Consider the following 54,489-nt stretch of genomic DNA (forward strand, 5'->3'; position numbering starts at 1 on the left):
CGAGCGACCGTCTCGAGCAGAGACGACGAAGGGGCCGGATGCCATGGCATCCGGCCCCTCGCGATCAGCGGTGTTACTCGACCGTCACCGACTTCGCCAGGTTGCGCGGCTGGTCGACGTCGAGACCCTTGGCCTCCGCCAGCCCCATCGCGAAGATGTGCAGCGGCACGACGGCGAGCAGCGGCTCGAAGAGGGGAGCCGCGAGCGGGATGCGCAGCACCTCGTCGGCGGCGGGGAGCACGGCGACGTCGCCCTCCTCCGCGATCGCGATAACGCGGGCACCGCGTGCGCGGATCTCCTCGATGTTCGAGACGACCTTCTTGTGCATCTCGCCCGAGCCACGGGGGCTCGGCACGACCACGAACACCGGCTGACCGGGCTCGATCAGGGCGATCGGACCGTGCTTGAGCTCGCCGGCGGCGAAGCCCTCGGCGTGGATGTACGCGAGCTCCTTGAGCTTCAGCGCGCCCTCCAGCGCGATCGGGTAGCCGACGTTGCGGCCGAGGAAGAGCACCGAGCGGGTGTCGGCCATCCAGTGCGCGAGCTGCTCGATGCGGGTCTGCTCCGATTCGAGCACGCGCGCGATCTTCCCGGGCACCGCCTCGAGCTCGGTGACGGCCTCGACGGCGACGACGGGGTCGATCGCTCCGCGCACCCGCCCGACGTGCAGGGCGAGCAGGTAGAGCGCGGTGATCTGCGCGACGAACGCCTTCGTCGAGGCCACGGCGACCTCGGGGCCGGCGTGCGTGTAGACGATGGCATCCGACTCGCGCGGGATCGTGGCGCCCTGCGTATTGCAGATCGAGAGCGTCTTCGCACCGCGGGAGCGGGCGTACTTGACGGCCATGAGGGTGTCCATGGTCTCGCCCGACTGGCTGATCGACACGACGAGCGTGCGGGGCGAGAGCACCGGGTCGCGGTAGCGGAACTCGTGCGCGAGCTCAACGTCGACGGGCACGCGCGTCCACGTCTCGAGCGCGTACTTGCCGACCATGCCGGCGTAGGCGGCGGTGCCGCAGGCGATGACGAGGATGCGGTCGATGTCGGCGAGGAAGTCGTCGAGTCCCTCGAGCTCGGGGATCTCGACGCGGCCCTCGTGGATGCGGCCGCGGATGGTGTTGGCGACGGCCTCGGGCTCCTCGGAGACCTCCTTGGCCATGAACGACGACCAGCCGCCCTTCTCCGCCGCGGAGGCGTCCCACGTGACTTCGAAGGCCTCGACCTCGACGGGGGCGCCGGAGAAGTCGGTGACCTCGACGCCGTCGGGGGTGATCGCGACGATCTCGTCCTGGCCGATGGCGAGGGCGTTGCGGGTGTGCTCGACGAAGGCGGCGACATCGGAGCCGAGGAAGTTCTCGCCCTCGCCGAGGCCGATCACCAGCGGCGAGTTGCGGCGCGCACCGACGACGAGACCGGGGTGGTCCTCGTGCATCGCGAGCAGCGTGTAGGCGCCCTCGAGGCGCGAGACCACGGCGCGGAAGGCGGCGACGAGGTCTTTCGAGCGGGCGTACTCGCGCCCGATCATGACCGCCGCGACCTCGGTGTCGGTCTCGCTGCGGAAGGTGAAGCCCTCGCCGACGAGCTCGCTCTTGAGCTCGGCGAAGTTCTCGATGATGCCGTTGTGGATGACGGCGAGCTTGTCGTCGTCGGCCAGGTGCGGGTGCGCGTTGGCGTCGGTGGGGCCGCCGTGCGTCGCCCAGCGGGTGTGTCCGATGCCGGTCGTGCCGTTGGGCATCGGCGAGGTCTCGAGGTCGTCGCGCAGCACCGCGAGCTTGCCGGCGCGCTTGCGCATCCCGAGAGCACCCTCACCGTCGATCACGGCGATGCCGGCGGAGTCGTAGCCCCGATACTCCAGACGCGACAGACCCGCCAGAAGGATGTCCTGGCTCTGCCGAGGACCCACGTAACCGATGATTCCGCACATGGTCCCCGAGTCTACGCGGCGGGGCTGGGTGAACCCCGCCGCCGCCGCCCGTGCCGCGACGGACGCCGATCCGCTCGGCGCGGGGTGCCGTTCGCGCGAGGACGCGGAGCCGGCTCAGAGCTTGCGCAGCAGCACCGACTCGACGGTGTGGTCGGCGCCCTTCTGCAGCACGAGCTTGGCGCGGTGGCGCGTGGGCAGCACGTTCTCCTCGAGGTTGGGCAGGTTGATGTCGCGCCAGTAGCCCAGGGCGCGTTCCACCGCTTCCTCGTCGCTGATGTCGGCGAAGACGCGGAAGAAGGAGGTCGGGTTGGTGAAGGCGTTGTCGCGCAGCGCGAGGAAGCGCTCGACATACCAGCGCTCGATGTGGGCGGCGTCGGCATCCACGTAGATCGAGAAGTCGAACAGATCGCTCACCGCGACCTCGTTCGGCGACGGCGGCGGCTGGAGCACGTTCAGCCCCTCGACGATCACGACATCGGGACGGTGCACGCTCACGTGCGCGTCGGGCATGATGTCGTACCGCACGTGCGAATAGAACGGCGCCCGCGCCTCTTCGGCACCGGATTTGACCTCGCTCAGGAACTCCACGAGGGCCCGGCGGTCGTACGACTCGGGGAAGCCCTTGCGATCCATCAGCCCGCGGCGCTCGAGCTCGGCGTTCGGGTACAGGAACCCGTCGGTGGTGACCAGCTCGACGCGCGGGGTGTCGGGCCAACGGCTCATCAACTCGCGCAGGAGGCGGGCGATCGTGGACTTGCCGACCGCGACCGATCCCGCGACCCCGATGACGAAGGGGGTCGTGGCATCCGGTTCGCCGAGGAACTCGCTCGTGTCGGCTCCGAGGCGACGCGTGGCCCGGGCGTACAGGCTGAGCAGGCGGCTGAGCGGCAGGTACACCTCCGCCACTTCGCGCGGGTCGAGTCGGTCGCCGATGCCGCGCAACTGCACGATCTCGTTCTCGGTGAGCGGCTGCGCGATTCCGCCGGCCATACGGGCCCAGTCGTCGCGGTCGATCTGACGGTAGGGGCTCAGCGACGGTGCAGGAGCGGCTGTCTCGGCGGCGGACACCCGCTCATGCTACCGGCGGTGCGCCGTCGCGCCGCCAAGCAGCCGACCGCGCCGGCGGGCTGTGCCCGCGGCATCCGGATCCGCCCCCGCCGACGACGCGCCGGTCCCCCACTACGCTCGGACCGTGCGCCTCGGAGTCCTCGACATCGGTTCCAACACCGTCCACCTGCTCGTCGCGAACGCGCGCGCCGGGGGTCGCCCCACGGCCACCACCTCGCACCGCTCGGTCCTGCGCCTCATGCGCTACCTGCTGCCCGACGGGTCGATCTCCCCCGAGGGCGTACAGGGCCTCGTGGATGCCGTGACCGCCGCCTGCGAGCGCGCCCGCGCCGAGGGGGTCGACGAACTGCTCGCCACCGCGACGTCCGCGGTGCGCGATGCGACGAACGGCGAAGAGGTCATCGCCCTGATCGAGGAGGCACTCGCCCAGCCCCTGCAGGTGCTCGGCGGCGAGACCGAGGCACGCTTCACCTACCTCGCCGTCCGGCGCTGGTTCGGGTGGTCGGCCGGCCAGATCCTGCTGTTCGACATCGGCGGCGGCTCGCTCGAGATCGCGGGCGGCGCCGACGAGCTGCCCGATCTCGCCGAATCGGTGCCGCTGGGCGCCGGACGCTCGACGGTGCAGTTCCTGCCGCACGATCCCCCGAGCGACGCCGAGATCGACGCGCTGCGCCAGCACGCGGCATCCGTCCTCGCGCCCGTGGCCGAGCGCTTCGCCGCGCTCCCCCGCCCCGACCACGTCATCGGGTCGTCGAAGGCCATCCGTTCGCTCGCCAAGCTCGCCGGATACCCGGTGCCCGGCTGGTCGGGGATCGACCGCATGGTGCTGCCGCGCAAGGAGCTGAAGGACTGGATCCCGCGACTCGCGCGCATCCCGGCCGACGCGCGCGAGGCCCTGCCGGGCATCACCGCCGACCGGACGTTCCAGATCGTCGCCGCGGCCATCGTCGTCGAGCGGGCGATGAAGGCCATGGACGTCGAGGAGCTCGAGGTCTCCCCGTGGGCGCTGCGCGAGGGCGTGCTGCTGCGCTACATCGAGGCGCTCGAGTACTGACCCCGCGCCCCGTCGCGCCCCCGACGGGCCTCTCCGCACCGACCGGGACCCGCCCACCGACCCAGGCCGGACCACCGAAGCGAGGTCCCTGAGCCCGTCGAAGGGACCGGACCCCGCCCCGGACGCCCGCCCGGGACCGGCCCACCGACCGAGGTCCCTGAGCCCGTCGAAGGGACCGGACACCGCCCCCGGACGCCCACCCGCACCCACCGACGACGAAGGCCCAGGCACCCCGCACGGGGTCCCTGGGCCTGTCGAACCGGCGGGCGCTAGAGCGCCAGGCGCTCGCGCACGACCTCGGCGAGCCGGTCGGCGTGGGCGCGGGCGACGTCCTCCGACGCCGCCTCGACCATGACCCGCACCAGCGGCTCGGTGCCCGAGGCGCGCAGCAGCACGCGACCGGAGTCGCCGAGTTCGGCGGTGGATGCCGCGACCTCGCGCTGCACGACCTCGTCGGCGACGCCGTCGCGATCGACGCCGCGGACGTTCACCAGCACCTGCGGGTACACCGTCATCAGCGACGCCAGCTCCGCGAGGGTCTTGCCCTGCCGCGCCATCTCGGCCACGAGGTGCAGACCGGTGAGCAGTCCGTCGCCGGTGGTGGCGAACTCGCTCATGATCACGTGGCCCGACTGCTCGCCACCGAGGGAGTAGCCCCCCTCGTTCATGGCTTCGAGCACATAGCGGTCGCCGACGCCCGTCTGCAGCACGCGGATGCCGTGATCGGCCATCGCGCGATGGAGGCCGAGGTTGCTCATGACCGTCGCCACCAGGGTGTCGTCGACGAGCGCGCCGCGCTCCTTCATCGCCACCGCGAGGATCGCCATGATCTGGTCTCCGTCGACCACCTTGCCCTCGGCGTCGACCGCGAGGCACCGGTCCGCGTCGCCGTCGTGGGCGATGCCGACGTCGGCGCCGAGGCGCACCACCGCCTCCGCGAGCACGTCGAGGTGGGTCGAGCCCACGCCGTCGTTGATGTTCAAACCGTCCGGCTCGGCGCCGATGACGGTCACCTGCGCACCGGCGTCCTTGAACGTCTCGGGCGACACCCCGGCCGCCGCACCGTGCGCGCAGTCGAGCACCACGTGGAGGCCGTCGAGGCGGTGCGGGAGGGAGCCCAGCAGGTGCAGCACGTAGCGGTCCTCCGCGTCGGCGAAGCGCCGGATGCGTCCGACGCCCGCGCCGGTGGGCTGCAGACGCTCACCCTCGAGGGCGTGCTCGATGCGCTGCTCGACGATGTCGGGGAGCTTCGTCCCCCCGCGCGCGAAGATCTTGATGCCGTTGTCGGGGGCCGGGTTGTGCGACGCCGACACCATCACGCCGAAGTCCGCGTCGTGATCCGCGATCAGGAAGGCCGTGGCGGGGGTCGGGATCACCCCGGCGTCGAGCACGTCGACGCCGGAGGAGGCGAGTCCTGCGGCGACAGCGGCGGCGAGGAACTCCCCCGACACCCGGGGATCGCGCGCGACGACGGCCGTCAACCGACGGCCTTCCGCTTTGCGCGCCTCCGCAGAACGGCCCTGGCCCAGGACGACAGCAGTCGCCTGGGCCAGGTGCAGCGCGAGTTCGGCGGTGAGGAGGCCGTTGGCCAGCCCCCGCACCCCGTCCGTGCCGAAAAGAGGCATACGGAGAGTCGAACTCAGCGCTTGGAGTACTGAGGCGCCTTGCGGGCCTTCTTGAGACCGGCCTTCTTGCGCTCCTTGACGCGAGCGTCGCGCGAGAGGAAGCCGGCCTTCTTCAGGGTCGGGCGGTTGTTCTCGGCGTCGATCTCGTTGAGCGCACGGGCGATGCCCAGGCGCAGCGCGCCGGCCTGACCCGAGGGGCCGCCACCGGAGATGCGCGCGATCACGTCGTACGAGCCCGCGAGCTCGAGCACCGTGAACGGGTCGTTGATCAGCTGCTGGTGCAGCTTGTTCGGGAAGTAGTCCTCGATCGTGCGGCCGTTGACCGTGATCGTGCCCGAACCGGGGATGAGGCGCACGCGGGCGATGGCCTGCTTGCGGCGGCCCACGGCTGCGCCGGGAACCGAGAGCACGGGGCGCTCGGCAGCGACGACCGACTGCTCGGCCGGCGTCTCGGTGCTGTAGTTGCTGGAGTCGATGTTCGACACTGTTTCGTCCTTATCCGGCGGCGCTTACTGGGCGACCTGGTCGAAGGTGTATGCCGTGGGCTGCTGGGCACCGTGGGGGTGCTCGGCGCCGCGGTAGACCTTGAGCTTCTTGAGCTGCGCCGCGCCGAGGCTGTTCTTGGGCAGCATGCCGCGGATGGCCTTCTCGACCGCGCGGACGGGGTTCTTCTCGAGGAGTTCGTCGTAGGTGACGGACTTCAGACCGCCCGGGAAGCCCGAGTGGCGGTACGCCTTCTTCTGCGTGAGCTTCTGACCCGTGAGGGCCACCTTCTCCGCGTTGATGACGATGACGAAGTCGCCGGAGTCGATGTGGTTGGCGAAGGTCGCCTTGTGCTTGCCGCGGAGGAGGACCGCCGCGTGCGAGGCCAGGCGGCCGAGAACGACGTCGGTGGCGTCGATAACGACCCACTCGCGCGTGACCTCAGCGGCCTTGGGGGTGAAAGTGCGCGTCACAGTAGTGCTGCTTTCTTGATCGAACGGAGGAGTTCGTGAATCCCGCTCCGGTGGTCCGTTGCCCCGCCGATGACGGGGGAACAGGGCCGGTGGAGGGCTCACGTTCGGGCGTCCCGCTCGCAGGGAGGCGGGCACCAAAGAGCAAGACTACGGCATCCGGATGCCATCGCCAAACGGGGACGGCGACGACGAGGGGGCGGGCTCCCGTGACGCCCCGCGGGACCGCGCTAGGAGAGCAGGGCGCCCGCCGCCAGCAGAGCGTATCCCGTGGCGTTGAAGACCACGTGCACCGCGACCGCCGGCCATATGCGTCCGGTCGCCATCACGAACGTCCCGGTCACGACGCCGACCGCGGCGAGCGCGATCGAGTCGACGCCGCCCTGATGCGACGTGAGCCGGTGGGCGACGACGAACAGAGCCGTGGAGAAGGCGACGGCGGCGATCGCGGCGGGCACCCGCCCGCTCAGCCGCCTCACGAGCGCAAAGGCGCACACCAGCACGACCCCCCGGAAGAAGAACTCCTCCGTCACCGCCGCGACGACCGAGTCGGCGAGGGCGTCCGCGACGAACGACTCGGGCAGGGATCCTCCCGTCGAGACGGTCGAGGGCCAGGCGGCCGGCACTCCCCCGGTCTCCGCGAGGGCCCCCTGCACGATGCGCAGAGCGACACCGAAGACGATCCCGTAGACCACGTCGATCAGGCGAACGCGCAGCAGCCCGCGGGGCCGGGACCGAGAGAAGGCCAGGGCGATCGGCACTCCGAGAGCAACCCACACGACGGCCCGCGCACCCCCCTCCGCCGTCTCGGGCGGAAGGAGGACGGATGCCGCCCGCCCGGCCAGAGCACCCGCACCGAGCGCGCAGACGGCCCACGCCAGCAGTTCGAGGTTCCACCGCCGCGTCGTCGAGCGCCCCTCGCGCCAGGGCCGCGGACGGCTGCGCCGTCGCCGCTGCATCCCGCGAGTGGAGGCGTCGGCGGCGTCGGACATGGCGGTCACGTTAGGTCGCGTCCGAACGGGTCTCAGCGGACCCGCCGGGCGAATGCGGACGTGCGGCTCGGCGATTCACCCCCGCTGTCATCACGCACCGATGCCCCGTCACCGGGCGGTGACGGGGCATCGGATCGGCCGGCGCGTCCCCCGCGGATGCGGGCGAGAGTGGGGCGCGCCGAGCGGGTCAGCGCTTCAGGAAGTCGATGAGCACACGGTTGAACTCGTCGGCGTGACTCACGTTGACGCCGTGCGGCGCTCCGGCGACCACGTGCAGTTCGCTCCCGGCGATGGCCTCGTGCGTGCGCTTGCCCGAGCCCTCGAACGGCACGGTGGCGTCGCTGTCGCCGTGGATGATCAGAGCGGGCACACCGACGTTCGGCAGGTCCGCGCGGAAATCGGTCGTGGCGAAGGCCTCCATCGACTTCAGGGCGGCGTGGTGATCGGCCTGGTTCGCGAGGCGCTCCGCCTCGGCCTGCTCCTCGGGCGCGACGACGAGCTCGCCGTTCACCGAGAAGAAGTCGGTCGTGAACTGGTGATAGAACGCCTTCTCGTCGTCCGTGAGTCCCTGCTTCATCCCGTCGGCGGTGTCGTCGTCGAGGGGCCCCTCGGGGTTGTCGTCGGTCTGGGCCAGGTACGGCGGGACGGCCGCTGCGAAGACGACGCTGTGCACGCGGTCCGCGCCGTGGCGCGTGAGGTAGCGCGCCACTTCGCCGCCGCCCATCGAGAAGCCCACCAGCGTGGCATCCCGCAGGTCGAGCGCCTCCAGTACGGCCTGAAGGTCGTCGGCGAACGTGTCGTAGTCGTACCCGGTGCGGGGCTTGTCGCTCCGGCCGAAGCCGCGGCGGTCGTAGGTCACGACCCGGTGGCCGGCCGCTTCGAGGGCCGGAACCTGGTGCGCCCACGACTCGCCCGACAGGGGCCAGCCGTGGATCAGCACGACGGGGCGACCCGATCCGCCGGTGTCGTCGACGTGGAGGTCGATGTCGGTCAGAAGTCCATGGTGTGCGGTGATCTCGCTCATGGCCGCCATGGTTCGCCCTGCACCTGACCGGAGGCCCGCCGTTGACGATCGCGTCGAGAATTGGTATCGCTCGGCCCGCCGGGGAACGCACACGCGACGCCGCGATGCAAGCACTCCGGCGGTCCGTTCGCGCATCGCTAGCCTCGCGCCATGGCCTCGACCCGCTCCCTCGCCGTCGCCCTGTCCGCTGTCACGGTCCTCGCGCTCAGCGCCTGCGCCCCCTTCGGCGGTGGCGGCGGATCCCTCACCCCCACCGATCAGGATGCCGTCCGCGCCGTCACCACGGCCGAATCCGACGCCGGTGGCCGTGCGTTCGCGCTCGACGCGGATGACGACCGGTGGGAGGTGCACGTCGCCGTCGGCGATCAGGAGGTCGAGGTCCAGGTCAGCACCGACGGTACCCGCGCGGAGTCCTCCGACGGCTCCGAGAGACTCGATGCGGACGACTCCGCCGCTCTCCAGGCGACCACGACCACCCTTGCGGATGCCATCCGCATCGCCGCGACGCGGGCCTCCGGTGGGGCACGGGTCGAGGAGGCCGTCCTCGAGCAGGAGGACGGCGCTCCCGTGTGGAAGGTCGAGATCGCCGGAGGCACGACGGTCCGCGTGTCGGGTGTCGACGGCAGCGTGCGCTGAGGCAGCAGAAGCAGGGGTGGGTGCGCAAGCCCGGAGCCGGCATCCGTGGGGATGGCCCCCTCTCATTACACTCGCCGCATGTGCCACGCTCTCGACGCCGACGGTCATAGTCCGAGCGCCCGGGTGACCCCGGGTGCCGGACGCATCGCGACGAAGGCGGGCGAGCGATGAACGACCTCGCGCTGAACATCGTGCTGGTCGTGGTCTTCGTGCTCATCGGCGGGGTGTTCGCCGCGACCGAGATGGCCCTGGTGACGCTGCGCGAGAGCCAGGTGAACGCCCTCGCGGCGCGCGGGCGGCGCGGGCAGAAGGTGGCCGACCTCGCGCGCAACCCCAACACCTTCCTCTCCGCCGTCCAGATCGGCGTCACGGTCGCGGGTTTCGCGTCGGCCGCGTACGGCGCCTCGTCGATCGCCCCGTCGGTGACCCCGCTCTTCACGGCGTGGGGGCTCGACGAGCCGGTCGCGGCCACGGTCTCCACCATCGCGCTCACCCTGGTCATCGCCTACCTCTCCCTCGTCCTGGGCGAGCTCGTTCCCAAGCGGCTCGCGATCCAGCGCAACGCGGCGTTCGCCTACGGCGTCGCGCCGGTGCTGAACGGCTTCGCCACCCTCATGCGGCCCGTCATCTGGCTGCTGTCGATCTCCACCAACGTGCTCGTGCGTCTGCTCGGCGGCGACCCGAACAAGACCGGTGAGGAGCTCACCGAGGAGGAGCTGCGCGACATCGTGTCGAGTCACGAGGGCCTGCCCGCCGACGAGCGTCGCATCCTCGACGACGTGCTGTCGCTGCGCGACCGCCACGTCAGCGAGGTCATGCGACCCCGCCCGGAGGTCGTCACCCTGGATGCCGGCGGCTCGATCGCCGAGGCGGTGGAGCGTGTACGCGATCTGCCCTATTCGCGCTACCCCGTCGCTGAGCACACGATCGACGACGTCGTCGGATTCGTACACGTTCGTGACCTCTACGAGGACACGTCGCGTCCCCTCACCGCCGTGATGCGCGACATCCGCTACATCCCGTCGACCGCGCGGGTGCTTCCCACCCTCACCGCGATGCGCGCCGAGGGCAGTCACATCGCGGTCGTCGTCGACGAGTACGGGGGAACCGACGGCATCGTGACCCTCGAAGACCTCGTCGAGGAGGTGGTGGGCGAGATCTTCGACGAGTACGACGACGCCGCCGAGCAGCCCCTTGCCGAGGGCGAGCACGGCACCGTCGAGGGCCGACTCAATCTGCAGGACTTCGAGGAGGCGACCGGGGTGACGCTCCCGCGGGGCGCATCCGACACCGTCGCGGGATTCGTCGTCGAGCGGCTCGGCCGTCTCGCCCGGGTCGGCGACACCGTGGAGGTGGACGGCGCCACCCTCCAGGTGAGCGCCGTCGACCGCCGACGCGTGGCCGAACTGCTCGTCACCCGGCATCCCGTCGACGACGACGACGCGGCACCCGCGGCCCGCGACTGAGCGTCCGACAAGCCTCGGCTTCCGGCCCCGCGCGCAAACGTCTCCCGCCGTCGGGCGTCGCCCGTCGACGGGATGGAGGCTCAGGCGAGGTCGCCTCCGAGCGGGGCGACAGAGTCCCCCAGCTCGAAGTGATGCCCGTTGATGGCGAGCAGGTCGCGGTCGCCGTCGGGGAGGAAACCCGATGGCGCCGTGAAGCTCGCGTCGCTGCGGCGGATCATGCGCCCATCGTCGCCCGGGAGCGGAGGCGATGGCAGGGCTTGACAGAGCGACTCGCTCCGGTCCGGCACATTCGGTTGTGCACAATTAAATTGTGTGCAACAGTTCTTCCATGCCCGCCGTCGACGCCCTCGTGTGCTTCGCGCTCTACGCCGCCAACCGCACGACCACGCAGGCCTACCGCGTCCTCCTCGAACCGTGGAACCTCACGTACCCGCAGTACATCGCCCTGGTCACCCTGTGGGGCGACGGCGATCAGACGGTCAAAAGCCTCGGCGAGGCGCTGCAGCTGGACTCGGGCACCCTCTCGCCGATGCTCGCCCGCATGGAAGCGGCGGGCTACATCGAGCGGACCCGTCGCTCCGACGACGAGCGGGTGGTTTCCGTGTCGCTGACGCCCCGAGGAGCCGGCCTGCGGGAAGAGCTGTCCCACGTCCCCCGCTGCATCGCGGCCGGCGCGGGTCTGTCCGACGCCGACAGCGCACGGGAGCTGATCGACGCTTTGCACCAGCTCACCGAGGCGATGAAAGACCTGCGCGACCACCCCGATACCGTCCTGTCGGCCGTGGGCGCGCCCCGCCGTTCGTCGTGACGCGACGACGCCCCTCCGTCCCCAGAAAGGAACACTCATGGACGTTCTCTACACCGCAGAAGCCGTTTCCACCGGCCACGGCCGCACCGGCCACGTGACGGCCGGTCCCTACATCGACCTCGAGGTCGCACCCCCGAAGGAGATGGGCGGATCGGGCGCGGGCACCAACCCCGAGCAGCTCTTCGCCGCGGGCTACGCCGCCTGCTTCCACGGCGCCCTGCACGCCGTCGCGCGCGGCCGGAAGATCACCCTCGAGGACTCGTCCGTCGGCGGCCGCGTCCACATCGGCCCGAACGGCCAGGGCGGCTACCAGCTGGCCGTGCTGCTCGAGGTCGTCCTCCCGGGCGTCGAGCACGACCTCGCCCAGGAGCTCGCCGACCAGGCGCACCAGGTGTGCCCCTACTCGAACGCCACGCGCGGCAACATCGAGGTGACCGTCACCGTCTCCGAGGACTGACCTCCCGACTCCCGGGGCGGGGCGCTGAGCCCCACGTATCGCGCCTCGTCCTGGGCCTGCCTCCGGCAGTACGACGCCGCCCGTTCCCTGCGGGCGGCGTCGTCGCGTGCAGCGCCTCCACCCCGCCCGCCGCACGTCAGGAGAGCTGGAGCTCGGCCTCGGTCTTCGGATAGGAACGGCGCAGCCACTGGCCGAAGCCCGGCTGGGCGAGACAGGCCGTTTCATCGATGCACGTCACGACGGGATCCTGCGCCGCGTACACCTGGTACACGTCGACCTTCGCATCCAGCGGAGCTCCGACCACGTTCACCGGCTGCCGCTTCGAGGGATACCCGATGTAATAGGTCACCGCTTCCGCCGGCACCCCGGCGGTGGGCGCGACGGCACGCACGAGCGACCCGACGCACGAATGGTCGGGGTGGTCGCCTCGCGCGAAGGCGCTCTCGTGGGGGATGTTCGTCGTGATGCGATCGGGCCGCCCCGCGTGGATGAGCTCGGCGACCGTGTCCGAGAGGCGTGCGGCGTCGAGGGTGGGGCCGTCGTCGATGGGGGCGAGCGCCGGCACGGTGCCGTTGATCAGCTGCGTGAGTCCCGCTCCTCCCGTGGCGGGAAAGCCCTTCGCGCTCAGGTTGCCGTCCGGCAGTCGCAGCACCGTGATCGACAGACGCGGCTCGTCGCTCGGCACGAACCGCGTGACGCGGGCCCCGCTCAGCAGCGCGATCTCGCGCGTCTCCCACGGCGCCGTGCTGCCGCGCATCTGGTCGTAGGCCGCGCGGATGCCCGCCTCGCGCTGCTGCGCGTAGGCGAGGCCGCGCCCGGCGTCGCCCGCGGTGATGAAGATCGTCCGCAGGGTCGCTCCGGAGGCGATGACCTCGCTGAGGTGGGGGTTGGCGAAGATGATGTCGTCATCGGCGTGGGCCCAGACCGCCACCGTGGAGTCGTCCCCCGGCTCCTCGAATGCGGGCGACGCGTCCCGCGGCGCGTCGCGGGGCTGGGGGACGATCGGACTCAGCTTGACCCAGGTGCCGTCGGGCCCGTCCGACCGCCGCATTTCGCGGTAGGCCCACGCGCCCCCGCCGATCGCAGCGAGACCGCCGACGGCGAGGCCCCCGAACACGAGCGATCGGCGCGAGATCGAGCGCCGGCGGCTCGCCCCGGCCCCGTCCTGCGCGTCGCGTCCGGCACCGCCGTCGCCGCTCGATGGCTCGTCGATGTCACTCACGGCGACTCCGTCCTGTGTTGCGCCCCCCGGCGACGGATGTTCGGGTTCCCCCGCGCCCTCGGGCGCACGGGTTCCCCCGCGCCCTCGGGCGCACATCGACGGTACCGCGAAGCACGCCGCTCACCGCGCGCGAAACCCCGCGGCGGCGCGACGTCGCGGGCAGAGCGGACCGGTCACCGCCTCGATCATCCCGCGGGTGACCGCGCGCGGCCGGCCGGTCCACCCCACGCATGGCCGATGCTCAGCCCGCGCCTAAGAACGCTGGCGACACTCGCCCTTATGCAGACGTCCTCACCGCCGCGGTCTCTGTCGCCCGTCGCCCTGCGCATCCGCGCCGTCCTCAACGACTGGGACCCGATCGGGGTCCATCGGATCGGGCGCGGGTGGCCCGACGACGAGTACGACGACCTGATCCTCCCGATCATGAAAGCCCTCGAGGTCGCCCCGAGCGTCGACGAGCTGGCCGCCGACCTGCGCGAGGTCGTCGAGGTCGATTACGGGCTGCCGACCCCCGACGGATGCCACGATGCAGCCCGCTCCCTTCTCGCCCTGTCCCACTGATCGCTAACCCCCGCCGACCCGCGACGCAAGCCCTGCCGGCACGTCGGGAACGGGTCCTATCGTGCGGAGCATGGTCGATCTCTCCCGCCCCCAGACGCCCGATCCGTATCCCCTCCTCCCCGCCACCGCGTCGTTCGACGTGGCCAGTGACGACGTCGTCAACGGTGAGCCGCTGAAGGACGATCAGGTGGCCGAGAAGGGCAACACCTCCCCGCACCTCCGGTGGTCGGGTGCCCCCGAGGGCACGAAGTCGTTCGTCGTCACCGGCTTCGATCCCGACGCGCCGACGCCGAGCGGCTTCTGGCACTGGGTCCTCGTCGACATCCCGGCGGACGTGAACGAGCTCGCCACGGGGGCCGCCTCCGGCGACCTGCCCGGCAACGCGTTCCACGTGCGCAACGACGGCGGCGAGAGCGGGTTCATGGGCGCCGCTCCCCCGCAGGGCGACCAGCCCCACCGCTACTTCTTCGTCGTGCACGCCGTGGGCGAGGAGACCCTCGGTGTCGACGCGGACGCGAGCCCCGCCGTGGTGTCGTTCAACCTGGCGTTCAAGACGCTCGGCCGCGCGATCCTGCACGGCACGTACCAGCACTGAGCGCGGGCCATGACGCAGCGCAGTGAAGGGTTCGACAAGGACGAGACCATCGCCGACGTCGAGGAGCGCGTGCAGGTGCGATTCCCCGACGCCCCCGCGGAGGTCGTGCACGACGAAGCCGTGGCGGCCGTCGACAAGTACGCGGACGCCCCCGTGAAGGACTTCGTCGACATCATCGCCGAGCGCGACGCGCGCGCGGCCGTCGAGGACGCGCTCGCCTCCGACGACGGGTGATCAACCGAGCTGGAGCTCGGCCTCGCTCTTCGGGTACGAACGCTGCAGCCACTCGCCGAACTTGCGGGTCTTGAGACAGTTCGAGCGGTCCGCGCAACGGATCACCTTGTCCTGCTGCGTGTAGATGCGGTACGTGTCGACCTTGCGGTCCAGCACCGCTCCCTCGAGGTTGCGGGGCAGGTTCTCCGACGGGTAGCCGACGAAATACCGGACGCCGGGGGCCACCGCCGCGTCCGACGAGAGCGCTTCGCGCACGAGAGCGCCGACGACCGAGTGATCCGGGTGATCGCCGGGGGCGAAGGCGCTGCCGCGCGGGATGTGGGTGAGCGTCGCGCTCGGCCCGACGGCATCCGCGAGCTCGCGTATCGACGCGACGACCTGCCCGCGACCGACCGCGGGGCCGCCGTCCACGGGGGCGAGCGACGAGATCGCCCCGTCGTACAGCTTGCTCAGGGTGGCGAAGCCCGTCTCGGAGAAGCCGCCGTCCGTGATGTTGCCGTCGGGCAGTCGCACGTAGGCGACCGAGATCCGCGGATCGCCGTCGGGACTGAGTCGGCGGATGTGCAGGCCGGTGTCGAGGGTGACGTCGTCGGCATGCCAGAGCCCCTCCTGCCCGCGCATGGCGTTGTAGGCGCGCAGGATGCCGAGTTCCCGCGCCTGCACGTACTCCATACCCTTGCCGGCGTCGCCCGCGGTCAGGAAGACGGTCCGCACGCACTGGCCCGCGGCGATGGCGTCCGAGATCGTGGGGTTGGCGAAGATGATGTCGTCGTCCGGGTGTGCCCAGAAGCTGAGGAGAGTGGGAGCCCCGTCGCAGACCTGGGCGGCCGGTGACGTGGGCGGAGCGGGCGTCGGCGTCGCGGTCGGAGTCGGGGTCGGGATCGAGGGTGAGGCCGACGACCCCGTGAGGGTCGGCGACGGAGACGGCGACGGTGACGCCGCGGAAGGAGACGCGGTGGCGTCGATGGCCGCCGGATCTCCCGAGGGCCGCAGGAGCGCGAACGCGAAGACCGCCGCCACGGCGACGAGGAGAACGGCCGCGATCGCCAAGGCGGCGATGAGACCCGCCGACCCCTCACGTCGTGCGCCGAGGAGCGGCGGCGGGACGCGGGTCATCAGGTTCCTCCGGTAGGCGGGTGGGCATGCATCCCGCGATGCGGGGGGAATCTCGCAGGCGGCCGGCGTCGGCCGATCCGCTGCCCGAGTGTAGGGGACGCGCCCCTCGCGGGGCCACCGCCCGCGCGTGAGGGGCGCGGCGGACCGCGCTGTTGTGATGACTTCGTCTCACGTGTCGGGTGAGTTAGCGGGTGACGGCCGCGGTGTTTCAGACTCGTGACAAGTGCCGCAGGGTGACTTATGGGGTGACTCTCGCCTGTTATCGTTCACGGGGTAAGCCGAAAGGCTCGCCGGCCGGGGGGGGAGGAGCTGCACATCGTGACGTCCGATCTTCAGATGAGCGCTGAGACCGCGGACGCGGACGCGGACCCGCTCACTGCGCGACCCCCGCGGGAGACGCCGACCCAGGCGCCGATGTACCAGCGCGATCCGTGGCGGCGGCGTTACCGTCTCAACCTCGCGCTGACCGATCTCTTCTCCCTCACGTGGGTCGTCTACGGCACGCAGCTGCTCTGGTTCGGCCTGGGGAACGTGCAGCTCGCCACCGGTCGCGACAGCCGGATCAGCGACCTCTCGTACTGGGTCTTCTCCGCCATCCTGATCGTGACCTGGATGTGGGCGCTGTCGTTCGTCGACTCCCGCAGCGACCGGGTCATCGGGACCGGCTCCCAGGAGTACGTCCGCATCGCCGACGCCAGCTTCCGTCTCTTCGGGACCGTCGCGATCATCGCCTTCCTGACGCAGATCGACGTCGCCCGCGGATACCTCCTGATCAGCCTGCCCCTCGGCATCCTGGTCCTGATCTTCACGCGATGGATGTGGCGGCAGTGGCTGGTGGCCCAGCGCTCGCGCGGTCTGTACTCGGCGAACGTGCTGCTCGTCGGGTCGCTCCCCTCCGTCACCCAGCTCGCGCGCGAATTCGGCCGCTCGCCCAGCGCGGGCTATCGCGTGGTGGGCGCGTGCGTCCCCAACGGCAAGATCGCCGACGTCATCCCCGGAACCGAGATCCCGGTGATGGGGCACGTGGGAGACGTCACCCGCGCCCTGCAGGTCACAGGTGCCGACACTGTCGCGATCACCAGCGCCGACGACCTGCCCGCCGACAAGGTCAAGCAGATCTCGTGGAGCCTCGAAGCGGGCCGCCAGCACCTCGTGCTGGCCCCGAGCATCATCGACATCGCCGGCCCCCGACTGCACACGCGTCCCGTGGCGGGGCTCCCCCTCATCCACGTGGAGACGCCGAAGTTCTCCCGCGGGCAGAGCTTCCTCAAGCGCAGCGTGGACCTCGTCGCCGCGTCGGTCGGCGTCATCCTGCTGAGTCCTCTGCTGGCCTTCCTCATGATCGCGGTGCGCCTGTCCAGCGACGGTCCGATCTTCTTCCGTCAGACCCGCATCGGGTTCCGTGGACGCGAGTTCACGATGATCAAGTTCCGCTCGATGGTCGTCAACGCCGAAGACCTCCTCGAGCAGCTCGCCGCGCAGGAGCGGGACTCCGGCAACGAGGTGCTCTTCAAGATGAAGAACGATCCCCGCGTCACCCCCATCGGGCGTGTCATGCGCAAGTTCAGCCTCGACGAGCTCCCCCAGCTGTTCAACGTGATCGGCGGGTCGATGTCGCTCGTCGGCCCGCGCCCCCCGCTGCCCTCCGAGGTGGCGGTCTACGCCGATCACGTGCATCGCCGATTCCTCGCCAAGCCCGGCATCACCGGGCTGTGGCAGGTCAGCGGGCGTTCCTCGCTCTCGTGGGAGGAATCGGTCCGTCTCGATCTCTCGTACGTCGAGAACTGGACCCTCCTCGGCGACTTCGTCATCCTCGGCAAGACCGCCCGCGCCGCCCTGGCGCCGGGCGAGACGGCCGCGTGAGAATCCTGCGCTCCCTCGCGGGTCCGCGAACCGGCGTGTCCGGGTCGCGTCGACGTGAATCTGAAAGGCTCTGATCGTGCGTTTGTCTGTAGTGGGTTGCGGGTACCTGGGAGCCGTGCACGCGGCTGCGATGGCGTCGATCGGGCACGAGGTGGTCGGCATCGACGTCGACGAGCGCAAGATCGCCTCCCTGTCCAAGGGTGAGGCGCCGTTCTTCGAGCCCGGTCTCCAGGAGATCCTCACGGAGGGCATCGCCTCCGGTCGCCTGTCGTTCACCACCGACATGTCCGCTGCGCAGGGCGCGAAGGTGCACTTCGTCGGCGTCGGGACGCCGCAGCAGGCCGGTGGCCACGCCGCCGACCTGACCTACGTCGATGCCGCCGTCGACGGACTCCTCCCCTTCCTCAGCGACGGAGACATCGTCGCCGGCAAGTCCACCGTGCCGGTGGGAACCGCCGCGCGCCTCGCCCCGCGCGTGGCCGAGCGCGGCGCCGTGCTCGTCTGGAACCCGGAGTTCCTGCGCGAGGGCTGGGCCGTCCAGGACACCGTCGACCCCGACCGCCTCGTCGCCGGCGTCCCGTCCGAGGACGGCAAGCCCACCGCCGAGGGCGAGCGCACCGCCGACGTCCTGCGCGAGGTCTACCACCCCTCGATCGCGAAGGGCACGCCCTTCATCGTCACCGACTACGCGACGGCCGAACTGGTGAAGGTCTCGGCGAACGCGTTCCTCGCGACCAAGATCAGCTTCATCAACGCCATCGCCGAGATCGCCGAGGTCACCGGTGCCGACGTCACCACCCTGGCCGACGCCATCGGACACGACGCGCGCATCGGCCGCCGCTTCCTCGGTGCCGGCATCGGCTTCGGCGGCGGATGCCTCCCCAAGGACATCCGCGCCTTCTCCGCTCGGGCCGAAGAGCTCGGACGCGGGGAGTCCGTCGCCTTCCTCCGCGAGATCGACGCCATCAACCTCCGCCGTCGCGACCGCGCCGTCGAGCTGACGACCGACGCCCTCGGGGGCAGCGTGTTCGAGAAGAAGGTCGCCGTCCTGGGGGCCGCCTTCAAGCCCCACAGCGACGACATCCGCGACTCCCCCGCCCTCGACGTCGCCGTGCGCCTGCACGGCCTCGGGGCGCACGTCGTCCTCACCGACCCGGCTGCGATCGAGAACGCCCGTCGCATCCACCCCCAGCTCACGTACGAGACCGACCTCGACGAGACGCTCCGCGACGCGGACGCGGTCATCGTCGTGACGGAGTGGGACGAGTACCGTCGTGAACTGTCGCCCGAGCACGCGGCCTCGCTGACCCGAGGGCACGTCGTCGTCGACGGACGCAACTGCCTCGATCCCGTCGCGTGGCGCGCCGCGGGCTGGTCGTACTTCGGCATGGGTCGCCCCTGACCATCCCCTCCGTCATCGCGAACGCCCCGGCTCCGGCCGGGGCGTTCGTCGCTCGCGGAGCAGCATCCCACAGCGGATCGTCATCCCGAGAGACTCTGCTCCGACGCGCGGATGACCGAGCCCGGCGCTCCCGCTGGATCGACGTGGGAGCGGCGCCGGGGTCGTGGTCGTCGGGGGACGAACCGAAGTTCTCTCCGACCCGCGTGACGAATCCTCCCCTCCACGCGTCTGCATAGTGACGGTCCGCTGCGGATCACCGCCGGACCCCGTGCAGAAGGAGGATGCCATGCGCAACAAGATCATCCTGATCGGCGCCGTCGCGCTCATCGCCTACGTCGTGGGGACCCGCACCCCGCGCGTGCAGGTCAAGAAGCGGGAGTCCGTCGGGCACCAGATCGTCCGGTTGTGGGACGACCCCAAGGCCCGGCGCCGCCGGCACAAGGCGGCGAAGAAAGCCGCTCGCGCTGCGCGCAAGCGCGCACACCGCACCCTGCACGACCTGCGCTCCTGACCCGGGCAGCGCAGTCCGACCGACCGGGAAGGAGTCTCATGAGCCGTATCTCTTCGAGCAAAACGGTGATCCGTTCGCGCCGCAGCGCCGCCGCCGCGATGACCGGTGGCGTGGTCATCGCGCTCATCGTGCTGCTGGGCTTCCTCCCCCTCGTGACCTTCCTCGCGGGCGCGACGGCGAGCACCGCCGGGTTGGTGCCGTTCCCCGTGCTGGGCGTGACCGCGGTCGCGCTCATCGGGCTGCTCGCCATCGTCGCCCTGCTGGCGGGGTCGGTCACGCGGCGCCGCGCCCCCGCGGCGTGGGCCCTCTCGGCGACGGCGGTGGTGGTGGCGATCGTCGTGACCGCGTTCCCGCTCATCGCCGTCGTCTTGGGCTCCGTCGACCGCGTGGGAGACCTCGGTGCGGTCGTCGAACAGCTCGTGCAGCGGCTCGGTGGGGGCAGCTGACGCACCCCTGTGGATGACACGCCACAACGACGCATGCGCATGCGAAGATGCCTCCCAGGAGGAACCATGCACCTGCCCCTTGACGATCCGCCGCGAGAGCGCGGGCGATTCGACGACGACGACCTGCTGGTCGGCTTCGCGCCGAATTGCCTCGCCTGTTCCCTGACGATGCGTCCGCACTCTTCGCGCGACGGGCTCGCGTGGTGGCGATGCGGCGAATGCGCTCTTCCCCGGATCTGCTGAGCAGACGACTACGCTGACCCCGTGGGGGCCACCATCCTGATCTCGATATCCGCCGTCGTCTCGGCGGTGCTCGTCGGGTTCGTCGCCCGGCGCATCCTCGGGACCGCGGTCGGGTGGCCGCGCAGCATCGTCGTCGGGCTCCTCGTGTTCTTCCTCGGCGTGCCATCCGCCCAGTGGACGCTCGGTCAGACCGACCTCATCGACACGAACGCCGTCGTCGAAGCGAACGACGCATGGCTGTGGATCGGGCTCATCGCCCTGTCGCTCGCGTGGGTCTTCGCCCTCGGCGTCGCGGCGCTCGTCGCGAGCGAGGCGATCTTCCCCACGCGCCCTCTCCCCAACCCCATCGACCTCGTCCGTGCCGCGCTCCGCCAGCGCAAGCGCACCCGCCGCTATCTCGAGATCCTGACGATCGCGTCCCGACACGGCGTGGGATGGCTGTTCCACGGCGGCCGCGCGCGCGTCGAGGAACAACTCAGCACCTCCGAGGAACGCGCGAATGCGATCGTCGCGACCATCAACGACGCGGGGGTGAGCTTCGTCAAGCTGGGCCAGGTCCTCTCCACGCGCCGCGATCTCATCCCCGAGCCGTACCTCACCGCCCTGTCATCCCTCCAGACCAACGCCACGACGCTGGCGTGGGAAACCGTGCGAGCGGTCATCGAAGACGACCTGGGCACGGCCATCGACGAGATCTACGCGCAGGTGGATCCGGTCCCCCTCGCCGCCGCCTCCGTGGCGCAGGTGCATCGCGCCGTCCTGCGCGACGGAACCCCCGTCGTCGTGAAGGTGCAGCGCCCCGCCGCGCGCGCTCAGGTCGAAGCGGATGCCGACATCATCGGCCGTCTGGCGCACCGGGCCGAGATGCGCACGCGGGTGGGCCGCGACCTGCGCATCGAGTCGGTCGCCCGCGGGTTCACGAGCACACTCGTGGAGGAGCTGGACTACCGGATCGAAGCTCGCAACACCCGCATGATCCATTCCACTCTCGACCTCATCGACCGCGCGGAGCCGTCGCGCCGCGGCGTCGTGACGGCTCCGAGGGTCTTCGAGGCCGCCTCGGGACAACGCGTCCTCACGATGGACCTCGTCGACGGCGCGGCGCTGAGCGACAGCGTCGACCGCCTCGCCACGTTCTCCGCCGAGGATCGCGACCGTCTCGCTCAGACGCTGATGTCGACGGTCATCGAGCAGATCCTGGTGTACGGCGTGTTCCACGCCGACCTGCACCCCGGCAACGTGCTGCTCAAAAGCGACGGGACTCTCGGACTCATCGACTTCGGCGCGGTCGGCATCATCGAACGCAGCCGCCGACAGCACATGACCGCGCTCCTCCTGGCCGCCCTGAGCGAGAACGACGTCGCCGCCACCGATGCCCTTCTGCTGATCGTGGATCCCCCCGACGACCTCGACATGGATGCGTTCCGCCACGACGTCGGAATCGTGCTCACGACCGAGCACCTGCGCACCGACGGCCAGGGCTCGATCTTCACCCGCATGGTCGACGTGATCCGCCAGCACCACATCGCCCTTCCCGGCGAGCTCGCCTCGGCCTTCCGCAGCTTCGCCACCCTCGAGGGGTGCCTCCGCGTCCTCGTCGACGATTTCGACATGGTCGGGCGCGCTCTCCCCCTCATGCCGACGCTGCTGCGCCGGACGTTGTCCGCGAAGCGCATGGCCACCGATCTCCAAGCACAGGCCGTCATCTCGCTCGCCCGCCTGGAACGGATGCCCCAGCGCCTCGACGCCCTGTTGTCGGGCGTCGAGAAGGGGTCGATCGGCGTCACGCTCCGCAGCGACGACGGCAACGACGTCAGCGGGATACTCGGACGCGTGACGGCCGAGGTGGCGTCGACGCTCGTGTCGATCGCGGCCGTCGTGATCGCGGTCGTCCTCGTCATCGCGGGAGGCGGTCCCGTTCTCGGCGGCTCCGTGACCCTGTTCGCCGTCCTCGGAGCGGTCATCGGCCTGTTCGGCTTCCTCGGGCTGCTGCGGATCGTCCGGAGGACGTTCACTCGACCTCGATGATGCGCCGGCCTCACTCGTCGGCGCGTCGCATGCGATGTCGGCCTCACCGCGGCAGTACGGTGAGCGCACCACCGACCGGTGGACGGGCTCCGAAGGAGAAGTCCCATGTTCGCTCTCGCCCTCGTCCTCATCGCCGCCACCATCTGGATGATCGCCGCCCTCGCCACCGGCATCGGGCTCGGTCGGGTCATCGCCCGAGCGGATTCGCAAGCGGTGCGGGGCTCGCTACCCGCCGCACCGGGTCTGTCCGGGACCGTGCGGTCGTGAGCAGCGGTCCGACCCGTTGACGACACTCCCGCACCCCGCAGACCCCATCGGACCGCTGCGGGGCCGAGCGTCAGTCGCTCTCCGGTCCGGGCAGGGCCACCGGAGGCTGCGGGCCGGCCGGAGGAACCGGAACGGTCTCCGCGGGCGGGGAGCCCGCCCGCTTCCGCGACATCTGCTCGCCCTCGCCCGCCGTCGTCGGCCCGTCCACGGGGGGTGTCCAGAGCGCGTCCTCGTCGCCCCGTTCGGGAGCCGCCGTCGCTTCACCCGGCAGCTCGCCCGGAACGGCTGATGTCGTCGCTGGCACGGTCGTCCCGGCAGCGATGTCTTTCAGGATGCGACGCGGATGCAGAGCCCGCGGGTCGTATTCGCGCCAGTCCGGAGCGAGCTCGTCGAGCTCATCGACCACCTGTGCGCGACCCTGCTGATACAGGGCGTGGATGCGACCGATGTGGCGCGGGAGCGCCCGCCGGAGCTCTCGCAACCGCTCGGGCCCCATGATCAGGCCGACCAGGACGGCCACCACGATCATCTTGTCGATACCGAGATCGAACACATCAGCTCCTCTGTGCCGAACCGGCGTCCCGCACGGCGTTCTCCTGCAAGCGGCGGAATTCCCGACGAGTGGCGGGCTGCGCGGGGGACCGCCCACCGGCGGTCGGGGCGGGGAGGGCCGTGACGGCCGCGAGGATCGACGACACCGCCTGCGTCGCCTGCCGTTCGAAGGCGAGCCAGGCGGCGTCCGGGCCCCCGACCGGATCGAGCATGTCGTCCTCCTCGGCGTTGCGCGGCGGCGCGCTCAGCCGCGCACGCGACACCGAATGGACGAGCCCCGCCCATGTCGTCGCCCGGCCGTGGACCGTCTCCGCCAGGTGGGAGAACTCGCGGATGGTGAACACCGATGAGATCAGGTCGGGGCGCAGATCGAGCACCGTCCGACGGTGCACGCGCTCCGCGCAGAGGACGGTGTCACCCGTGCGCAGGACGCCCTCGTCCAGACGCCGTGAGCGATGCCCCTCCAGGTTCAGTCCATAGGTACGCCCGAGAGCGACCACCTTCTCATCGGCAGGAGTCCCCGGTCGGGCGAGGGTCCCCGCACTTTCGAACGTCAGGCGACCGCCGTGCCCGTCGGGGACGCGGGACGCGAGCAGGGCCGCGACGAACGCCGATCGGATTTCGTTGGCGGTGCAGACGATCAGGACGCGGTCAGTGCTCACGATCACCTCGTCTCCTCCGGCACGGTCCTCCCCGGCCGAAGAGAGGCACAGGGGCGGACACCAGTAAAGCCGTGCTGCGAGGTGGCGCCTGACCGGTGGGCCGTTTCGCTTCCGACCGCCGGGCTGGTGAAGTCGCTGCTGAGGCCGGGCGATTGTCGATCGCATCGCGGGCGACGCGCACGTGTCGACCCGAGCATGAAGGGACGGACACTTCTCGAAAGGTCAACTCATGGGAATTTTCGGCAACGCACTTTCCGGCTGGCATCTTCTGCTGATCCTCGCCGTCGTCCTGCTGCTGTTCGGGGCGTCGAAGCTGCCGGGGCTGGCGCGCAGCGTCGGCGAGTCCGTTCGCATCCTCCGGACCGAGAGCAAGGAGACCGACGCCCCCGGCGATGACACCGCGGCCGCCGCGTCGCCCGCCGTGACCGATCGCGCCGCCGAGAGCGGGCGCACATCGCCGTCGGCGTGAGTCGGGAAGCGCGCGAGCGCCGTCGGAGCGAACGGATCCGGTCGGATGGGAGAGGAGGGGCGATGCCCCTCCTCTCCCATCTTTCGGAGCTACGGCGCCGGCTGATGATCGCGGCCGGCGCCATCCTGATCGGAGGCGTCGCAGGGTTCCTCCTGTCGGACATGGTGATCGCAGCGGCCGCTGAACCGCTCTCGCACGTGCACGGCCCCTCCGTCGCCACTCTGAACTTCACCCGCCTGGGCGAGGCGTTCGACCTGCGTTTCAAGATCGCCCTGACGCTGGGAATCATCTTCGCCGCTCCGGTGTGGATCTGGCAGGTGTGGGCGTTCCTGGTGCCCGGACTCACCTCACGGGAGCGCCGGATCGGCATCGCTTTCGTCTGCGCGGCCGTGCCCCTCTTCCTGGGGGGCGTGACCTTCGGGTGGATGATCGTCCCCCAGGTCGTGAACCTGCTCGCGGGCTTCGCGCCGGCGGCGTCGACCACCATGCTGACGGCCGGTCAGTACTTCGACTTCCTGCTCAAGCTGATCGTGGGCATCGGGATCTCCTTCGTCTCACCGCTGGCCCTCGTCGCCCTGAACGCCGTGGGGGTCCTGAGCGCGCGGACGATCATCCGCGGGTGGAGGGTCGCCCTGGTGGTGATCATCTTCTTCTCCGCCATCGTCACGCCCGCCTCCGACGTCATGAGCATGCTGCTGGTTGCCCTCCCCCTCTGCGTGCTCTACCTCGGGGCCGCCGTGTGGACGTCGATGCACGATCGGCGCAAAGCGCGCCGCGCGCTCTGACGCGGCCGCTCAGGATTCTTCGACGAAGGCACGGAGGTGTCGGTCGGCACGGACAGCGTGCACGACGGCCCGTGCGGCCTCGCGAGACATCGCGATCGACACCCCGCCGGGCGCTTCGACGACGAGCCAGGTCTCGTCGTCGGCAGACCGACGAAGCAGGCCCACCTCGTAATCGTCGAGCCGACCGGGACCGCTGCTCGCCGCGGCGCGCACGCGGAGGGCGACCGCCACTCCCTCGCTGCGATGGTCCTCGTCGTCCGCGTGCACGGTACGACCGTGATCGGTCGCGCACCACTCGAACGCACAGCGCCGGAACTCGAGATCGAAAGCTTCTTGTCGGTCCATGCCGCACACCTCTCTCAGAGGACCGCCCGGGTGGGCGGGCCGAACGTGGGTGGGCACGACGTCAGTCTGCCTCGAACCTCCGACACTGCCGTCAGCGCCCGGGTGCGAGACCCTCCGGAGGCGTCGGGACGAGGTCGCGGAACGGGATGCCGAGGACCTCCGAGAGGAGGACCAGCGTGCGCAGTCGCGGATTGGCGGCCGTTCCCGGATTCGACTCGCCCTTCTCGAGCTTGCGGTAGGTGAAGGTCGCGAGTCCGGCCGCGTGCGCCACCTGCTCCTGCGACAGGTGCTTCTCGGCCCGCGCGCGAAGAAGTCGCACTCCGAGCTCTCGCGCGAACTCGGACCAGGGGTCGGGCGATTCGCTCATGGTTCCAGCTTGAACCGCGACCAACTCTCACATGAACATGTGAACATGCTCCCCCGGAGAGAATCGACCCTTCGACGGCGGCGCGACGAGATGGTGAGCTGACCGGCCACCGGGGTGATGGAGGGAGCGATTCTCGCGCATGGCGCGACGATCCCCGCGCCGGCACTCGCGCATCGGTCCGCACCAGCTCGGAGCGGACGACGCGCCTGCGCGCCTCACCCGAGGACGTCTCCTTCGAGGCCGGGACCCGCGTTCCGATGCGGGTGGGACAGTTCCCGCGCCCACCGTCGTAGCCACACCCGGGCGACGGTCTCTTCACGACCTCGGGGCACGGTCCGCGGAGCACAGATGAACACTTCCGTCTCAATTGTCGACTCACCCCTCACGTCAGATGACGTCACCCCTCCTCCGGCCGCGCGACGCATCCCCTGGCAACGCAGGTACGCGCGACTCGTTCTCGCGATCGACACCATCGTGGTCGCGATCGCCGTCTTCGGGTCGCAGGTCTTCTGGTTGGGTCCGCACTCCGTTGACGTCGCATCGTCTCCGCTGGACTACACCACCCTGTCGCTCGTCCTCTCCGTCGCGTGGCTCGGAGCCCTGACCGTCGGGGGCACGCGGCATCCCCGGGTGATCGGCTACGGGATCACCGAATACCGGCTGACGCTCGCCGCCTCCTTCCAGCTCTTCGGCGCTCTCGCGATCGTGGCCTATCTGACGGGCGCCGACGTCTCGCGCGGATACTTCCTCCTGAGCCTCCCGCTCGGAACGACCGCGCTGCTGACCGGCCGAGCCCTCTGCCGCCTCTGGCTGCGTCATCGACGCCGTCACGGCCTCATGAACGCCCGCGTGATCCTGGTGGGCGGGGCCGACGAGAACGCCCGCGTCGCCGCGGAATTGGCGGCGCAACCCGCTGCGGGACTGCAGGTCGTCGGCATCCACGAGCTTCCCGGCGAAGCCGCCGCGTGGAACGAGGTGCAGGCCGCGTCCCTTCGCCGGCTTCTGACCGACTTGCGTGCCGACAGCGTGCTCATCTCGGGCGGCGCCCTGCTCGAGGCCCGCGACATCCGCCGCATCGGGTGGAGTCTCGATCCCGGCCAGCAGCACCTGATCGTGGCCGTCAATCTCACGGACGTCGCAGGACCCCGCCTCCACACACGGCCCGTCGCCGGGCTTCCCCTGGTGCATATCGAGACCCCGCAGTTCTCGGCCACGCAGCGGATCCTCAAGCGGGCCTTCGACATCGCGGGCTCCGCGTCGCTCCTGCTCCTGCTGGCGCCCGTGTTCCTCGTCCTCGCGCTGCTCGTCCGCATGTCCGGCCCGGGGCCGATCTTCTACCGTCAGGAACGCGTCGGGCAGGGCGGAACGCACTTCGGCATGATCAAGTTCCGATCCATGATCGACGGCGCCGATGCGAGGCTGCACACCCTTCTGGCGGAGCAGGGGCGCGAGGGCACCCCGCTGTTCAAGGTGGCCGACGACCCCCGCATCACACCGGTCGGTCGCTGGCTGCGGAAGTACTCCCTCGACGAGCTGCCTCAGCTGCTGAACGTGCTCGCCGGACAGATGAGCCTGGTGGGCCCCCGCCCGCAGCGCGATGCAGAGGTGGAGTTCTACGACGACGACGCGCACCGCCGGCTCATGGTGCGGCCCGGGATGAGCGGCCTCTGGCAGGTGAGCGGCCGATCCGCGCTCGCGTGGGACGACGCGATCCGGCTCGATCTCTTCTACGTCGAGAATTGGTCGCTCGTGGGCGATCTCACCATCCTCGCGCGGACGTTCAAGGCGGTGCTCGTCCCGGGAGACACCGCGCACTGACGCCGATCCACGAGAAGAGGCGCCGGCCATCTGGCCGGCGCCTCTCGCGTTGGGTGTGAGCGCTCAGGGCGTGCGGCGGCGCCGACGCCCCGCCGCGGACGCGACGGGGGCTACGAGCGTCGTCTTTTCACTCGGCGAGTCACCCTCGGCTTGGCTCACCGTCCTTCGCTGAGACAGGGTGCGCAGGCCGCTGACGTTCTCCGGGGGCAGCTCCGACGACCGCCGCCGAGGACCGGTGGACTCCTCGGCCTCTGCGGCCTCCGCGACCCGGGTTCGACGACCCAGCCGCCACCAGGGCCGCGCCTCGCCGCGTGGCGCGCCGTAGCCGTAGTACCCGCCATAACGACCCCCGTAATAGGACGAGTCGACGCCACGGAGGGGAGCCCGGTTCAGCACCACACCGAGGAGGTGGCCCCGCGTCTTCGCGATGTTCTCCGCGGCCCGGGAGAGCATGTCGTCGGTGGTCCGGCCCGCCGTCACGACGAGGACCGCGCCGTCCGCCCAGCTCGCGATGACGGCGGCGTCGGCCACCGCGAGCGTGGGTGGGGAGTCGACGACGACCACGAGATCCTCGGCCAGCTTGCGCGCCAGCGCCTGCATCCGCTGCGACCCGACCATCTCGCTGGGGTTGGGCGGGGTGCGCCCGGCGGCCACGACGAAGAGCCGGCCGTTCTCGTCCACCTGATGGGCGACCTGTTCGATCTGCGCGCGCCCGGCGAGCACGTCGGACAGTCCCACGTCGTCGGAGAATCCGAACATCCCGCCCAGCACGGGACGCCGCAGGTCGGCGTCCACGAGGATCACGGCCTGTCCGGTCGCCGCGATGCTCACGGCGAGGTTCGCCGCCGTCGTCGACTTCCCGTCACCGGGGAGCGGGCTCGTGACCACCATGACGCGTGCGGGCCTGTCCACGTCGACGTACTGCAGGTTGGTGCGCAGCTCTCGCATCGCCTCCTTGTGGGCGAACGAGCCGCGGCCGTCGCGGATGTCGTCGAAGGAGAAGACCGCGCGGCCCGACGCCAGTTCCTTGTCGACGGGCAGGATGCCGACCACGGATGCGGCGATCGTGTCGGTGATGTCCGAGGCGGAACGCACACGTCGGTCGAAAGCCCGCCGCACGAGGGCGAAGACGATTCCGGCGAGCGCCCCCACGAGCGCTCCGATCGCGACGTCGAGCTTCACATTCGGGGAGGACGGCGACGTCGGCAACCGCGCGGAGTCGCCCGCGATCAGGCGCACGGCGCTCTCCCCACCCCGCCCCGTCTGGAGCTGATCGACCTGCGTCGTCATCCCCCGGATCCACGCCTCTGCCAGGTCGCGGGCGGCTTCCGGCGTCGAGCCGGTGGCATCCACGCGGACGTTGACGGTGTCGACGGGGTTGGAGACGTGGACCCGTTGCACCAACGCCTCGGGGGTCTCGCTCAGGCCGAGCTCGCTCTTCGCCGTCTCCGCGACGCTGCGCCAGTAGCCCATGTCGATGAAGGACTTCACTTTCGAGAGCGCGAGCTGGTCACCGGCGAGGGCGGCGCCCGTCGACCCGTCGGAGGCGACCGCGGCGACATAGCCGCTGGCGTCGGCGGTGTACACCCTGGGTTGTACGGCACTCCATGCCAACCCGACCAGCCCGCCCGCGACCGTCAGTGCGACGATCGCCTTCCAGTACGCGCGCAGGATGCGCACCACCCGCTGCATGTCCACTCGTGTCCGCCTTTCCACGCCCGCCGGACAGACCCGTCGGACCGCCCGCAGCATAGGCATGAGCCTCGCCACCGACGGACCAGCCCCTCTCCGCCGACCCGCGGGCGAGGAGCCGATCGAGTCGCCCCGCTGACGACGGATGGGGTGATGCGGATGGGGTGATGAGGGGATGACGAGGAGGATGAAAGAGCCGCCCTTGGTCTCTCTCGTCCTCCCCCTCACCCACAGGATCATTCCTGCGCGGTCGGCTACCCGCTGCGCGCGCGAACGTGTCTGCACGGAGACGTTCGGTCCCTGAACTGGAGGTAACGATGCTCATCGATGTGGACAGCCTGCCCACGAACGCGCGCTCCACCCGTCGCACGAGCCGCTACTGGGCGCCCCGCGCGGGCGCTCTCGCTCGTCTGCACGAAGCGCTGAGCGGCGACGTGGTGCTCGTGCGCGGTCCGGCCGGGGTCGGCAAGACCTCCCTGCTGCGTCAGTTCGCGGTCTCCCTCGAAGACGACCCCGAGCGCGGAGTCCAGCTCCTCGACTCAGCCCAGGCGCCGGCGATCTCCTTCCCGCGCGTCCTCGAGGCTTTCGCGGACGGGCCGTCGGTCCACGTGCTCCTCGTCGACAACTTCAGCGAGGACACGGGCGTGACGACCGGGGACCTCCTCGGCATGCTGCGCAGCGATCCCGCCCTCCGCGTCATCGTCGCCACCCGTTCGTCGACGGGGCTGGAGAGTCCGCTCGTGGCTCTCGAGTTCGACGTGCAGGTGCTCGCGGCGGAGGACCTGCGCATGACCCGCGACGAGCTCGTCGCCGTCCTCTCCCTGAACGGTGTCGAATCCACGGACAACGCCGTCGACAAGCTGGCCGAACTCACGTACGGCTGGCCCGCCCTCGTGCAGCTCGCCGGCACCCGTCTCCGCCTGGAAGGCACAGCGCTTCGGACGCAGGACGACGCCGTCGGTGCGGCCCGATACGCGGTCGCCGCCCTGACGAACGACATGGAGCAGAGACTCGCCCTGCCTGTCACGGATGAGATGCGCCTCCTCGCCGTCGCGCCCTACATCACCGCCCCTCTCGCCGAGGCGATCGGGATGGACACCACCACCGTCCTCTCTCGCGACCTCCTCAGCCGCATGCAGGCGGCGGGGCTGGTCTGGCCAGGCTCCACGCGCGTCACCCTCGCCGAACCCGTCCGTGAGCAGTGGTTGGGGGTGATCACGGCCCGCAGCCCCCAACTCGTCGCGACCGCCCGGCTCCGCCTCCTCGATCACCTGGTCGAGGGCGGAGAGCCGCTCCTTGCCGCTCAGCTGGCCGCCGACGCCGGTCAGTGGAACACCCTCGCGGGAGTCCTCCGCTCATCGGGACCCGAGATCTGGGCGCGGGATCGAGACGCCTTCGATCGTCTCGTCACGGCGCTCCGGCTGAGCGGTCCGGCGGAGCCGCGTGTCATCGGCACCCTGCTCGCTCTCGACGCCGAGACGGCGTCATCGCCGGAGACGCCGGCTCGGGCGGTCGGTGCCCTCGGACGGCTCACGGATGCGAAGAGCGCGGCCGCCGCCAACCTCGACGCCCTGATCCTCCGCGTGAGCCTGCTTCGCGCCGCGGGGCGGTTCGCTCTGGCGACGGAGGCCGCGACCCTGCTGTCCGACGCGCTCCGACGGCGCCCGGAGCTCGAGGGCGAGGCGCTGCACGAGGGCTGGTACCAGATCGGCATGACGGCGTTCGCGATGGGCAAGCTCCGTGAGGCGACGCTCGGGCTGGGGCAGGCGGAACGCACCGCACCTCCGGCTCGACGTCTGCGCGCCCGCGGAGCCCTGGCGATCATCGCCCTCCTCGAGGGCGACGTGCGCGCCGCGCGGCGCATCATCGATGACAATCGCGCAGACCCGTGGTTCGCGTCGCCGTGGGGTGAGGGGATGCGCATCGCCGACGCCTGGCTGCTCCTCGAGACGGGCGACGCCTCAGAGGCCCGGACACGCTTCGATGCGATCCCGGCGACGGAGGGGGCGCGCGAGCTCTGGCCCTTCGCCGCGGCGGCGCACACCCTCTCATTCCTCCTGTCGGGCGCGGCGTCGGATGCTCTCGGCCTCCTGCGCGCCTGGACGGGTCGCGCGCGCAGCACGCCGCCCTCGCACTATCAATCCACGCAGATCCTCACCGCACGAGCCAAGGTGCTCATCGCGCTCCGCCAGGCGCGCAAAGCGCTGGCGCTCTTCGAGGGACCGTTCGCGCTCTCGCCCGTCACGGCCCCCGCGATCGCCCTGTCGCAGTTGTACGCGGGTCGCACGCACGAGGCCTTCGTCATGAGCGTGAAGTGGGGCCTGCACCACGAGCCGTCCGCACGCGCGGCGCTCGAGAGCCTCGTCGTGAGCATCGTCGCCGATGTCCGCCTCAACGGCGTCGACGCGCACCGCACGGCGGTCCAGCGAGCGGAGGCGCTGAGCACGCGACACGACCTGTGGGGTCCGTGGAGCGCGGTCGCACCCGAGGACCGCGCCCTGGTGCTGCGGCTGCTGTCTCCCGCCGCGCGCGCCCAGGTCGCGGAACGGACGTCGTTCTTCGCGTCGTCGGTGAGCGTGCCGCACCTCACCAAGCGCGAGCAGGTGGTCCTCGCGCACCTGACGCCCACCTCGACCATCGCGGACATCGCGCGCGCTCTCGTCGTCTCCCCCAACACGGTCAAGACGCAGCTGCAGAGCCTCTATCGCAAGCTCGAGGTGTCGGACCGGTCGAGCGCGATCCGGGCCGCCCACGCCTGGGGGCTCATCGAGGGCGACGGGGAGGGGTGACCGGGTGGTCGCGCCGCCGTCGACGCGACCACCCCACCACTGCGCGTACGACGAAGAGCAGGACGAAGACGATCACGACACCGGGAACGGTGAGCGGGATCCCGGCTCCGCGCACGACCGCCAGCATGACGATCAGCGCCGCGACGGGGAGGAGCAGGACCGCCGCCCGCTTCAGCCGCCGGAGGGTCAAAAGGGCCCTGCCGCGACGGCGCGGCGCTCCGGGGATCACGTCAGAATCCCCGTCCGTCTCGCCAGGCCGTTCGGAGCTCGCTCGCGATCTGCGATCCGAAGACGCCGAACCAGGCGATCGCCAACGTCGCCGCCGTGAACTCCAGGTTGCCGCCCAGCACGGTGTCGCCCCGGAACAACGCGAGCATGGCGCCGGTGAACGAGGTCGCTCCGACGGCGATGAGGATCAGCAGACTCGCCCCCCTCATCCAGGGACGCCGCCGCACGAGGGCGACCTGCCCCATCGCGACGATGGCGAGAACGAAACCGATGACGGCGAAGGTGATGTGGACGAGATCCTGCGGCAGCGCTCCGGGCGTGAACGGGACCGGACACCCCGGTGAGCAGGTGACGGCCGACGCGATCCCGAAGCACAGGCCGCACAGAAGCAGTGTCGTGGCGATGGGCCAGCCGACGTCGTAGACGTCGTTCGGCCCGCGGTGGAGGGCTCGATCGACCAGGACCGCGGCGACGGCCAGCAGCAGCAGCGCCAGATTGAACACGGGAGCCGTCGGCATCCCCGTCGCCCCCAGCTGACTGACGTAGTGCACGCTGGGGTCCCACAACCGGCAGACCCAGATCAGCGCCGCGCTCACGAACGCGGCGGCGGCACCGACCGCAGCCTGGATGACGGGGCGGCGCGTGAGGGCGGTCGGGCGGATGCCGGCCGGCCGGTCGACGGTCTCGGTCAAGGGCTCCTCCTGGATCGGGCTCCGCCACATTATCGTTCCGTCCGCCTCCGGTCCGTGGAGAGGGGGTGATGTGCGCATCGTCCGGGGTGATTTCGGCGGGAGGGCTCCGGCATCCGCTCTCGTCCGCATCGGATGCTGGGGCTGCGGGCAGGGCGACCGCGTCACCGTGCGAGCCGGGGGGCCGTACCGTCGGACCGTCGCTCTGCCCGCACCCCTCGCCGCCTCGCGAGGTGTGCGGAGAGCCCTGTCGCCGTCGTCTCGACGCGGGTTCCCCACTCCGGGAACAGGCGAATCCGCGGGTGAGAATCGACGCTCCCGGCGGCTCATATCGCCCCCGACTGAGAGGCTCGGGGGGAGCGGACGTCGCGTGGCTCTCCCCCAGAACCTCACTCCCGACGACTCCGCTCGTCCATGGATGCGCGGCCCCGGCCACGGCACCCGGCCGCAGGGCCGCGCATCCTCTCGAACCCACGACCCGATGACCGGCACGAGACCGGATCGGGGCGTGCGGGGGTGCGAAGACCCAGGAGGAAGACGTGACCGAGCGAACCGACGGCATCCCGGGCACTCCCGACCAGGACCGCTCGCACGAGGACGCAACGGGCGACTCCGCGCTCGACGCGCTGTTGAGGTCGGTCGGAGGCGGCGACGAGGGTCCGGTCTTCCCCGTCGGGTTCCGCGGATACGACCGGGATGCGGTCGACGAAGCCGTCCGCGAACTCGGCGAGCGCCTCCGGCGCAGCGTCGAAGAGGCGCACGATGCCAAGCTCCGGGCCGAAGCGATGTTCGCTCAGCAGCGGGCGGAGCACGACCAGGAACTCGCGGAGGCCACCCGTCGGCACACGGAGGAGAACAGCGCACTCCGCGAGCAGCTGCGTGAGGCCGCGGCCCGCGCCGCGGAGGCGGAGACGCAGGTCTCGGCACTCTCGAACGAGTTCGCCGCGCGCCGGAGCGACGATGACCCCGAACAGGGCCGCCAGCAGTTCGACGCGATCCTGCGCGTCGCCGAGGAGCAAGCGTCGGTCCTCGTCCAGAACGCGGTCGGGCAGGCGGAGCGGCTGCTGGCGAGCGCCCACGCCGAGGCAGCGGCGATCCGCGACGACGCGGTCTCCGAGCAGGCTCGCCTCCGCGCGGAGGCGCAGCACGACGCCGATCAGGTCCGTCTCCGCATCGAGACCGAGGCGACCGCGCACGCGGCGCGCCTGGAGCGCGAGGCGGCTCACGCCGCCGAGCGCGTCTCGCAGGCGGAGCGGGAGGCGGTCGCGGTCCGCACCGAATCGGAGAAGGGTGCGGCCGCCCTTCGGTCCCTCGTGTCTCGGGAGACCGCCGACCTTCGCGCCAAGGCCGAGCGCGACGTCCGCGAGATGACGGCAAGAGTCCTGGAATTCGAGGAGTCCCTGACCCGACGACAGGACGAGGCGCAGCAGGAGTTCCTCGTCCTGCACGACCAGGCCGTGGCGCACGCCGAGCGGATCACCTCGGACGCGAGCGAGCAGGTCGCGGCGGCCCTCGAACACGCGCGACGCATCGCGGCACGGGCCGACGACTACGAGCGTCTCGCCCGCGCGCAGGCGCAGCGGGTCGAGGCCGACGCGCAGGTGCGCGCTCGGGAGATCCTCGACGCGTCGCGCGATCGGGCCCAGACGATCGCCGACACGATCACGCAGCACGCGGCCTCGGTGCTCCGCGACGCGGAAGACCGAACGCGCGACCTGCGCTGGCAGCAGCAGCAGCTCGGCAGCTTCATGGCCGAGATGAACGAGCTGCTCCGCGCCGTGCCTCGCGGCGGCTCCGACGGACGCGACCTCGGCGACGATGACACGGCGGATCCCACCGCGACGGACGTCTCCGACGTCGCCTACGGCGACGCGCAGGATGCGGTTGAGAACCCGGAGAGCGCGGCGGCATCCGTCGACGACGGGGAGTGAGCGCCGCGCCGTCTCGGCTCCGACCCGCGCGGAGCCGACTAGCGTGGAACGATGCGCACCGTTCCCCTCGGCTCCTCCGGTCTCTCCGTCCCCAACGTCGTGGCGGGCATGATGCGGATCGACGACAAGACCGATGCGGAGGTCCGCGCGCTCTACCAGGCGTCGCGTGACGCCGGCATCGACTTCTTCGATCACGCCGACATCTACGCGCGATCGCTGCACTCCGCGGAGGAGCGCTTCGCTCAGGCCCTCTCCCTGAGCGGCGCGGAGCGCGCCGAGATCCGTCTGCAGACCAAGGCGGGCATCGTCCCGGAGGGGCCGTACTTCGACTTCTCCTACGAGCACCTGGTGTCGTCGGTCGAGGGCTCCCTGCGGGCTCTGCGCACCGACTACGTCGACGTCCTGCTGCTCCACCGGCCCGATGCATTGGTCGAGCCCGATGAGGTGGCCCGCGCCTTCGACCACCTCGAGGAATCCGGGAAGGTGCGGGCGTTCGGGGTCTCGAACCACACGCCCCGCCAGATCGACCTCCTTCGCACCGCGGTGCGCCAGCCGATCGTCGCCAATCAGGTGCAGCTGTCGATCGCGCACGCGCCCGTCGTCGCGCAGGGTCTCGCCGCGAACATGGAGACCGCCTCCCAATCCGCCGTTCTCGACGGCGGCGGCCTCGTCGAGTACTGCCGCATCGAGGGCATCACGATCCAGGCATGGTCCCCCCTGCAGGGAACACGCGGCGGGGGCGGGGTCTTCCTCGGTCATCCCGAGTACGCGGAGCTCAATCGGGTGATCGACGATCTGGCCGGCCGCTACGGCGTCGAGCCCCTGGCGATCGCGGTGGCGTGGATCACGCGTCATCCGGCGGGGGTGCAGGTCGTGCTGGGCACGACGACGCCGGCGCGGGTCACCGATGCCGCCGCGGGCTCCGACATCCCGCTCACCCGGGCGGAGTGGTACGCGCTCGTGCGGGCCGCGGGGTACATCGTCCCCTGAGCGCGCCGCTGGTCAGTCGCCTCGGCGGCCGCGCCGGCCTCGTGAGATGACGACGATCGCGCCGATGACGACGACGGCCGCTCCCAGGAGTGGAACCAGCACGAAGGCCAGTCGTCCCGCCTCCGCCTCGGAGTCCGGTTCGGCCTGCTCGGCGACGGCGGCCGACACGGGGGATGCCACGGACACGACGTCGCTGTGGACACCCACCGCATCGGTGGTGGCGGCGAAGGCCGGTGCGGGAGCGAGCGCGATCGTGGCGGCGAGGAGAGCAGAGGTCATGAGGGGGGTTCTTGCGATGCGCACGGCGCACTCCTTCCATCGGGTCGCCCACGATACGTATGCTCCGACCGGGAGGCCCCACGGTAGACGGCGGGCGCCGGGAAGGATATGGCGCCGAACCGGTCGCCTAGGCTGACCTCGACGACCCACGAGAGGAGATGACGCGTGGCGCGAACGCAACGCCCCTGGGGCGCCGTGCTCAGTGGAGTCGCGGCCGTGGTCCTCGCGACCCCGACGTTGGTCTTCCCCGCGGATTCGCCCACGGAGCCCAAGCTCGGCTTCTTGGCGGTCGGCGCCCTCATTTTCGCCGGTGCGGTGGTGAGGATCCGAGCCGAGGGTCACGGCGCTGACGCCACCCCACCGGGCGAGGCCGTCACCGAGGACTGAGGGCTTCGAGGGCCTCCGCGGTGATGACCGAGATCGGTTCAGTGGGGAGCTCCCACGATGCCAGGGGTTCCATGCAGATGTTCCGTTCTTGGGTGTCCGGGCGGGCGATCGTGTCCCCCGTCGAACCGGGGACGCACTCCCTGTCAGGCGGCGCGGGCGAGGCTGCGCGCAGCCTTCTGCGCCTGGGGAGCCTGGCGAGCAGGGACGGATGCCGTGGCGGGCTCGTCGAGTGCGATGTCGAGGCTGAGCCCACGCGAGGAGTTGGCGTCGTTCGCCATGCGCTTCAGAAGGTTCTGATCGAGCGCCTCGGGCTGTTCCGAGTCGAAGACGAAGCGCAGCGGAATCGAGGGCTGCAGCCAGATCGTCGACCGGCCGACGGGCTGATCCGGGCCGTGCACCCACGACAGGGTGAAGCTCTCGCCGCGGCGGAGCTTGGTCGAGACGACCACCTTGACGTGCGCCAGAAGACGGTCGTCGATGTCGATGGGCTCCGTCGTGGTGCCGTAGAAGAGCTTCGCCATGATGTTTCCCCTTTGCTCGTTGCTCATGATTGAACTTACTAGGTAGACTAGCGAATAGGCAAGCGAGATATTAGGAGCACGATGACGATCGACACCCCCTCGCCTCCGTCGTACTGGTACAGCGACAGCACCGACGATGAGCGAGGCGCGCGGATCATGGAGGCCATGCGCGCCTACCGGTCGTCCGAGATGGCGATGCGTCGGCGCACCCAGGAATCGATGGCGATGGGCGAGAACGAACTGCTCGTCCTCCGCTTCCTCGCGCGCGCTGCCGCGACCGGCTCCCCCGTGACCCCCATCGATCTCGCCCGGCATCTGGGCGTGTCGACCGCGTCCATGACTGCCCTCCTCGACCGGCTCGAGAAATCGGGGCATCTTCAGCGCCGCCCCCACCCCTCCGACCGACGGAAGGTGCTCGTCAGTAGTACGGCGCACGCCGACGACGAGATCCGCGACACCCTCACCGACATGCACGCCCGGATGATGCGGGCCACTCGCGGGATGACGGAGGAGGAGACGGTCGCCGTCACGGAGTTCTTGAACCGGATGCGGTGCGCCGTCGCCGACCTGTGCGGTGCGGGCGGATCGTGCTGTCCCCCGGCGCGGAGTCCGCGGCCCGCCCCGCTCGCATCGGACGCGGCCGCGTGAGGGCGTCGGTCGGCGTCGACATCATCCTGTCCACGGAAGCCGAGGCGGACGTGGTGCTCTCCATCACCCCCGCGGATGGATGGGCCGACGACGAGACCCTGACGATCGCCTCGGCCGGCCGGACGATCCCCGCGGCCGAGATCGCGGACGCGCACGGCACGAGAGCGCATCGCGTCGTCCTCCCCGCGGGACGGACCAGCGTCACCTACCGCGGCTCCGTCTCGACACCTTCCGCGCCGGCCCCCTCGGCCGAGATCGACCCGGTTCGCTATCTTCGCCCCAGCCGCTACGCGCCGTCGGACGATCCGAGGATCTCGGAGGTGGCGGCCTTCTCCTCGTCATCCGTGCGGGAACGCGCGCGACAGATCACCCAGTGGGTCTCGAAGAACCTCGACTACGTCTCCGGCGTCAGCGGACCCACCGACACCGCCCTCGACACGCTGCGTGAGGGGGCAGGGGTCTGCCGCGACTACGCGCACGTCACCATCGCCCTGCTTCGCGCCGCGGGGATCCCCGCTCGACTCGTGTCCGTCTTCGCCCCGGGGCTCGAGCCGATGGACTTCCACGCCGTGGTCGAGGCGTTCGTCGACGGCCGCTGGGAGGTCGTGGATGCCACCCGCCTCGCGCCCCGCGCCCACTTCGTCCGGATCGCGACGGGTCGAGACGCCGCCGACACCGCGTTCCTCACGACCGTGTCGGGCACGGCGACCTTGGAGTCGGTCGACGTCACGGCGGTGACCGTCGACGATCTCGTCGCGGACGATCCCGACGCCTCGATCCTGCTGCGCTGACTCCGCCTCACGAGGGAGTCGCCGCCGCACGGCCGCGGGTAGCGTCGGAGGATGGACGTCATCGCGCGGTCGTCTCGCCCGCTCCCCCGTCTCGCGATCGGTCTGATCGTTCTCGCTCTCGTCCTGCTGGGAGCGACGGCGGTCCCCGCACCGGCGCGCGCGGACGTCGGCGACTTCGCCTTCGACTCGTTCGCGGCCGACATGACGCTCTCCCGAGCCGACGACGGGCACGCGGAGCTCGCGGTGACCGAAACCCTGGTCGCACGCTTCCCCGACGTGGATCAGAACCGCGGCATCATCCGCTCCATCCCCGACGACTACGACGGGGTGCCCCTGCAGACGCGGGTGCTCTCGGTGACCGATGCCTCCGGCGCCCCCGTCGCCTACGACGTGGAGACGGATCGACGGGAGGTGCGGGTGCTCACGGGTGACGACTCGTTCGTGCGAGGCGTGCAGACCTACGTCATCTCGTATACGCAGCGCGATGCCATCCGCTCGTTCGCCGACACGGACGCGGACGAGTTCTACCGGGACGTCAACGGCACGCAGTGGGATCAGCCGTTCGGGGCGGTGAGCGCCCGGCTCCGCGTCGATCCCGCTCTGACGGATGCCGCGCTCGAGGGCGCTGCAGCGTGTTATGTCGGGGCGCAGGGAGCGTCGGAGAGGTGCGAGATCTCCCGCACGATCGACGCCGACGGCCTCATCTTCGAGGCCGGGGCCCAGGATCTCGGCCCGGGAGAGAACGTCACGATGGCCGTCGGCTTCGTCCGCGGCACCTTCGTCCCCGGAGAGGTGGTGCGCACCCCGCTCGAGCAGTTCTCCGTCGACACGGCCCCAGTGCTGGCCGCCGGGTCTCTCGGCGCCGTCGGTGTCGGGCTCGTCGCCGTGGCCGCTGCGGTGAGGGCCCGGCGTCGCGGACGCGATGCCGAGGGCCGGGGCGTCATCGTGGCGGAGTACGACCCACCGGCCGGGGTCGACGTGCTGCAGGGCGCCGAGCTGGTCGCGCGTCGCGGCACCGGCATCCCCGCCGCCATCGTCGACACCGCCGTGGCGGGGCACCTCCGCATCGTCGACGACGGCGACGCGCGGAGCCTCTCGCTCGAGCTCGTGACGGCGGAAGGCGCCGACGCGCTGCACGGTGCGATCCTCGGCGCGGTCTTCGGTGCGGCCGCCCGACCCGGAGCCCGCGTGACGCTGGGGCCCGATCGCCAGGACGTCGCGAAGGCTCTGCAACGGCTCCCCCACGCCGCCGCGTCCGAACTGCGCTCGAGGGGGTGGAGCGAGAAGCAGCACCCCGGCCGCTCCGTCGCCGCGGCGGGTGTCGCCGTGGGCGCGTTCGTCCTCGCGGTGCTCGCGCTCATCTTCGCGGCGATGGGGACGGCGCCCGCCTGGTGGCAGATCGCCGCCGTCCCCGTCACGGTGGTGCTCGGCATCCTGAGTTTCGCGCTGCTGCGCTACCGCGATCGGATCACGGATGCCGGAGCACCGGCACGCGACCACCTTCGGGGGCTGCGCGAGTACCTGCAGCTCGCGGAGGCGGACCGCCTGCGCGTGCTCCAGAGTCCCGAGGGGGCGGAGCGTCGTCCGATCGACCCGGATGATCCTCGCCAGGTGCTCCACCTCTACGAACGTCTGCTGCCGTGGGCGATCGTGTGGGGCGTCGAGAAGGAGTGGTCGGAGGCGCTCGACACCCGCGTGCGCGAGAGCGGCGACGATCTGCACTGGTACCGCGGCGGCGGCGGCTTCTCGTCGGCGGCCCTGTTGTCGACGATGGGGACGCTGCGCATGGCGAGCGCCCCGGTCACGACCACGACGAGCGGCTCGGGGAGCTTCTCGGGCGGGTCTTTCGGCGGCGGCTTCTCGGGAGGGGGCTCGGGCGGAGGCGGAGGCGGAGGGCGCTGAGAGGCGCTCACTCCGCCACGCGCACCACCTCGGCGATGACTCGTGGGTCGGCGAGCACGCGGAAGTGCCCTCCGCCGGCCAGTTCCACGTTCCGGGCACCGGCGAGTTCGCTGCCCTCCGGGATGTGCGGGTCGAACGGGCCGTAGACGGACACGATCCTCGCGTTGGCGTCCGCGGCCCTCGCCAGTGCTCGCATGGTGGCGTCGCCCGACGCGAACGCGCGCAACGACGGTGTGGGCATGAGGCGGCTGTACCGGGATCCGCCGAAGGGCGTCGCGACCGCGACCATCGCCCGCACCCGGGACCCTTCCGGGTCGAAGGCCATGACGTGCTTGCCGATCAGGCCGCCTTTGCTGTGGGCCACGAGCACGACGTCATGGAGGTCGCGCGACACCAGCAGTGCCGCGACGCGATCGGCGGACTCGGCGATCGGACGACGGTTGTCCCCCAGCTCCGCGACCACGTGCACCGGGTGTCCACGCTCGTGCAGGGCGCGGGCCAGCGGCTCCATGAAGCGCCAGGTCTCGTAGATCCCGGGCAGCAGCACGATGGGGCGCCCCTCGCCCTCCTCCAGGTCGAGGTCTCCTCCGCTTCCCCGGGCTCGCAGCTGCGCCCGCACGGCGTAGGCGTAGTCCTTCACCCACCACGAGAGGTCGCGCACTCCGGTTCGCAGGGCGCTCACGGCATCCATCGGCATGCCTTCATCCTGCGGGCGCGGGCGCGGCTCGCAGGCGGGGTTGCCACGACGACGCCGCACACCTGCGCATCGGGCGCAACCCCGGGATGACGGCGATCCGGGCCGTCTTAGGCTCGGGGCCATGGACATTTCGGACATCCGGTGGAACGAGCCCGCACGACAGAAGATCCTCGACGACGCCGACGGCGTGCTGCGGGAGGCCGTCGTCGCGGTCGCGCGTGAGAGCGAGGGGATCTCGTCGGACGAGGCCTTCGCGCAGATCAACGCGCGCATCAAGGACCGCTTCATCGACTACGAGCCCGGCCCCGACATCCGCACCTACGCCGACGCGATCGCCGCCGGGGAGATCCCCACCGACGACGCCGGATGACCCGCGGCACGATCCTGCCCCGCGGGCGCCAGTTCGTCCTCACCTGGGGCGTTCCGCGCGAGTACGGCGGCCTGACCGCCGCCCTCCTGCGGCGTTCCAGCTTGTTCGCTGGTCGTGGTGCGCCGGTGCACGTGCTCACGTGCGACGACCGCGACGACCGGGCAGCGGTCGCGGAGGAACTGTCCCGCCGCGACGCCCTCGGCGAGGGCGTCCGGCTCACGAACCTGTGGGACTGGCTGCGCGAGAACGACCTGCGCGGCCGATCGGTCGCGGCCGGGGCCGGGTTCGCCCCGCTTCCCGCCGGGGCGATCGAGGAGAGGTCGGGCGGGGTCGTCGTGAGACGCATCCGCACGGATGCCGAGGGCGCGGTGCTGCAGATCGACCATCTCCGCGCCGACGGGACGGTGGCCGCGAGCGATCGCCGCGACGTCCCGCACTCCTCCGGCCGGACGCGCCGCGTCATCGTCACGTGCGACGCTGCCGGCGCCCCTCGCGCCGCGTGGCGCGGAGTACGCGAGCTGTACGCGGCCTGGCTCGACCGTCTGACGGCCGGCGAGAGGTCGTTCCTCCTCGTCGACAGCAAGGCCATGGCCCGTTTCGCCGCGGGTTACCGGCGGCCGGGCGTCGTCGTGCTCCACATCGTGCACGGCTCGCACCTCACCGACGACGGCACCGCGATCCGCCCGTCGCGCGCCGAGGTGTTCTCGCGGCTGAGCGCGTTCGACGCGGTCGTGCTGTGCACCGTGCGCCAAGCGGGCGACGTGCGCCGTCAGGTGGGCCCGGCGCCGCTCCTGGCCGTCGTGCCCCACCCCGTCGAAGTGGGTGACGTCGAGACGAGCCTCCCCCGCGACGGCGCGGTCGTGCTGGCCCGCCTAGAGCCGATCAAGCGCGTGGAGCACGCGGTGGATGCCGTGGCCCGTGCCCGGCGGCGCGTCCCGTCGCTCGAGCTCGACGTCTACGGCGATGGTCCGGCCAGAACCCGCCTCGAAGGGGCCGGGGTCGACGGGGTCCGCTTCCACGGTTTCGACCCCGCCGCCCGAACCGCCCTGCAGCGCGCATCCGTACTGCTGATGACGAGTCGGTCCGAGGCCTTCTCGCTGGTCGTCGCCGAGGCGATGGCCGCGGGCTGCCTGCCCATCGCCTACGACGTCCCCTACGGTCCGCGCGAGCTCATCGTCGACGGCCGCACGGGATGGGTGGTGCCGGCCGGCGATGTCGACGCCCTCGCCGACGCGCTCGTGCGGGCGGCATCCCTCGATCAGCCCGCTCTCGAGCGCATGCGCCGGCAGGCGGTCGAGCGCGCACGCCGTTACGACGAATCGGCCGTCCTCACGCGATGGGCGCTGACGCTGTCGCGGGCGGCGCGACGCCATCGACTCCGCGAGGCGACATGGCGAATCCGCGAGGTGCTCCGGCGTCGCCTTCGGATCGGCTGAGATCCCTCGTGCGGGGCGCGCGGCAGGCGTACTCTGCATCTACCCGGCCCCGGCATCGCCGGCGCGGATGACGCCGATACGGCGTCCGCGACGACTCCCGCCCGTCGAGCCCGTCCCCCACACGGCTCCGGACGGGAGTCGTCGTCCGGGTCAGCGGTCTTCGCCGTAGCCGCGGATGCTGCGCAGGTCGTCCTTCAGGTCTTCCTTGGAGGCGTCGCCCGGGACGATGTCGCTCTGCGGCGCATCGTCCTGCACGGCCGCATCCGCGGCCTGCTGCTCCCGCGCGCCGTCCTTCTTCTCCTCGACGCCGGCGTCGGTGGCGCCGTCCATGACGGGGGCGTCCTGGGTTTCTTCGCGATCGGTCATCGTCGTCCTCCTCGGGATGGGTCCTTGGTGGCATCCTGAGGGGTCCGTGCGGTCGCCGACCGGGGCTTGCGCGGCCCCGTCGGCGGTGTTCACACTCCGTGGTGGCCGGGGTGACGGCGCTCGAGGGCCGCCCCCTCGACGTCGACGTTGGGCACGATGCGCTCGAGCCACTTCGGCAACCACCACGCCGACCCGCCCAGCAGGTGCATGAGGGCGGGCATCAACAGCATCCGCACGACGAACGCGTCGAACAGGACGCCGAGGGCCAACCCGAGGCCGAACGACTTGATGATCACCGCCTCCGAGGTGATGAAGCCCGAGAAGACCGAGATCATGATGACCGCCGCGGCGATGACGACCGTGCGCCCGGCGCGGAAGCCCTGCGCCACCGCGAGGCGCGGCGCGGCGCCGTGCGCCCACGCCTCGCGCATGCCCGTGGTCAGGAACAGCTGGTAGTCCATGGCGAGACCGAACAGGATGCCGACGAGGATCACCGGAAGGAAGCTCAGGATCGGGCCGGGATTGTGCACGCCGAACAGCCCGCCCAGCCAGCCCCATTGGAAGACGGCGGTGACGGCCCCATAGGTCGCGAACAGCGACAGCACGAAGCCGAGCGTCGCGATGAGCGGAACCAGGAGCGAACGGAAGACCATCACCATGATGAGGAACGACAGGCCGACGACGACCACGAGGTAGATCGGCAGCACCTCGGCCAGTCCCTCGGAGATGTCGATGTTGATCGCCGCGGCCCCCGCCACTCCGAGGGCGATATCACCGTCGACGGGCGGCAGGGCGCGAAGGTCGCGGACGAGCCGATCGGTGGACACCGCGTTGGGCCCCTCGGTGGGGATGACCTGGAAAGCGGCCAGGGTGCGATCGTCGGAGACGGCGACGGGAGCGACGGCGGCGACGTCGTCCTGGGCGAACAGCTCGCGCGCCACGTCGAGCTGCAGACCCTGCACATCGGCCTCCGCGGTACCGGCGGGGAGGGAGGCCGTGACCAGCAGGGGGGCGTTCGAGCCGGCGCCGAAGGCCTGCTCACTCCAGGTGAAGGCCTTGTAGCCGGTGGAGTCCGCAGCTTCCGATCCGCCGTCGGGCAGTCCCAGGCGCATCGAGAGGGCCGGGATCGCCACGACGAGCAGGGCCAGGGTGGCGACGATCATCGTGACGACCGCGCGGAGGGTCGACATCGGCCGGACGGGCCGGGCAGTCGGCGCGCCCGGGCCGGTCGCCGTGCGCGAGGAGCGCCGCGGGTGCTCGTCTCGATCGACGGATGCCGTCCGCGCGGCACGTCGTGGATGATCCGCCGCGTCGGCCGCGATCGCCGCGCGGGCGCGCGCCCGACGCCCGAGGACTCGCGTCCCCGCCAGGCCGAGGAGAGCCGGCGTCAGCGACACCGCGATGAGCACGGCGACCAGGACGCTGACCGCTCCGGCCGTACCCATGAGGCCGAGGAAGGGGATGCCGGTGATGTTGAGCGCGAGCAGGGCCACGATGACGGTGGACCCGGCGAACACGACGGCATTGCCGGCCGTACCGTTCGCCAACCCGATGGACTCGCGTACGTCGGCCCCGGCCAACAGCTGTCGGCGGTGGCGATAGAGGATGAACAGCGCATAGTCGATACCCACGGCGAGGCCCAGCATCACGCCCAGGAACGGGGTGACGGAGGCCATCTGGATGAGCCCCGAGAACGACAGCGTGCCCATGGCGCCGATGGCCACGCCGATGATCGCGGTGACGATGGGGAACGAGGCGGCCAGGAGCGAGCCGAGGACCACGACGAGGACGATCCCGGCGACGGCGACGCCCACGACCTCACCGACGCCGAATATCTCGGGGACGCCCTGCGAGATCTCGGTGTTGAAGGCCACCTCGACGCCGGCGACGGGGTCGGAGAAGTGCTCGACGACCGCTTCCTTCGAGGCCTCGGTCAGTTCGAGACGGGGCTTGTCGAACGAGACGCTGACGATCGCCGTCGAGCCGTCCTCCGACACGAGGCGAATGGCATCCGCGAACCCGAGCAGTTCGGCCCCGTCGTCGAGCTGCGTCTGCTGGGCGTCGATCTGCGCGAGGCCTGCGGTGAGCTGCGCCTGCTGCTGCTCGAGCGCCGAGCGCTGCTGGTCGATCTGCTGCTGCTGCGCCTCGAGGGCGGCCACCTGCTCCTGCTTCTGCGCGGAGGGCAGCCCCGCTGCCTCGAGCTGTGCCCGGCCCTGGTCGAGACGCTGCTGGCCGGCCTCCAGCTGCGCCGCCCCCTCCGTGAGCTGCTGCTGACCCGCCTCGGCCTGCGCGCGCGCCTGGTCGAGCTGAGCGCGCCCGTCAACGAGCTGCTGACGTCGAGCGTCGAGCTGCTCCTGGGCGGTGAAGGGGTCGGTCACCCGGGCGACGTCGGGAAGGTCGTCCGACGAGTCGACGAGTGCCGAGATGGCCGTGCGCTGCGCATCGGTGAGCGCGGAGCCGTCGTCGGTGCGGAACACGACCGTGCCCGCTGCACCGGCGAAATCGGGGAGCTCGTCCTGCAGTTCGGCGATGACGTCACCGGATGCCGTACCGGGGATGTCGAAGCTGGAGCTGAGCCCTTTGAAGCCGACGAGGAAGCCCGAGACGACGATGCCGAGGATGACGGCCCACGCGACGATGACCGTCCAGGCGCGGCGTGCGGCGAACGTTCCGAGGCGGTGCAGCAGTTCGGCCATTCAGGTATTCCTCTCGTGCGGTGCGCGCGAGAGCACCGTCGGCCTCGATCAGCGGGAAAAAGATAACACGCACCGTCTCGTCTTGTTCTGTGAGCCGTCGTCCAGAATGTGTGTCATGGCCCTTCCGCGCAGTGGACCGATCCGCAGTCAGGCGGCCCGCTCGGCGATCCTCGACGCGGCAGCCGCGCTCTTCGCCGAGCAGGGCTACGACCTCCTCACGATCGAAGGCATCGCCCGGCGCGCCGGAGTGGGCAAGCAGACCATCTACCGATGGTGGCCGAGCAAGGGCGACGTCCTGGCCGAAGCCATCCTGGAGCGACGCCTCCTCGGGGCTCAGCGCGAGCTCCCCGACACCGGGGACGCTCGGGCCGACATCGCGACCTGGCTGAGCGATCTGTTCACCCTTCGAGCGAGTCCCGACGGTGAGGGCCTGCTGCGCTCCCTCGTCGCCGCGGCCGCGGGCAGCTCCGAGACGGGCAGAAGACTGCGCACCGAGATCCTGGCGGCGCCGCTGATGAATCGCCTCGCCGTCGCCATGGGGGGAGCCGCCGGCGCTCGGCTCGAGGCCGCCGCCGACGCTCTCGTGGGCGGTGTCATCCTGCGTGCGCTGAGCCGCGAGGACTTCGGGCTCGACGACATGCGCACCCTCGTCGACACCGTGGTCGGGCCGGCACCCCGGTGATGACGCGCCAAGACCCGGCGCCCGCTCGCCCCTGACCCCTACCACAGCGGCGAGCGCGACGTCCAGACCGGGAACGTACAGCTGCGTCCCGTAAGATGGTCGCAGCAAGGGGAGTACTCCCACCGCGACGTTCTCGTCAATACGGATCACGCCATCGTGATCCCGGGACGTCGGCCCATCTCGCCGGGTGGAGGAGACCTTGGTGTCTTTTCGTACACCTATTTCCCTTGGAGGCCGCCGTGGGCGTCACCCCCCTCGTCTGGATCATCACGATCGCGATCACCATCGCGTTCTTCGTCTTCGAGTTCTTCGCGCACGTGCGCAAGCCGCACGAACCGTCGATCGGCGAATCCGCCCGCTGGTCGGCGTTCTACATCGGCCTGGCCCTGCTGTTCGGCGTCGGCATCGGCATCTTCTCGGGCTGGACCTTCGGCGGTGAGTACTTCGCCGGGTATCTCACCGAGAAGGCGTTGTCGATCGACAACCTCTTCGTGTTCCTCATCATCATGACCGGGTTCGCGGTGCCGAAGAAGTATCAGCAGAAGGTGCTGATGATCGGCATCGTGATCGCGCTCATCATGCGCGGTGCGTTCATCGCCGTGGGCGCGGCGCTCATCGAGAACTTCTCCTGGATCTTCTACATCTTCGGTGCCCTCCTGCTCTTCCTGGCTTACCGACAGGCGTTCTCGCACGGCGAGAGCGACCCCGCCAACGGCAAGTTCATGCGCTTCGTGCGTCGCGTCCTGCCCGTGAGCGAGGAGTACAACGACGACAAGCTCACCGTCCGCAAGGACGGCAAGCGCTTCGTCACCCCGATGCTCCTGGTCATCATCGCGATCGGTTTCATCGACCTCGTCTTCGCGGTGGACTCCATCCCCGCGATCTACGGTCTGACCAACGAGGCCTACATCGTGTTCGTCGCGAACGCCTTCGCGCTCATGGGTCTGCGCCAGCTGTACTTCCTCATCGGCGGCCTCCTCGAGCGCCTCGTCTACCTCGCGCAGGGTCTGGCCGTCATCCTGGCCTTTATCGGCGTCAAGCTCGTCTTCCACGCGCTGCACGTCAACGAGCTGCCCTTCATCAACGGCGGTGAGCCGCTGCTGTGGGTCCCCGAGATTCCGATCTGGTTCTCGCTGCTGTTCATCGCCGCCACCGTGGCCGTCGCCACCATCGCGAGCCTGCGCAAGACCCGCAACGACGACGAGAAGAAGAAGAGGGAGACCTTCGACGGCGAGAAGGTCATCCACGCCCCCGAGGGCTGACTCTCCGAACCGGTGACGGGCTCGCGGCTCCGGCCGCGGGCCCGTTTCGTCTGCCGTATCCGAACGGCGAGCGCAACCCCGGCGGGACGCCCCGGTGGTCGTCCTACCGTGGCCGACATGACGCGATTCGGCTACACCCTCATGACCGAGCAGAGCGGCCCGCGGGCGCTCGTCGACTACGCCGTCGGCGCCGAGCGCGCCGGCTACGACTTCCTCGTCTCCAGCGACCACTACTCGCCGTGGCTCACCAGCCAGGGCCACGCTCCCTACGCCTGGACCGTGCTCGGCGCGGTGGCGCAGGCGACCACCGACGTCGAACTCATGACCTACGTCACGTGCCCCACCGTCCGATACCACCCGGCGGTCGTCGCGCAGAAGGCCGCGACGCTGCAGTTGCTCTCCGAGGGCCGCTTCACGCTCGGTCTCGGATCCGGTGAGAACCTCAACGAGCACGTCGTCGGCGAGGGCTGGCCCGCCGTGCACGCGCGCCAGGACATGCTCGTCGAGGCCATCGAGATCATCCGCGCGCTGCACACCGGCGACCTCGTCACCTACGACGGCGAGTACTTCCGCGTCGACTCCGCTCGCGTGTGGGACGCCCCCGACGGCGGCGTGCCGATCGGCGTGGCCGTGTCGGGCGAGCACTCCATCGAGCGTTTCGCACCCCTCGGCGATCACCTCATCACGACGGAGCCCGACGGCGACCTCATCAGCGGCTGGGACGCCCACCACGACGGCGAGTCCCGCAAGATCGGCCAGATCCCGATCAGTTGGGATCCCGACAAGGATGCCGCGATCGCGCGCGCGCACGATCAGTTCCGCTGGTTCGCGGGCGGGTGGGCCGTCAACGCCGATCTGCCGACGCCTGCGGGCTTCGCGGGCGCGTCGCAGTTCGTGCGCCCGGAGGATGTCGCGGATTCCATCGCGTGCGGCCCCGACCTCGATGAACTCGCCGAGAGCGTCCGCCCGTTCATCGACGCCGGCTTCACCGACATCGCCATCGTCCAGGTGGGCGACGAGCAGCAGCAGCGCTTCGTCGACGAGATCGCCGCTCCGCTGCTCGAGAAGCTGCGCGCTCTGTGACCTCGGCGGGGCGCGCCCGATGGCGCGTCCCGCCCTTCAACGGCGGATGTGTCCCGCCTCGACGACCCATTGCTCGAGGCGCCACACGGGGAGGCGGAAGACGCGGGCGACCGCGACCGCCGAGAAGCCGCCGTCGACGACCGCGGCGATCGCGAACTCTCGCAGCGACGTGAACTCACGGCCGGCGAGGGCCCCCTGACGCAGCTCCGCGAACGTGCGGGGTTGCCGCATCGCCGCCGATCCGGACGCCTTCAGGACGTACGGCGACCCGGAGTCCGCGGGACGCCGATGCGGGTGGCCGGGCGCCGGCGGAGCCGGCACGACGGTCTGCGCGGGCGGTGCGGGCACGATGTCGGATGGCTCGGAGACGTTCGTCCACGGCGCCGGCGGGAGGTGCCCGCCCCAGGAGGCCTCCGTCGCCCGCGTCACGGCTCGCGGCACCTCGCGCGTCTCGTCTCTGCCGGCAGGGACGACGGCCTTCGGCTCGTCGGGCGGTTCGGGCATCGTCGGCGCCGCCCTGGCCGAGGTCCACGGTGCCGCCGGCAGCTCTCCACCCCACACGACCTCGCTCGGCACCACGTACGGGCTCACGACGGCGGCGGCCGGTGCCGCGGTCAGCCAGGGAGCCGGCGGCAGTTCCCCGCCCCACACCACCTCGCTCGGCACCACGTACGCGCTGTGCGGCACGGGGGACGGCGACGCCGGAACGGGAGCGGCCTCCCCGAAGAGTTGGGCGACCTCGACCTCGAACGTCTCGGCGAGCGCGACCAGCGTCGCCAGCGACGCCGTCGTGCGACCCGCTTCGATCGCCCGCACGCGGGATTCCGACAGCCCGGCCTCGAACGACAGGGCCAGCACCGTCAAGCCGCGCTCTTCGCGCAGACGGCGCACGCGCTCGGCCAGGACCCGCAGCACCTCGTCGAGGCGCCCATCCAGCGATGCCTGCGTCAAGCGATCCTCCCCTCAGCCGACAACGCGCACCTGTGTCCGGGGGAGACAATGAAGACTATCGCGTTCCCCGCCGCGGAGCGGGGACGCTGACGGTGCCGCGCGTTCGTGCCGCGCGCCCGCGTCCCGCTGCCTGCGTCAGCCCCGCAGCGCGGCCGAGCCCAGGACGCGCTCGACGTCGATCTCCAGTACGACGCGCTCGGGGTTCACGCGCGGCTGCCGGTATCGCGCGGCGTACAGCTTGACGGCGTGCGCCACGGCATCCGGATCGTCGCTCACGCGCGCGGTGCCCTCGAAGCTCATCCATCGCGCACCGTCGACCGAGCACACCGAGGCGCGCCCGGAGCGAGCGGCGTTGACGAACTTCTGCGTCCCGCGCGATCCGATCACACGCACGACGCCGTCTTCGTAGGTGAATCCGACCGGGACGGAATGGATGCGACCCGACCGGCCGAGGGTCGAGAGGGTGGCCAGGTGGTATTCGCTCAGGAAGGCGAGGGCGTCATCGGTCAGCACCCTTCCAGCGTGCCACGGCCGACGACCTCCGAGACGGTCTTCGTGGCCGTCTCCCACCGGCGGATGCCGACCGCACGCACCGATCGCTCGAGAGGGGCGTGCTCGGACAGCACCCGCAGCGCGTCGCCGACGCGATCCAGCGCGACCCGTCGCGCGAGGGTGACGTGCGGTGTCCACGCTCCCGGTCGCGTGTGGTCGGCGTCGTCCCCGGCCCCCGCGAGGTCGTGCACCCGCGCGTGGAGGTCCACCAGCGCCGCCGAGGGGACGACCGAGCGCGCGATCACCCTCGTGCGCCCCGCACCGAAGAGCACGGGTGCACCGAGGGTCATCCCCAGGGGAAGGGCGTCGGCGAGGGGCGCCGCATCGAGATCCGGCAGGCTCGGGCGCACGAGCAGGGTGATGTGCGGACGATTGCTCTCCCCCGTGTGGCGCGCCTGGCTGGGGAGATCGGCCGCGGCGAGCGCGTCCCATTCCTCGCGCATCGCCGCGTCGGACTCGTCGTCCAAGACGAGCTCGAGGCTGACGATGTCGCTCACGCGCGGTTCACCGGGTCGACCACCAGGCGGCCGCGACGAGCGCCGGCTGGAAGAAAAGGCGTCCGAACCGCTTCTGATCGGTGTCAAGACCGAAAGCCGACCGTCCCTTGCGCCACTGGTCGATGTTCCCCGGGAAGATCGCGATGAAGAACGCGGCCAGAGCGGCTCCGATCCGACGACGCTCCTTGGGCAACGCGACGAGGGCGAGACCGAACGCCGCCTCCACCACGCCGGATGCCACGACGACCGCGTCCCGATCGAGCGGGCCGTGCTCCACCAGGGCATCCGGCACCTGGGCTTGGAAGTCCCGCCGCGCGAAGGTGAGGTGGGAGATACCGGCGAACATCATTGCCAGGGCCAGCGCCCAGCGCACGAACGACTTCATAGGAGCACGCTAGAGCGCGAGCCCCCGACATCCGCCAGGCTTGACGACCGCTCGCGGACCCTTCTCTCCCGGTCTTCCGGCGCTACGGCACCGGTCCGCATTGCGCAACCCCCGGCCGCAGACGACGCTTCGCGCTTGACTGGGACCACGTCGGCCGCGGAGGTGCCCCATGACGATGACGGATGCCGAGTCCCCGGCAACCCGCGAGGAAGATCTCGATGCGCTGCTCGTGCGGGCGGCGTCGGGCGATTGCGACGCGTTCGTCGCCTTTTACGACGCGACCTCGCCGCGCATCTACGCGATCCTGCTCTCGCTGACGGGCGTGGCGACGAAGGCCGAGCGGCTGCTCGAGGGCATCTACGTCGAGGCGTGGGAGCGCATGCGCGGGCGCAACGCTCCCCCGTGCCCGGGGATGCAGTGGATGTCGGCCATCGCGCACCGGCACGCGTCCGGTCGAGCCTGAGACGCACGCGGGGCCGCGACGGGCGGGCCGACGCGCCCTACGAGGCGTCGACCGACGTGGTGATGACGTCGTGGGTCTCGAGGTCGACCGTGAGGCCGCTCGAGGAGTTCGCGGAATTCGCGTACGTCTGCAGGAGGGCCGGGTCGAGCATCTCCGGCTCGATCGAGCCGAACACGAAGCGGAGCGGGATCGAGGGCTGGAGCCAGATCGTGCTGCGACCGGCAACCTCACCCGACGGATGCCGCCACGACATCGTGAAGCTCTCCCCACGACGCAGTTTCGTGGCGATGACGACCTTCACGTGCGCGAGGACCCGATCGGGGATCTCGATCGCGCGCTCGGAGGAACCGTAGAACAACGAGCCCATGAGCCCCTCCTTCCGAGGATGCCACCTGCTCATATTTTACTAAGTTGCCTAACTATCGCCAAGTGAATTCGCGGGAAATCTCCGGAAGAGCGCTTCGTCGGACCCGGGCGCGAGGTAGTTCCGTCCTCTGGAATCTCGGCTACCGAACTACAATGGCGCGACGGGGGCCAGACCCGGAGGAGACGCATGACGATCGAGACCGCACACGACCCCGCGACCACCGCCGCGCAGGCGGTCGAACGTCTCCGCCTCGCCGAGGCACGTCTCGCCCGACGCCGCCAGACGGAGTGCGGGCCGAGCGAGAATGCGCGGGCCGCCATGCGCCTCATCCTCGAACGCGCCGACACCGGCGCGAACATCACTCCGACGGAGATCGCCCAATCCCTCGCCATCTCCACGGCATCCGTCACCGGGATGCTGGACCGCCTGCACGCCGGCGGGCTGATCGCATTCGTCGCGAATCCGGCCGACCGGCGCAGCAAGTTCGTGGTCCCGTTCGACCGCGACGTCGACCCCGACGCCATCGACCCCGTCACGGCCCGCATCCGGGAGTTCGCCCTCGATCTCCCCACCGACACCGCGGGCCACCTCGCGCAGTTCCTCGACCGCGTGCGTGAAGTCGTCGATGCGGAATGCCGCTGACGGCGTCAGGACGACGCGACGGCCTCGGGGTCGGGCTCGGTCGTGATGCTGAGACCGCTGGGCGAACTCGCCTCGTTCATGAGGTCGTCGATCCACCGACGATTCAGCTGAGGCGCGCGACTGCCGTAGAAGTGGAAAACCAGCGGGATCGACGGCGAGATCCACAGGCTCCGGGTTCCGCTGCCGTCGCCGAGCGGGAAATGGAACATGAAAGGCTCGCCGCGACGCAGCTTGTTCATGAAGACCATGCGCAGGTGGGAGAGAGTCCGATCCTCGATATCGAACGAATGACCCAGGGTGTTGTAAACCAGTTTTCCCACGTTGACAGCGTACCGCGCTCCGACAGGTTAACTACTGCTCCGCAGCTTCTCTCACACCTCAACTAGAGTGCTCAGCGTGCCCCGACTTCCGCGCTCCACCCGCACCCGGCGCCGGGTCCCCCGCGCCGTGCTGGTGGTGCTCGCCGTGGTCGCGGCCGTCGCCGTCATCGCCGTGATCGCCGTCGTCGGCAACCTCGTCACGACCCTCTTCCAGACGCTCTCCGCGCGACCGCCCGCTGTGGACACGCGCATCGTCGCGCCCGACGAGTCGAAGGCCGCCCAGGCGGCCGACGCCGCCGCCGGCGACGCCGAGGAACAGGCCGCCGCGCAGTGGCTCGCCTCCCAGCCGACCACGTATTGGCTCACTCCCGAGATCGACCCCGTCGACGAGGTGTGGGACCGCGTCGCGCATCTCGCCGCCGAGGCCCGGGATCAGGATGCCGCCCTGTCCATCGCGATCTACGGTCTCCCCGATCGCGATTGCGGCAACCACTCCGCCGGCGGACTGGACCCGGACTCCTACCGCGCCTGGACGCAGCGCATCGGAGACGCCCTCGGCAACGCGTCCGACATCCAGAAGATCGTCATCCTCGAACCCGACAGCATCGCCCTGTCGTCGACGTGCGGATCGCCCTCCGACCGCGCCGGTTACCTCAAGGACGCCGTCGACAACATCCGCGGGACCGATACCTGGATCTACATCGACGGGGGCCACTCGTCGTGGCATCCGGTCGCGGAGATGGCGGACCTCATCCGCGCGACCGGAGTCCTGCCCGACGTGCGCGGCATCGCGCTCAACGTCTCGAACTACCAGGACACGGCGGCCGAGTTCGACTACGCCCACGCCCTCTCCGACGAACTGGGCGGGACGCACGCCGTCATCGACACCTCCCGCAACGGTGCGGGACCCGCCGGATCCGAGTGGTGCAACCCGGCCGGCCGCCTCGTCGGCAGTCCCACGGGCTCGTTCGGCGATGGTGTCGTCGACACCAATCTGTGGATCAAACCGCCCGGAGAGAGCGACGGCGAGTGCAACGGCGGGCCCACCGCCGGCACATGGTGGCCGTCGGCAGCCGTCGAGCTGACCCGCGAACAGCGCTGACCCCGCACCCCGCAGTCCGCGGCGCGCGAAGCCCGACGGTCGCCAACGTCGGGAAGTGTGTCAAGATTGCGCTCGTCGCTTCGCGACGCCGTGTCTCGGGGGAGTACGCGGGCACGATCTCGTGCGAAGCCGGAAGAGTGGGTGAAATGAGCGACAGCTCCGAGTTGCTGAAGACCGCGGTCATCGTCGAAGACGACCCCGACATCCGTCATCTCCTCGTCGAAGTGCTCGAGTCCGCCGGGTTCTCGACCGTGTCGGTCGGCAACGGCATCGACGGC

The 54,489-nt window shown here is 70.7% G+C and carries 62 protein-coding genes (1 of these 62 cut by a window edge); 34 read left to right on the plus strand and 28 right to left on the minus strand.

Annotated features, from left to right (window positions below; genetic code table 11):
- Positions 1-73: 73 nt before the first annotated feature.
- Positions 74-1,924, minus strand: coding sequence for a glutamine--fructose-6-phosphate transaminase (isomerizing) (glmS, locus tag RWH44_RS02890; RefSeq protein WP_298871323.1), 1,851 nt, complete (start codon positions 1,922-1,924; stop codon positions 74-76).
- 114 nt (positions 1,925-2,038) lie between these two features.
- Positions 2,039-2,992 (minus strand): type I pantothenate kinase, encoded by a 954-nt coding sequence (gene coaA, locus RWH44_RS02895; RefSeq protein ID WP_298871319.1) that lies wholly within the window; start codon positions 2,990-2,992, stop codon positions 2,039-2,041.
- 124 nt (positions 2,993-3,116) lie between these two features.
- Between coaA and RWH44_RS02900 the strand changes: the two genes are divergently transcribed.
- Positions 3,117-4,046, plus strand: a complete 930-nt coding sequence (locus tag RWH44_RS02900; RefSeq protein ID WP_316003411.1) for a Ppx/GppA phosphatase family protein — start codon at positions 3,117-3,119, stop codon at positions 4,044-4,046.
- A 269-nt stretch (positions 4,047-4,315) separates the two neighbouring features.
- On the opposite strand, the gene glmM is transcribed toward RWH44_RS02900, so the two are convergent.
- From glmM to RWH44_RS02925, 5 genes are all read right to left on the minus strand, one after another.
- Entirely contained in the window at positions 4,316-5,671 is a 1,356-nt protein-coding gene (glmM, locus tag RWH44_RS02905) for a phosphoglucosamine mutase (RefSeq protein WP_298871316.1), read from the minus strand.
- Between the two features lie 14 nt (positions 5,672-5,685).
- A complete protein-coding gene (gene rpsI / locus RWH44_RS02910; protein WP_298871314.1) occupies positions 5,686-6,156 on the minus strand; it encodes a 30S ribosomal protein S9 in 471 nt (156 codons plus the stop codon).
- A gap of 24 nt (positions 6,157-6,180) precedes the next feature.
- Positions 6,181-6,627: a 50S ribosomal protein L13 gene (gene rplM / locus RWH44_RS02915; protein ID WP_094734663.1), complete on the minus strand. Its 447-nt coding sequence runs from the start codon at positions 6,625-6,627 to the stop codon at positions 6,181-6,183.
- Positions 6,628-6,854: 227 nt separating this feature from the next.
- Entirely contained in the window at positions 6,855-7,616 is a 762-nt protein-coding gene (locus RWH44_RS02920) for a CPBP family intramembrane glutamic endopeptidase (protein WP_316003412.1), read from the minus strand.
- 187 nt (positions 7,617-7,803) lie between these two features.
- A complete protein-coding gene (locus RWH44_RS02925; protein ID WP_298871299.1) occupies positions 7,804-8,640 on the minus strand; it encodes an alpha/beta fold hydrolase in 837 nt (278 codons plus the stop codon).
- 150 nt (positions 8,641-8,790) lie between these two features.
- On the opposite strand from RWH44_RS02925, the gene RWH44_RS02930 reads away from it, so the two are divergent.
- Both RWH44_RS02930 and RWH44_RS02935 read left to right on the plus strand, forming a co-directional pair.
- A complete protein-coding gene (locus RWH44_RS02930) occupies positions 8,791-9,276 on the plus strand; it encodes a PepSY domain-containing protein (RefSeq protein WP_316003413.1) in 486 nt (161 codons plus the stop codon).
- Positions 9,277-9,443: 167 nt separating this feature from the next.
- Complete coding sequence (locus tag RWH44_RS02935) at positions 9,444-10,742, plus strand: hemolysin family protein (protein WP_316003414.1); 1,299 nt, start codon at positions 9,444-9,446, stop codon at positions 10,740-10,742.
- Positions 10,743-10,822: 80 nt separating this feature from the next.
- Here the strand turns inward: RWH44_RS02935 and RWH44_RS02940 are convergent, their stop codons facing one another.
- Entirely contained in the window at positions 10,823-10,960 is a 138-nt protein-coding gene (locus tag RWH44_RS02940; RefSeq protein WP_298871290.1) for a hypothetical protein, read from the minus strand.
- Between the two features lie 110 nt (positions 10,961-11,070).
- Here RWH44_RS02940 and RWH44_RS02945 point away from each other — a divergent pair, with 110 nt between their 5' ends.
- Positions 11,071-11,550 carry a MarR family winged helix-turn-helix transcriptional regulator gene (locus RWH44_RS02945; protein WP_316003415.1) on the plus strand — a complete coding sequence of 160 codons (480 nt, stop codon included), beginning with the start codon at positions 11,071-11,073 and terminating at the stop codon, positions 11,548-11,550.
- A 37-nt stretch (positions 11,551-11,587) separates the two neighbouring features.
- Positions 11,588-12,007, plus strand: coding sequence for an organic hydroperoxide resistance protein (locus RWH44_RS02950; RefSeq protein WP_316003416.1), 420 nt, complete (start codon positions 11,588-11,590; stop codon positions 12,005-12,007).
- Positions 12,008-12,143: 136 nt separating this feature from the next.
- Here the strand turns inward: RWH44_RS02950 and RWH44_RS02955 are convergent, their stop codons facing one another.
- Positions 12,144-13,229 (minus strand): PIG-L family deacetylase, encoded by a 1,086-nt coding sequence (locus tag RWH44_RS02955; RefSeq protein ID WP_316003417.1) that lies wholly within the window; start codon positions 13,227-13,229, stop codon positions 12,144-12,146.
- 279 nt (positions 13,230-13,508) lie between these two features.
- Here RWH44_RS02955 and RWH44_RS02960 point away from each other — a divergent pair, with 279 nt between their 5' ends.
- The 3 genes from RWH44_RS02960 to RWH44_RS02970 all read left to right on the plus strand — a co-directional run bounded on the left by RWH44_RS02960 (position 13,509) and on the right by RWH44_RS02970 (position 14,619).
- Positions 13,509-13,790, plus strand: a complete 282-nt coding sequence (locus RWH44_RS02960; protein WP_316003418.1) for a hypothetical protein — start codon at positions 13,509-13,511, stop codon at positions 13,788-13,790.
- Positions 13,791-13,860: 70 nt separating this feature from the next.
- Positions 13,861-14,385: a YbhB/YbcL family Raf kinase inhibitor-like protein gene (locus RWH44_RS02965; protein ID WP_316003419.1), complete on the plus strand. Its 525-nt coding sequence runs from the start codon at positions 13,861-13,863 to the stop codon at positions 14,383-14,385.
- 9 nt (positions 14,386-14,394) lie between these two features.
- Positions 14,395-14,619: a three-helix bundle dimerization domain-containing protein gene (locus RWH44_RS02970; RefSeq protein WP_316003420.1), complete on the plus strand. Its 225-nt coding sequence runs from the start codon at positions 14,395-14,397 to the stop codon at positions 14,617-14,619.
- Here the strand turns inward: RWH44_RS02970 and RWH44_RS02975 are convergent, their stop codons facing one another.
- Positions 14,620-15,735, minus strand: a complete 1,116-nt coding sequence (locus RWH44_RS02975) for a PIG-L family deacetylase (protein WP_316003421.1) — start codon at positions 15,733-15,735, stop codon at positions 14,620-14,622.
- Between the two features lie 336 nt (positions 15,736-16,071).
- Between RWH44_RS02975 and RWH44_RS02980 the strand changes: the two genes are divergently transcribed.
- From RWH44_RS02980 to RWH44_RS03010, 7 genes are all read left to right on the plus strand, one after another.
- Positions 16,072-17,598, plus strand: coding sequence for a sugar transferase (locus tag RWH44_RS02980; protein ID WP_316003422.1), 1,527 nt, complete (start codon positions 16,072-16,074; stop codon positions 17,596-17,598).
- Positions 17,599-17,674: 76 nt separating this feature from the next.
- Entirely contained in the window at positions 17,675-19,000 is a 1,326-nt protein-coding gene (locus RWH44_RS02985; RefSeq protein ID WP_298871265.1) for a UDP-glucose dehydrogenase family protein, read from the plus strand.
- A 286-nt stretch (positions 19,001-19,286) separates the two neighbouring features.
- Positions 19,287-19,511 (plus strand): hypothetical protein, encoded by a 225-nt coding sequence (locus RWH44_RS02990; protein WP_298871262.1) that lies wholly within the window; start codon positions 19,287-19,289, stop codon positions 19,509-19,511.
- 38 nt (positions 19,512-19,549) lie between these two features.
- Entirely contained in the window at positions 19,550-19,957 is a 408-nt protein-coding gene (locus RWH44_RS02995; RefSeq protein ID WP_316003423.1) for an MFS transporter permease, read from the plus strand.
- A 66-nt stretch (positions 19,958-20,023) separates the two neighbouring features.
- A complete protein-coding gene (locus tag RWH44_RS03000) occupies positions 20,024-20,200 on the plus strand; it encodes a hypothetical protein (RefSeq protein ID WP_316003424.1) in 177 nt (58 codons plus the stop codon).
- 21 nt (positions 20,201-20,221) lie between these two features.
- Positions 20,222-22,228, plus strand: a complete 2,007-nt coding sequence (locus tag RWH44_RS03005; protein ID WP_316003425.1) for an ABC1 kinase family protein — start codon at positions 20,222-20,224, stop codon at positions 22,226-22,228.
- 105 nt (positions 22,229-22,333) lie between these two features.
- The gene (locus RWH44_RS03010; protein ID WP_316003426.1) at positions 22,334-22,495 is read left to right on the plus strand and encodes a hypothetical protein; all 162 of its coding nucleotides are present in this window, start codon (positions 22,334-22,336) and stop codon (positions 22,493-22,495) included.
- Between the two features lie 70 nt (positions 22,496-22,565).
- On the opposite strand, the gene RWH44_RS03015 is transcribed toward RWH44_RS03010, so the two are convergent.
- Together RWH44_RS03015 and RWH44_RS03020 are read right to left on the minus strand one after the other, a co-directional pair.
- Positions 22,566-23,048, minus strand: coding sequence for a twin-arginine translocase TatA/TatE family subunit (locus RWH44_RS03015; RefSeq protein ID WP_316003427.1), 483 nt, complete (start codon positions 23,046-23,048; stop codon positions 22,566-22,568).
- Position 23,049: 1 nt separating this feature from the next.
- Complete coding sequence (locus RWH44_RS03020) at positions 23,050-23,709, minus strand: arsenate reductase/protein-tyrosine-phosphatase family protein (RefSeq protein ID WP_316003428.1); 660 nt, start codon at positions 23,707-23,709, stop codon at positions 23,050-23,052.
- 229 nt (positions 23,710-23,938) lie between these two features.
- Here RWH44_RS03020 and tatA point away from each other — a divergent pair, with 229 nt between their 5' ends.
- A complete protein-coding gene (gene tatA, locus RWH44_RS03025; protein ID WP_298871242.1) occupies positions 23,939-24,178 on the plus strand; it encodes a twin-arginine translocase TatA/TatE family subunit in 240 nt (79 codons plus the stop codon).
- Between the two features lie 62 nt (positions 24,179-24,240).
- Entirely contained in the window at positions 24,241-24,963 is a 723-nt protein-coding gene (tatC, locus tag RWH44_RS03030) for a twin-arginine translocase subunit TatC (RefSeq protein ID WP_316003429.1), read from the plus strand.
- A gap of 9 nt (positions 24,964-24,972) precedes the next feature.
- On the opposite strand, the gene RWH44_RS03035 is transcribed toward tatC, so the two are convergent.
- Positions 24,973-25,308, minus strand: coding sequence for a hypothetical protein (locus RWH44_RS03035; RefSeq protein WP_316003430.1), 336 nt, complete (start codon positions 25,306-25,308; stop codon positions 24,973-24,975).
- 91 nt (positions 25,309-25,399) lie between these two features.
- On the minus strand, positions 25,400-25,675 hold the full coding sequence (locus RWH44_RS03040; RefSeq protein WP_316003431.1) for a helix-turn-helix transcriptional regulator: 276 nt from the start codon (positions 25,673-25,675) through the stop codon (positions 25,400-25,402).
- 348 nt (positions 25,676-26,023) lie between these two features.
- Here RWH44_RS03040 and RWH44_RS03045 point away from each other — a divergent pair, with 348 nt between their 5' ends.
- A complete protein-coding gene (locus RWH44_RS03045; protein ID WP_316003432.1) occupies positions 26,024-27,493 on the plus strand; it encodes a sugar transferase in 1,470 nt (489 codons plus the stop codon).
- 63 nt (positions 27,494-27,556) lie between these two features.
- On the opposite strand, the gene RWH44_RS03050 is transcribed toward RWH44_RS03045, so the two are convergent.
- Positions 27,557-29,185, minus strand: a complete 1,629-nt coding sequence (locus tag RWH44_RS03050; RefSeq protein WP_298871690.1) for a tyrosine-protein kinase domain-containing protein — start codon at positions 29,183-29,185, stop codon at positions 27,557-27,559.
- Positions 29,186-29,502: 317 nt separating this feature from the next.
- Here RWH44_RS03050 and RWH44_RS03055 point away from each other — a divergent pair, with 317 nt between their 5' ends.
- Positions 29,503-31,974, plus strand: a complete 2,472-nt coding sequence (locus tag RWH44_RS03055; RefSeq protein WP_316003433.1) for a LuxR C-terminal-related transcriptional regulator — start codon at positions 29,503-29,505, stop codon at positions 31,972-31,974.
- On the opposite strand, the gene RWH44_RS03060 is transcribed toward RWH44_RS03055, so the two are convergent.
- Together RWH44_RS03060 and RWH44_RS03065 are read right to left on the minus strand one after the other, a co-directional pair.
- Positions 31,949-32,203: a hypothetical protein gene (locus tag RWH44_RS03060; RefSeq protein WP_316003434.1), complete on the minus strand. Its 255-nt coding sequence runs from the start codon at positions 32,201-32,203 to the stop codon at positions 31,949-31,951. The two genes, RWH44_RS03055 and RWH44_RS03060, sit on opposite strands and share 26 nt — an antisense overlap.
- Before the next feature lies 1 nt (position 32,204).
- Positions 32,205-32,894, minus strand: a complete 690-nt coding sequence (locus RWH44_RS03065) for a DUF998 domain-containing protein (RefSeq protein ID WP_316003435.1) — start codon at positions 32,892-32,894, stop codon at positions 32,205-32,207.
- Positions 32,895-33,430: 536 nt separating this feature from the next.
- Between RWH44_RS03065 and RWH44_RS03070 the strand changes: the two genes are divergently transcribed.
- Both RWH44_RS03070 and RWH44_RS03075 read left to right on the plus strand, forming a co-directional pair.
- Entirely contained in the window at positions 33,431-34,822 is a 1,392-nt protein-coding gene (locus RWH44_RS03070) for a coiled-coil domain-containing protein (RefSeq protein ID WP_316003436.1), read from the plus strand.
- Positions 34,823-34,873: 51 nt separating this feature from the next.
- Positions 34,874-35,812 (plus strand): aldo/keto reductase, encoded by a 939-nt coding sequence (locus tag RWH44_RS03075; protein WP_316003437.1) that lies wholly within the window; start codon positions 34,874-34,876, stop codon positions 35,810-35,812.
- 12 nt (positions 35,813-35,824) lie between these two features.
- Here RWH44_RS03075 and RWH44_RS03080 read toward each other — a convergent pair whose 3' ends face one another.
- A complete protein-coding gene (locus RWH44_RS03080) occupies positions 35,825-36,091 on the minus strand; it encodes a hypothetical protein (protein ID WP_316003438.1) in 267 nt (88 codons plus the stop codon).
- Positions 36,092-36,256: 165 nt separating this feature from the next.
- Between RWH44_RS03080 and RWH44_RS03085 the strand changes: the two genes are divergently transcribed.
- Positions 36,257-36,478, plus strand: a complete 222-nt coding sequence (locus tag RWH44_RS03085; protein ID WP_316003439.1) for a hypothetical protein — start codon at positions 36,257-36,259, stop codon at positions 36,476-36,478.
- A 143-nt stretch (positions 36,479-36,621) separates the two neighbouring features.
- On the opposite strand, the gene RWH44_RS03090 is transcribed toward RWH44_RS03085, so the two are convergent.
- Entirely contained in the window at positions 36,622-36,999 is a 378-nt protein-coding gene (locus RWH44_RS03090; RefSeq protein WP_298871222.1) for a DUF7882 family protein, read from the minus strand.
- 81 nt (positions 37,000-37,080) lie between these two features.
- Here RWH44_RS03090 and RWH44_RS03095 point away from each other — a divergent pair, with 81 nt between their 5' ends.
- From RWH44_RS03095 to RWH44_RS03105, 3 genes are read left to right on the plus strand one after another with little or no spacing between them, the layout of a single operon-like run.
- Positions 37,081-37,647, plus strand: coding sequence for a MarR family winged helix-turn-helix transcriptional regulator (locus RWH44_RS03095; RefSeq protein WP_316003440.1), 567 nt, complete (start codon positions 37,081-37,083; stop codon positions 37,645-37,647).
- Positions 37,644-38,438, plus strand: coding sequence for a transglutaminase-like domain-containing protein (locus tag RWH44_RS03100; RefSeq protein ID WP_316003441.1), 795 nt, complete (start codon positions 37,644-37,646; stop codon positions 38,436-38,438). The genes RWH44_RS03095 and RWH44_RS03100 overlap by 4 nt, the downstream gene beginning before the upstream one ends.
- Positions 38,439-38,489: 51 nt before the next feature.
- Positions 38,490-40,340 carry a DUF2207 domain-containing protein gene (locus RWH44_RS03105; protein ID WP_316003442.1) on the plus strand — a complete coding sequence of 617 codons (1,851 nt, stop codon included), beginning with the start codon at positions 38,490-38,492 and terminating at the stop codon, positions 40,338-40,340.
- Positions 40,341-40,347: 7 nt separating this feature from the next.
- On the opposite strand, the gene RWH44_RS03110 is transcribed toward RWH44_RS03105, so the two are convergent.
- Positions 40,348-41,037 (minus strand): esterase/lipase family protein, encoded by a 690-nt coding sequence (locus RWH44_RS03110; RefSeq protein ID WP_437127260.1) that lies wholly within the window; start codon positions 41,035-41,037, stop codon positions 40,348-40,350.
- Positions 41,038-41,158: 121 nt separating this feature from the next.
- Between RWH44_RS03110 and RWH44_RS03115 the strand changes: the two genes are divergently transcribed.
- Together RWH44_RS03115 and RWH44_RS03120 are read left to right on the plus strand one after the other, a co-directional pair.
- On the plus strand, positions 41,159-41,407 hold the full coding sequence (locus tag RWH44_RS03115) for a hypothetical protein (RefSeq protein WP_298871210.1): 249 nt from the start codon (positions 41,159-41,161) through the stop codon (positions 41,405-41,407).
- Positions 41,404-42,843, plus strand: coding sequence for a glycosyltransferase (locus tag RWH44_RS03120; RefSeq protein WP_316003443.1), 1,440 nt, complete (start codon positions 41,404-41,406; stop codon positions 42,841-42,843). The genes RWH44_RS03115 and RWH44_RS03120 overlap by 4 nt, the downstream gene beginning before the upstream one ends.
- Before the next feature lie 150 nt (positions 42,844-42,993).
- Here RWH44_RS03120 and RWH44_RS03125 read toward each other — a convergent pair whose 3' ends face one another.
- Together RWH44_RS03125 and RWH44_RS03130 are read right to left on the minus strand one after the other, a co-directional pair.
- Entirely contained in the window at positions 42,994-43,209 is a 216-nt protein-coding gene (locus RWH44_RS03125; RefSeq protein WP_298871206.1) for a hypothetical protein, read from the minus strand.
- A gap of 89 nt (positions 43,210-43,298) precedes the next feature.
- A complete protein-coding gene (locus tag RWH44_RS03130) occupies positions 43,299-45,905 on the minus strand; it encodes an MMPL family transporter (RefSeq protein WP_316003444.1) in 2,607 nt (868 codons plus the stop codon).
- A 115-nt stretch (positions 45,906-46,020) separates the two neighbouring features.
- Between RWH44_RS03130 and RWH44_RS03135 the strand changes: the two genes are divergently transcribed.
- The 3 genes from RWH44_RS03135 (at position 46,021) to RWH44_RS03145 (ending at position 48,932) form a co-directional block, all read left to right on the plus strand.
- Complete coding sequence (locus RWH44_RS03135) at positions 46,021-46,587, plus strand: TetR/AcrR family transcriptional regulator (protein WP_316003445.1); 567 nt, start codon at positions 46,021-46,023, stop codon at positions 46,585-46,587.
- Positions 46,588-46,826: 239 nt separating this feature from the next.
- A complete protein-coding gene (locus RWH44_RS03140; RefSeq protein WP_316003446.1) occupies positions 46,827-47,849 on the plus strand; it encodes a TerC family protein in 1,023 nt (340 codons plus the stop codon).
- Between the two features lie 117 nt (positions 47,850-47,966).
- The gene (locus tag RWH44_RS03145; RefSeq protein WP_298871198.1) at positions 47,967-48,932 is read left to right on the plus strand and encodes an LLM class F420-dependent oxidoreductase; all 966 of its coding nucleotides are present in this window, start codon (positions 47,967-47,969) and stop codon (positions 48,930-48,932) included.
- 36 nt (positions 48,933-48,968) lie between these two features.
- Here the strand turns inward: RWH44_RS03145 and RWH44_RS03150 are convergent, their stop codons facing one another.
- From RWH44_RS03150 to RWH44_RS03165, 4 genes are all read right to left on the minus strand, one after another.
- Positions 48,969-49,883 carry a helix-turn-helix domain-containing protein gene (locus tag RWH44_RS03150; RefSeq protein WP_316003447.1) on the minus strand — a complete coding sequence of 305 codons (915 nt, stop codon included), beginning with the start codon at positions 49,881-49,883 and terminating at the stop codon, positions 48,969-48,971.
- A gap of 135 nt (positions 49,884-50,018) precedes the next feature.
- Positions 50,019-50,396: a PPOX class F420-dependent oxidoreductase gene (locus RWH44_RS03155; RefSeq protein ID WP_316003448.1), complete on the minus strand. Its 378-nt coding sequence runs from the start codon at positions 50,394-50,396 to the stop codon at positions 50,019-50,021.
- Positions 50,390-50,932 (minus strand): 2'-5' RNA ligase family protein, encoded by a 543-nt coding sequence (locus tag RWH44_RS03160; RefSeq protein ID WP_316003449.1) that lies wholly within the window; start codon positions 50,930-50,932, stop codon positions 50,390-50,392. The genes RWH44_RS03155 and RWH44_RS03160 overlap by 7 nt, the downstream gene beginning before the upstream one ends.
- Before the next feature lie 7 nt (positions 50,933-50,939).
- Positions 50,940-51,317 carry a DoxX family protein gene (locus RWH44_RS03165; protein WP_298871188.1) on the minus strand — a complete coding sequence of 126 codons (378 nt, stop codon included), beginning with the start codon at positions 51,315-51,317 and terminating at the stop codon, positions 50,940-50,942.
- A gap of 169 nt (positions 51,318-51,486) precedes the next feature.
- On the opposite strand from RWH44_RS03165, the gene RWH44_RS03170 reads away from it, so the two are divergent.
- Complete coding sequence (locus RWH44_RS03170) at positions 51,487-51,780, plus strand: sigma-70 family RNA polymerase sigma factor (protein WP_316003450.1); 294 nt, start codon at positions 51,487-51,489, stop codon at positions 51,778-51,780.
- Between the two features lie 37 nt (positions 51,781-51,817).
- Here the strand turns inward: RWH44_RS03170 and RWH44_RS03175 are convergent, their stop codons facing one another.
- Positions 51,818-52,147 (minus strand): DUF7882 family protein, encoded by a 330-nt coding sequence (locus tag RWH44_RS03175; protein WP_316003451.1) that lies wholly within the window; start codon positions 52,145-52,147, stop codon positions 51,818-51,820.
- Between the two features lie 186 nt (positions 52,148-52,333).
- On the opposite strand from RWH44_RS03175, the gene RWH44_RS03180 reads away from it, so the two are divergent.
- On the plus strand, positions 52,334-52,789 hold the full coding sequence (locus tag RWH44_RS03180; protein ID WP_298871182.1) for a MarR family transcriptional regulator: 456 nt from the start codon (positions 52,334-52,336) through the stop codon (positions 52,787-52,789).
- A gap of 5 nt (positions 52,790-52,794) precedes the next feature.
- Here the strand turns inward: RWH44_RS03180 and RWH44_RS03185 are convergent, their stop codons facing one another.
- Complete coding sequence (locus RWH44_RS03185) at positions 52,795-53,109, minus strand: DUF7882 family protein (protein ID WP_316003452.1); 315 nt, start codon at positions 53,107-53,109, stop codon at positions 52,795-52,797.
- Between the two features lie 76 nt (positions 53,110-53,185).
- Between RWH44_RS03185 and RWH44_RS03190 the strand changes: the two genes are divergently transcribed.
- Together RWH44_RS03190 and RWH44_RS03195 are read left to right on the plus strand one after the other, a co-directional pair.
- Positions 53,186-54,211, plus strand: a complete 1,026-nt coding sequence (locus tag RWH44_RS03190; RefSeq protein ID WP_316003453.1) for a glycoside hydrolase family 6 protein — start codon at positions 53,186-53,188, stop codon at positions 54,209-54,211.
- A 146-nt stretch (positions 54,212-54,357) separates the two neighbouring features.
- Positions 54,358-54,489 carry the start of a response regulator transcription factor gene (locus RWH44_RS03195; RefSeq protein ID WP_316003454.1) on the plus strand. It continues 819 nt past the right edge of the window, so only the first 132 of its 951 coding nucleotides appear in the window; its start codon is at positions 54,358-54,360; its stop codon lies off the right edge, out of view.

The organism is Microbacterium phycohabitans, assembly GCF_032464935.1.
In the GTDB taxonomy this organism is placed as follows: Bacteria; Actinomycetota; Actinomycetes; order Actinomycetales; family Microbacteriaceae; genus Microbacterium; species Microbacterium phycohabitans.

Excerpts from the sequence above, each read along its gene's own strand:
- glmS (WP_298871323.1), bottom strand. The coding sequence starts at position 1,924 with ATGTGCGGAATCATCGGTTACGTGGGTCCTCGGCAGAGCCAGGACATC.
- glmM (WP_298871316.1), bottom strand. The coding sequence starts at position 5,671 with ATGCCTCTTTTCGGCACGGACGGGGTGCGGGGGCTGGCCAACGGCCTC.
- RWH44_RS02920 (WP_316003412.1), bottom strand. The coding sequence starts at position 7,616 with ATGTCCGACGCCGCCGACGCCTCCACTCGCGGGATGCAGCGGCGACGG.
- RWH44_RS02925 (WP_298871299.1), bottom strand. The coding sequence starts at position 8,640 with ATGAGCGAGATCACCGCACACCATGGACTTCTGACCGACATCGACCTC.
- RWH44_RS02930 (WP_316003413.1), top strand. The coding sequence starts at position 8,791 with ATGGCCTCGACCCGCTCCCTCGCCGTCGCCCTGTCCGCTGTCACGGTC.
- RWH44_RS02935 (WP_316003414.1), top strand. The coding sequence starts at position 9,444 with ATGAACGACCTCGCGCTGAACATCGTGCTGGTCGTGGTCTTCGTGCTC.
- RWH44_RS02940 (WP_298871290.1), bottom strand. The coding sequence starts at position 10,960 with ATGATCCGCCGCAGCGACGCGAGCTTCACGGCGCCATCGGGTTTCCTC.
- RWH44_RS02945 (WP_316003415.1), top strand. The coding sequence starts at position 11,071 with ATGCCCGCCGTCGACGCCCTCGTGTGCTTCGCGCTCTACGCCGCCAAC.
- RWH44_RS02950 (WP_316003416.1), top strand. The coding sequence starts at position 11,588 with ATGGACGTTCTCTACACCGCAGAAGCCGTTTCCACCGGCCACGGCCGC.
- RWH44_RS02960 (WP_316003418.1), top strand. The coding sequence starts at position 13,509 with ATGCAGACGTCCTCACCGCCGCGGTCTCTGTCGCCCGTCGCCCTGCGC.
- RWH44_RS02965 (WP_316003419.1), top strand. The coding sequence starts at position 13,861 with ATGGTCGATCTCTCCCGCCCCCAGACGCCCGATCCGTATCCCCTCCTC.
- RWH44_RS02970 (WP_316003420.1), top strand. The coding sequence starts at position 14,395 with ATGACGCAGCGCAGTGAAGGGTTCGACAAGGACGAGACCATCGCCGAC.
- RWH44_RS02975 (WP_316003421.1), bottom strand. The coding sequence starts at position 15,735 with ATGACCCGCGTCCCGCCGCCGCTCCTCGGCGCACGACGTGAGGGGTCG.
- RWH44_RS02980 (WP_316003422.1), top strand. The coding sequence starts at position 16,072 with ATGAGCGCTGAGACCGCGGACGCGGACGCGGACCCGCTCACTGCGCGA.
- RWH44_RS02990 (WP_298871262.1), top strand. The coding sequence starts at position 19,287 with ATGCGCAACAAGATCATCCTGATCGGCGCCGTCGCGCTCATCGCCTAC.
- RWH44_RS02995 (WP_316003423.1), top strand. The coding sequence starts at position 19,550 with ATGAGCCGTATCTCTTCGAGCAAAACGGTGATCCGTTCGCGCCGCAGC.
- RWH44_RS03000 (WP_316003424.1), top strand. The coding sequence starts at position 20,024 with ATGCACCTGCCCCTTGACGATCCGCCGCGAGAGCGCGGGCGATTCGAC.
- RWH44_RS03010 (WP_316003426.1), top strand. The coding sequence starts at position 22,334 with ATGTTCGCTCTCGCCCTCGTCCTCATCGCCGCCACCATCTGGATGATC.
- tatA (WP_298871242.1), top strand. The coding sequence starts at position 23,939 with ATGGGAATTTTCGGCAACGCACTTTCCGGCTGGCATCTTCTGCTGATC.
- tatC (WP_316003429.1), top strand. The coding sequence starts at position 24,241 with ATGCCCCTCCTCTCCCATCTTTCGGAGCTACGGCGCCGGCTGATGATC.
- RWH44_RS03035 (WP_316003430.1), bottom strand. The coding sequence starts at position 25,308 with ATGGACCGACAAGAAGCTTTCGATCTCGAGTTCCGGCGCTGTGCGTTC.
- RWH44_RS03040 (WP_316003431.1), bottom strand. The coding sequence starts at position 25,675 with ATGAGCGAATCGCCCGACCCCTGGTCCGAGTTCGCGCGAGAGCTCGGA.
- RWH44_RS03045 (WP_316003432.1), top strand. The coding sequence starts at position 26,024 with ATGAACACTTCCGTCTCAATTGTCGACTCACCCCTCACGTCAGATGAC.
- RWH44_RS03050 (WP_298871690.1), bottom strand. The coding sequence starts at position 29,185 with ATGCAGCGGGTGGTGCGCATCCTGCGCGCGTACTGGAAGGCGATCGTC.
- RWH44_RS03055 (WP_316003433.1), top strand. The coding sequence starts at position 29,503 with ATGCTCATCGATGTGGACAGCCTGCCCACGAACGCGCGCTCCACCCGT.
- RWH44_RS03075 (WP_316003437.1), top strand. The coding sequence starts at position 34,874 with ATGCGCACCGTTCCCCTCGGCTCCTCCGGTCTCTCCGTCCCCAACGTC.
- RWH44_RS03080 (WP_316003438.1), bottom strand. The coding sequence starts at position 36,091 with ATGACCTCTGCTCTCCTCGCCGCCACGATCGCGCTCGCTCCCGCACCG.
- RWH44_RS03090 (WP_298871222.1), bottom strand. The coding sequence starts at position 36,999 with ATGGCGAAGCTCTTCTACGGCACCACGACGGAGCCCATCGACATCGAC.
- RWH44_RS03095 (WP_316003440.1), top strand. The coding sequence starts at position 37,081 with ATGACGATCGACACCCCCTCGCCTCCGTCGTACTGGTACAGCGACAGC.
- RWH44_RS03105 (WP_316003442.1), top strand. The coding sequence starts at position 38,490 with ATGGACGTCATCGCGCGGTCGTCTCGCCCGCTCCCCCGTCTCGCGATC.
- RWH44_RS03110 (WP_437127260.1), bottom strand. The coding sequence starts at position 41,037 with ATGCCGATGGATGCCGTGAGCGCCCTGCGAACCGGAGTGCGCGACCTC.
- RWH44_RS03115 (WP_298871210.1), top strand. The coding sequence starts at position 41,159 with ATGGACATTTCGGACATCCGGTGGAACGAGCCCGCACGACAGAAGATC.
- RWH44_RS03120 (WP_316003443.1), top strand. The coding sequence starts at position 41,404 with ATGACCCGCGGCACGATCCTGCCCCGCGGGCGCCAGTTCGTCCTCACC.
- RWH44_RS03125 (WP_298871206.1), bottom strand. The coding sequence starts at position 43,209 with ATGACCGATCGCGAAGAAACCCAGGACGCCCCCGTCATGGACGGCGCC.
- RWH44_RS03130 (WP_316003444.1), bottom strand. The coding sequence starts at position 45,905 with ATGGCCGAACTGCTGCACCGCCTCGGAACGTTCGCCGCACGCCGCGCC.
- RWH44_RS03135 (WP_316003445.1), top strand. The coding sequence starts at position 46,021 with ATGGCCCTTCCGCGCAGTGGACCGATCCGCAGTCAGGCGGCCCGCTCG.
- RWH44_RS03145 (WP_298871198.1), top strand. The coding sequence starts at position 47,967 with ATGACGCGATTCGGCTACACCCTCATGACCGAGCAGAGCGGCCCGCGG.
- RWH44_RS03165 (WP_298871188.1), bottom strand. The coding sequence starts at position 51,317 with ATGAAGTCGTTCGTGCGCTGGGCGCTGGCCCTGGCAATGATGTTCGCC.
- RWH44_RS03170 (WP_316003450.1), top strand. The coding sequence starts at position 51,487 with ATGACGATGACGGATGCCGAGTCCCCGGCAACCCGCGAGGAAGATCTC.
- RWH44_RS03175 (WP_316003451.1), bottom strand. The coding sequence starts at position 52,147 with ATGGGCTCGTTGTTCTACGGTTCCTCCGAGCGCGCGATCGAGATCCCC.
- RWH44_RS03180 (WP_298871182.1), top strand. The coding sequence starts at position 52,334 with ATGACGATCGAGACCGCACACGACCCCGCGACCACCGCCGCGCAGGCG.